The 57,671-nt window shown below is 70.1% G+C and carries 49 protein-coding genes and 1 tRNA gene (1 of these 50 cut by a window edge); 33 read left to right on the top strand and 17 right to left on the bottom strand.

Annotated features, from left to right (window positions below):
* Positions 1 to 1,150: the 5' portion of an ABC transporter ATP-binding protein gene (locus FHS07_RS11350; RefSeq protein WP_183419997.1), read on the bottom strand. The gene continues 1,145 nt to the left of window position 1, outside the view; only the first 1,150 of its 2,295 coding nucleotides appear in the window; its start codon is at positions 1,148 to 1,150; the stop codon falls past the left edge of the window.
* Between the two features lie 257 nt (positions 1,151 to 1,407).
* Between FHS07_RS11350 and FHS07_RS11355 the strand changes: the two genes are divergently transcribed.
* Positions 1,408 to 2,337 (top strand): hypothetical protein, encoded by a 930-nt coding sequence (locus tag FHS07_RS11355; RefSeq protein ID WP_183419998.1) that lies wholly within the window; start codon positions 1,408 to 1,410, stop codon positions 2,335 to 2,337.
* Between the two features lie 71 nt (positions 2,338 to 2,408).
* Positions 2,409 to 3,749 (top strand): maltokinase N-terminal cap-like domain-containing protein, encoded by a 1,341-nt coding sequence (locus FHS07_RS11360; protein WP_183419999.1) that lies wholly within the window; start codon positions 2,409 to 2,411, stop codon positions 3,747 to 3,749.
* 163 nt (positions 3,750 to 3,912) lie between these two features.
* Here FHS07_RS11360 and FHS07_RS11365 read toward each other — a convergent pair whose 3' ends face one another.
* Positions 3,913 to 5,457, bottom strand: coding sequence for a S1C family serine protease (locus tag FHS07_RS11365; RefSeq protein ID WP_183420000.1), 1,545 nt, complete (start codon positions 5,455 to 5,457; stop codon positions 3,913 to 3,915).
* A gap of 148 nt (positions 5,458 to 5,605) precedes the next feature.
* Here FHS07_RS11365 and FHS07_RS11370 point away from each other — a divergent pair, with 148 nt between their 5' ends.
* Both FHS07_RS11370 and FHS07_RS11375 read left to right on the top strand, forming a co-directional pair.
* On the top strand, positions 5,606 to 6,811 hold the full coding sequence (locus FHS07_RS11370; protein ID WP_183420001.1) for an aminotransferase class I/II-fold pyridoxal phosphate-dependent enzyme: 1,206 nt from the start codon (positions 5,606 to 5,608) through the stop codon (positions 6,809 to 6,811).
* Positions 6,812 to 6,979: 168 nt separating this feature from the next.
* Positions 6,980 to 7,354 carry a Pepco domain-containing protein gene (locus FHS07_RS11375; RefSeq protein ID WP_183420002.1) on the top strand — a complete coding sequence of 125 codons (375 nt, stop codon included), beginning with the start codon at positions 6,980 to 6,982 and terminating at the stop codon, positions 7,352 to 7,354.
* A 96-nt stretch (positions 7,355 to 7,450) separates the two neighbouring features.
* Here the strand turns inward: FHS07_RS11375 and FHS07_RS11380 are convergent, their stop codons facing one another.
* Entirely contained in the window at positions 7,451 to 8,257 is an 807-nt protein-coding gene (locus FHS07_RS11380) for a carbon-nitrogen hydrolase family protein (protein ID WP_183420003.1), read from the bottom strand.
* Between the two features lie 315 nt (positions 8,258 to 8,572).
* Here FHS07_RS11380 and FHS07_RS11385 point away from each other — a divergent pair.
* Positions 8,573 to 8,646 (top strand) — tRNA-Met (locus FHS07_RS11385).
* Between the two features lie 105 nt (positions 8,647 to 8,751).
* Here FHS07_RS11385 and FHS07_RS11390 read toward each other — a convergent pair.
* The 5 genes from FHS07_RS11390 to FHS07_RS11410 form a co-directional block, all read right to left on the bottom strand.
* The gene (locus FHS07_RS11390) at positions 8,752 to 8,964 is read right to left on the bottom strand and encodes a hypothetical protein (RefSeq protein ID WP_183420004.1); all 213 of its coding nucleotides are present in this window, start codon (positions 8,962 to 8,964) and stop codon (positions 8,752 to 8,754) included.
* A gap of 463 nt (positions 8,965 to 9,427) precedes the next feature.
* Positions 9,428 to 9,706 (bottom strand): Dabb family protein, encoded by a 279-nt coding sequence (locus FHS07_RS11395; protein WP_343054691.1) that lies wholly within the window; start codon positions 9,704 to 9,706, stop codon positions 9,428 to 9,430.
* A gap of 11 nt (positions 9,707 to 9,717) precedes the next feature.
* Positions 9,718 to 10,701, bottom strand: a complete 984-nt coding sequence (locus FHS07_RS11400; RefSeq protein ID WP_343054692.1) for a GDP-L-fucose synthase family protein — start codon at positions 10,699 to 10,701, stop codon at positions 9,718 to 9,720.
* On the bottom strand, positions 10,698 to 11,747 hold the full coding sequence (gmd, locus tag FHS07_RS11405) for a GDP-mannose 4,6-dehydratase (RefSeq protein ID WP_183420006.1): 1,050 nt from the start codon (positions 11,745 to 11,747) through the stop codon (positions 10,698 to 10,700). The genes FHS07_RS11400 and gmd overlap by 4 nt, the downstream gene beginning before the upstream one ends.
* A 33-nt stretch (positions 11,748 to 11,780) precedes the next feature.
* Positions 11,781 to 13,037, bottom strand: a complete 1,257-nt coding sequence (locus FHS07_RS11410) for a glycosyltransferase (protein ID WP_343054693.1) — start codon at positions 13,035 to 13,037, stop codon at positions 11,781 to 11,783.
* 25 nt (positions 13,038 to 13,062) lie between these two features.
* Here FHS07_RS11410 and FHS07_RS11415 point away from each other — a divergent pair, with 25 nt between their 5' ends.
* The 8 genes from FHS07_RS11415 (at position 13,063) to FHS07_RS11450 (ending at position 21,873) form a co-directional block, all read left to right on the top strand.
* Positions 13,063 to 13,668: an LbetaH domain-containing protein gene (locus FHS07_RS11415; RefSeq protein WP_246383446.1), complete on the top strand. Its 606-nt coding sequence runs from the start codon at positions 13,063 to 13,065 to the stop codon at positions 13,666 to 13,668.
* The gene (locus tag FHS07_RS11420; RefSeq protein WP_183420008.1) at positions 13,665 to 14,786 is read left to right on the top strand and encodes a glycosyltransferase; all 1,122 of its coding nucleotides are present in this window, start codon (positions 13,665 to 13,667) and stop codon (positions 14,784 to 14,786) included. The genes FHS07_RS11415 and FHS07_RS11420 overlap by 4 nt, the downstream gene beginning before the upstream one ends.
* 139 nt (positions 14,787 to 14,925) lie before the next feature.
* On the top strand, positions 14,926 to 15,975 hold the full coding sequence (locus FHS07_RS11425) for a glycosyltransferase family 4 protein (protein WP_183420009.1): 1,050 nt from the start codon (positions 14,926 to 14,928) through the stop codon (positions 15,973 to 15,975).
* Positions 15,972 to 16,976, top strand: coding sequence for a hypothetical protein (locus FHS07_RS11430; RefSeq protein ID WP_183420010.1), 1,005 nt, complete (start codon positions 15,972 to 15,974; stop codon positions 16,974 to 16,976). The genes FHS07_RS11425 and FHS07_RS11430 overlap by 4 nt, the downstream gene beginning before the upstream one ends.
* Position 16,977: 1 nt before the next feature.
* Positions 16,978 to 18,315 carry an oligosaccharide flippase family protein gene (locus tag FHS07_RS11435; RefSeq protein ID WP_183420011.1) on the top strand — a complete coding sequence of 446 codons (1,338 nt, stop codon included), beginning with the start codon at positions 16,978 to 16,980 and terminating at the stop codon, positions 18,313 to 18,315.
* On the top strand, positions 18,312 to 19,559 hold the full coding sequence (locus FHS07_RS11440; RefSeq protein WP_183420012.1) for an O-antigen ligase family protein: 1,248 nt from the start codon (positions 18,312 to 18,314) through the stop codon (positions 19,557 to 19,559). The genes FHS07_RS11435 and FHS07_RS11440 overlap by 4 nt, the downstream gene beginning before the upstream one ends.
* Positions 19,556 to 20,764, top strand: coding sequence for a polysaccharide pyruvyl transferase family protein (locus tag FHS07_RS11445; protein ID WP_183420013.1), 1,209 nt, complete (start codon positions 19,556 to 19,558; stop codon positions 20,762 to 20,764). The genes FHS07_RS11440 and FHS07_RS11445 overlap by 4 nt, the downstream gene beginning before the upstream one ends.
* Positions 20,761 to 21,873, top strand: a complete 1,113-nt coding sequence (locus FHS07_RS11450; RefSeq protein WP_183420014.1) for a glycosyltransferase — start codon at positions 20,761 to 20,763, stop codon at positions 21,871 to 21,873. Before FHS07_RS11445 ends, FHS07_RS11450 begins: the two co-directional genes overlap by 4 nt.
* Here FHS07_RS11450 and FHS07_RS11455 read toward each other — a convergent pair.
* Positions 21,861 to 22,559, bottom strand: coding sequence for a CPBP family intramembrane glutamic endopeptidase (locus tag FHS07_RS11455; protein WP_183420015.1), 699 nt, complete (start codon positions 22,557 to 22,559; stop codon positions 21,861 to 21,863). The two genes, FHS07_RS11450 and FHS07_RS11455, sit on opposite strands and share 13 nt — an antisense overlap.
* A 158-nt stretch (positions 22,560 to 22,717) precedes the next feature.
* Between FHS07_RS11455 and FHS07_RS11460 the strand changes: the two genes are divergently transcribed.
* From FHS07_RS11460 to FHS07_RS11495, 8 genes are all read left to right on the top strand, one after another.
* Positions 22,718 to 23,443 carry an arsenate reductase/protein-tyrosine-phosphatase family protein gene (locus FHS07_RS11460; RefSeq protein WP_183420016.1) on the top strand — a complete coding sequence of 242 codons (726 nt, stop codon included), beginning with the start codon at positions 22,718 to 22,720 and terminating at the stop codon, positions 23,441 to 23,443.
* A 101-nt stretch (positions 23,444 to 23,544) separates the two neighbouring features.
* Positions 23,545 to 25,059 (top strand): tyrosine-protein kinase domain-containing protein, encoded by a 1,515-nt coding sequence (locus FHS07_RS11465; protein ID WP_183420017.1) that lies wholly within the window; start codon positions 23,545 to 23,547, stop codon positions 25,057 to 25,059.
* A gap of 35 nt (positions 25,060 to 25,094) precedes the next feature.
* Positions 25,095 to 26,942: a DUF4012 domain-containing protein gene (locus tag FHS07_RS11470; protein ID WP_343054694.1), complete on the top strand. Its 1,848-nt coding sequence runs from the start codon at positions 25,095 to 25,097 to the stop codon at positions 26,940 to 26,942.
* 218 nt (positions 26,943 to 27,160) lie between these two features.
* Positions 27,161 to 27,739 carry a hypothetical protein gene (locus tag FHS07_RS11475; protein WP_183420018.1) on the top strand — a complete coding sequence of 193 codons (579 nt, stop codon included), beginning with the start codon at positions 27,161 to 27,163 and terminating at the stop codon, positions 27,737 to 27,739.
* 118 nt (positions 27,740 to 27,857) lie between these two features.
* On the top strand, positions 27,858 to 28,346 hold the full coding sequence (locus FHS07_RS11480) for a cupin domain-containing protein (RefSeq protein WP_183420019.1): 489 nt from the start codon (positions 27,858 to 27,860) through the stop codon (positions 28,344 to 28,346).
* 49 nt (positions 28,347 to 28,395) lie between these two features.
* The gene (locus FHS07_RS11485) at positions 28,396 to 29,313 is read left to right on the top strand and encodes an SMP-30/gluconolactonase/LRE family protein (protein ID WP_183420020.1); all 918 of its coding nucleotides are present in this window, start codon (positions 28,396 to 28,398) and stop codon (positions 29,311 to 29,313) included.
* 223 nt (positions 29,314 to 29,536) lie between these two features.
* Positions 29,537 to 29,788 (top strand): hypothetical protein, encoded by a 252-nt coding sequence (locus FHS07_RS11490; protein ID WP_183420021.1) that lies wholly within the window; start codon positions 29,537 to 29,539, stop codon positions 29,786 to 29,788.
* A 145-nt stretch (positions 29,789 to 29,933) separates the two neighbouring features.
* Entirely contained in the window at positions 29,934 to 30,575 is a 642-nt protein-coding gene (locus FHS07_RS11495; RefSeq protein WP_425488151.1) for a formylglycine-generating enzyme family protein, read from the top strand.
* A 131-nt stretch (positions 30,576 to 30,706) separates the two neighbouring features.
* Here FHS07_RS11495 and FHS07_RS11500 read toward each other — a convergent pair whose 3' ends face one another.
* A complete protein-coding gene (locus FHS07_RS11500) occupies positions 30,707 to 31,186 on the bottom strand; it encodes a MarR family winged helix-turn-helix transcriptional regulator (protein WP_343054695.1) in 480 nt (159 codons plus the stop codon).
* A 63-nt stretch (positions 31,187 to 31,249) separates the two neighbouring features.
* Between FHS07_RS11500 and idi the strand changes: the two genes are divergently transcribed.
* Genes idi through FHS07_RS11535 form a run of 7 tightly spaced genes read left to right on the top strand, consistent with a single transcriptional unit; the run spans position 31,250 to position 36,831 of the window.
* Positions 31,250 to 31,801, top strand: a complete 552-nt coding sequence (gene idi / locus FHS07_RS11505; protein ID WP_183420023.1) for an isopentenyl-diphosphate Delta-isomerase — start codon at positions 31,250 to 31,252, stop codon at positions 31,799 to 31,801.
* A complete protein-coding gene (locus FHS07_RS11510; protein ID WP_183420024.1) occupies positions 31,798 to 32,868 on the top strand; it encodes a polyprenyl synthetase family protein in 1,071 nt (356 codons plus the stop codon). The genes idi and FHS07_RS11510 overlap by 4 nt, the downstream gene beginning before the upstream one ends.
* Positions 32,865 to 33,734, top strand: coding sequence for a squalene/phytoene synthase family protein (locus FHS07_RS11515; RefSeq protein WP_183420025.1), 870 nt, complete (start codon positions 32,865 to 32,867; stop codon positions 33,732 to 33,734). Before FHS07_RS11510 ends, FHS07_RS11515 begins: the two co-directional genes overlap by 4 nt.
* Positions 33,731 to 35,287 (top strand): phytoene desaturase family protein, encoded by a 1,557-nt coding sequence (gene crtI, locus FHS07_RS11520; RefSeq protein WP_183420026.1) that lies wholly within the window; start codon positions 33,731 to 33,733, stop codon positions 35,285 to 35,287. The genes FHS07_RS11515 and crtI overlap by 4 nt, the downstream gene beginning before the upstream one ends.
* Before the next feature lies 1 nt (position 35,288).
* Positions 35,289 to 35,630: a lycopene cyclase domain-containing protein gene (locus FHS07_RS11525; RefSeq protein ID WP_183420027.1), complete on the top strand. Its 342-nt coding sequence runs from the start codon at positions 35,289 to 35,291 to the stop codon at positions 35,628 to 35,630.
* Positions 35,627 to 35,944, top strand: a complete 318-nt coding sequence (locus tag FHS07_RS11530) for a lycopene cyclase domain-containing protein (RefSeq protein ID WP_183420028.1) — start codon at positions 35,627 to 35,629, stop codon at positions 35,942 to 35,944. Before FHS07_RS11525 ends, FHS07_RS11530 begins: the two co-directional genes overlap by 4 nt.
* Positions 35,941 to 36,831: a prenyltransferase gene (locus FHS07_RS11535; RefSeq protein ID WP_183420029.1), complete on the top strand. Its 891-nt coding sequence runs from the start codon at positions 35,941 to 35,943 to the stop codon at positions 36,829 to 36,831. The genes FHS07_RS11530 and FHS07_RS11535 overlap by 4 nt, the downstream gene beginning before the upstream one ends.
* A gap of 227 nt (positions 36,832 to 37,058) precedes the next feature.
* On the opposite strand, the gene FHS07_RS11540 is transcribed toward FHS07_RS11535, so the two are convergent.
* Both FHS07_RS11540 and FHS07_RS11545 read right to left on the bottom strand, forming a co-directional pair.
* Entirely contained in the window at positions 37,059 to 40,007 is a 2,949-nt protein-coding gene (locus FHS07_RS11540; protein ID WP_183420030.1) for a UPF0182 family protein, read from the bottom strand.
* A gap of 43 nt (positions 40,008 to 40,050) precedes the next feature.
* Positions 40,051 to 41,178: a S16 family serine protease gene (locus FHS07_RS11545; protein WP_183420031.1), complete on the bottom strand. Its 1,128-nt coding sequence runs from the start codon at positions 41,176 to 41,178 to the stop codon at positions 40,051 to 40,053.
* 127 nt (positions 41,179 to 41,305) lie between these two features.
* Between FHS07_RS11545 and FHS07_RS11550 the strand changes: the two genes are divergently transcribed.
* Positions 41,306 to 42,760, top strand: coding sequence for a zinc-dependent metalloprotease (locus tag FHS07_RS11550; protein WP_183420032.1), 1,455 nt, complete (start codon positions 41,306 to 41,308; stop codon positions 42,758 to 42,760).
* An 892-nt stretch (positions 42,761 to 43,652) separates the two neighbouring features.
* On the opposite strand, the gene FHS07_RS11555 is transcribed toward FHS07_RS11550, so the two are convergent.
* The gene (locus FHS07_RS11555) at positions 43,653 to 45,404 is read right to left on the bottom strand and encodes a UvrD-helicase domain-containing protein (protein ID WP_183420033.1); all 1,752 of its coding nucleotides are present in this window, start codon (positions 45,402 to 45,404) and stop codon (positions 43,653 to 43,655) included.
* Positions 45,401 to 46,348, bottom strand: a complete 948-nt coding sequence (gene nudC / locus FHS07_RS11560; RefSeq protein WP_183420034.1) for an NAD(+) diphosphatase — start codon at positions 46,346 to 46,348, stop codon at positions 45,401 to 45,403. Before nudC ends, FHS07_RS11555 begins: the two co-directional genes overlap by 4 nt.
* 106 nt (positions 46,349 to 46,454) lie before the next feature.
* On the opposite strand from nudC, the gene FHS07_RS11565 reads away from it, so the two are divergent.
* The gene (locus tag FHS07_RS11565; RefSeq protein WP_183420035.1) at positions 46,455 to 47,885 is read left to right on the top strand and encodes a phosphotransferase; all 1,431 of its coding nucleotides are present in this window, start codon (positions 46,455 to 46,457) and stop codon (positions 47,883 to 47,885) included.
* Between the two features lie 24 nt (positions 47,886 to 47,909).
* Here FHS07_RS11565 and FHS07_RS11570 read toward each other — a convergent pair whose 3' ends face one another.
* Positions 47,910 to 51,233, bottom strand: coding sequence for an ATP-dependent helicase (locus FHS07_RS11570; protein ID WP_343054696.1), 3,324 nt, complete (start codon positions 51,231 to 51,233; stop codon positions 47,910 to 47,912).
* On the bottom strand, positions 51,194 to 54,340 hold the full coding sequence (locus tag FHS07_RS11575) for an ATP-dependent helicase (RefSeq protein ID WP_183420036.1): 3,147 nt from the start codon (positions 54,338 to 54,340) through the stop codon (positions 51,194 to 51,196). The genes FHS07_RS11570 and FHS07_RS11575 overlap by 40 nt, the downstream gene beginning before the upstream one ends.
* Positions 54,341 to 54,551: 211 nt before the next feature.
* Between FHS07_RS11575 and FHS07_RS11580 the strand changes: the two genes are divergently transcribed.
* Positions 54,552 to 54,776 (top strand): DUF3107 domain-containing protein, encoded by a 225-nt coding sequence (locus FHS07_RS11580; protein WP_055953718.1) that lies wholly within the window; start codon positions 54,552 to 54,554, stop codon positions 54,774 to 54,776.
* A 10-nt stretch (positions 54,777 to 54,786) separates the two neighbouring features.
* Positions 54,787 to 55,074 (top strand): hypothetical protein, encoded by a 288-nt coding sequence (locus FHS07_RS11585; protein ID WP_183420037.1) that lies wholly within the window; start codon positions 54,787 to 54,789, stop codon positions 55,072 to 55,074.
* A gap of 100 nt (positions 55,075 to 55,174) precedes the next feature.
* Here FHS07_RS11585 and FHS07_RS11590 read toward each other — a convergent pair whose 3' ends face one another.
* Positions 55,175 to 55,891, bottom strand: a complete 717-nt coding sequence (locus tag FHS07_RS11590; RefSeq protein ID WP_183420038.1) for a ferritin-like fold-containing protein — start codon at positions 55,889 to 55,891, stop codon at positions 55,175 to 55,177.
* Positions 55,892 to 56,038: 147 nt separating this feature from the next.
* Here FHS07_RS11590 and FHS07_RS11595 point away from each other — a divergent pair, with 147 nt between their 5' ends.
* A complete protein-coding gene (locus FHS07_RS11595) occupies positions 56,039 to 57,490 on the top strand; it encodes a DEAD/DEAH box helicase (RefSeq protein ID WP_183420039.1) in 1,452 nt (483 codons plus the stop codon).
* Positions 57,491 to 57,671 lie beyond the last annotated feature (181 nt).

Here is a 57,671-nt window from a genome sequence, read left to right on the forward strand (position 1 = left end):
CGGCGTCCGGGGCCTCGTCGGCCGATGCCTCCTCGTCGACGCGGACGTCGGGCGGGGTGGGATCCTGCGAATCGCCGACACGAACGTCGTCGGATGCGGCCGCGTCGGGAACATCGCGCGGTGCGGTAGCTCCGGCGACGGCGCTCCCCCCGGCCTCCGGGGTGTCAGGTGTCGCCCGTGGACCATCGGCGTCGTGTGTGTCGAGCGGGGTCGCGACGACCACCTCGACATCGGTTACGGCGGGCAGCGGGTCGTCCTCTGCGACGGGATCGTCGGTCGCGATCAGCGGGCGAGCCGCGGACGGCTCCGCGACGGGCAGGTCGGAGACCGTCGGTTCCTCTGCGGCCACATCCGCCGGCGTCGGGTCTGCGGCCACGTCGACCGCGGTCGAGGACGGCGCCTCCGCCGCGGGGGCGCCCGGTAGCGGCGGTCGCGGAGGAATGACGATGTCATCGAAGGCGATGGGGGACGCGGCCTCGGGCGCGACGAGGTCGGGATCGGACGGTTCCGGGTTCGTCGGATCGGCCTCTTCCGACGCATTCGTGTCGCCCGCCGCGGCGGGCGCATCGGGAGCGACAGACGTCTCGGCCGTCTCTTCGGCCGTCTCGGGCGTGGCAACGGCACCCGGCGACGCGGAGTGCTCGACCGTGACCGGCGCGCCAGCGGCACCCGGCGACGCGGACTGCTCGACCACGACCGGCGCATCAGCGGGGACGACGGCCGCGTCGACCGCGGCCTCGTCGGCGGCGGGGGCGGACGCGGCGCTCGCAGACGCGGAGATCGCCGACGCCGACGCGGTCGACGCGGTGGAGGTGCGCGGCGATGCCGGCTTCTTCGCGGCGGTCCGCGCGGTCGCCGGTTTCTTGGCCGCCGGAGTACGGGCAGCCGTTCCCGACGCGCGTGCCGCCGCCGTTCGCGGGGCGCGGGGTGCGCGCGGCTTCGGGGCCGGTTTCGCCGCCGCAGCGCCGGTCGACGCGTCGGCGTCGGACGCCCCGTCGCCCTGTGCACGGGCCGGCGGACGCTTCGCGGGCGTGGTCCGCGGTGCGCGCGCCGTCGAGGGGATCTGGCGGGCCGCGGGTTCGACGCTCGCCGCGACGCCCTCGGTGTCAGAGGAGGACGAGTCTCGGGGTTCCGGCAGCGACGCTGTCATCGCACCAAACTACCAACCCCCTCCGACACCGCCCTTGCTCTTGCCGACGCAGGTTCCGCATGCGTCGGCGCCCCGCGGCTTCCGGCGCGGCCGGACCGAGCGAGGTTCCGCACACGTCGGCGCCCCGCGCCTCAGCCCGCGCGGCCTCCGGCGCGGCAGGAGCGTCCGCGGCGGCGGGCGGATGCGTTCGCACGACGGATCCGCGCATCGCCGTCAAGTCGCGGCGCACGTCGGGCCGGCCGGGAGAGGATGAGGTCATGGCTGAGAAGGTGCACCGCATCCACTCCCTCCCGCAGGACGCCCCCTGGACGGGCGGGCTCCCACCCGCGGGATCGGAGGAGCATCCCCGCACGATCCGCATGCTCGACCGCGTGTTGTCGGTGCAGCGGCCCGTCGTGCTCGCGCACCTGCGCAGCATCCGCCTCCGGCATCCGGATGCCACCGTCGAGCAGATCCTGACGATCCTCGAGCGCCGCTACCTCGCCGCGGTGACCACGGGTGGCGCCGCCGTGGGCGCCACGGCCGTCGTGCCGGGCATCGGCACCGGCGTCACCCTCGCCCTCAGCGGCGTCGAGACCGTCGGGTTCCTCGAGGCGACCGCGCTCTACGCGCAGTCGGTCGCGGAGGTCCACGGCGTCGCCGTCGAGGACCCCGACCGCGGGCGTGCCCTCGTGCTCGCGCTGATGCTCGGCAAAGAGGGCGTCGACCTCGTCTCGCAGCTCGCCGCACAGGCGGCCGGCCGCGGCACCACCCGTTCCGGATACTGGGGCGAACTCGTCACGAAGACCCTCCCGCGCGCGGCCGTCGGCCCCCTCGTCGACCGGCTGAAGACCTCGTTCGTGCGGCAATTCGCCACCCGTGGCGGGGCGTCGTGGCTCGGAAAGGCCCTGCCCTTCGGCGTCGGCGCCGTGGTCGGAGGAGCCGGCAACCACATCCTCGGCCGGCGGGTGCTGGTCAACGCGCGTCGCGCCTTCGGCAGCCCCCCGCCGGCGCTGCCCGCGGATCTCGAGCCGCGCGAAGGCAACGAGCGTTTCGAGCGCAGCGCCGTGGGCGGTGTCCGCCGCGCGGGCTCCGCCATCGCCGACGCCGTCGGATCGGCGGGGCGACGCACCGGCTCGGTGGCGCGTAAGGCGCTCCCCCACCGGCGGCAGCGCGACACCGACGCCGAAACGGTCGAGACCGATTGACCCCTTCTCATCGAGACCGCCCCGCGCGCAAGTCCTGCGCGGTCGACCCGGCGGCGCGTTAGCCTCACGGCATGGGCGACCTTCTCGATCTCCTCGCTGTCTGGATGCCGCGTCAGCGCTGGTACGGCACGAAAGGCCGCGACCCGCGGCTCACCGTCGTCGCCGACTGGTCTCTCGACGACGACGTCCGCCTTCTGCTCGTGCGCGACGAGGCGGTCCAACCGGCCATCGTCTACCAGGTCCCCGTCGCGATCCGCGCGGAGGGATCGGTTCCGCCCGGCAGCCTCATCGGCGCGTTCGGAGAGGGACGGGTGTGGACGGACGCCACGACCGAGGCCGGGTTCACCGACCAGCTCTACTCCTGGGTGACCGCCGGCGGTGAAGTCGGCGCACCCGGCGACGGTTTCATCGGATTCGCCCTCGCCATGCCGGATGGGAAGACTCCGGCAGCGCGCGCGACAGCCAAGGTGCTGAGTGGCGAGCAGTCGAACACGTCACTGATCTTCCGCCCCGACGAGGGCGCCGCCGGCGTACCCGTCATCTGCAAGCTCTTCCGCCAGGTGAACCCCGGGATCAACCCCGATGTGGAGCTGCAGTCGGCTCTGGCAGCCGGCGGTGCCGCGTTCGTCCCAGCAGCCATCGGCGAGGTCCGCGGATCGTGGATGACGCCCGAGGGTGTGCCGGTGAGCGGCTCGCTCGCCTTCGCGCAGGAGTTCTTCGAGGGCGTCGAGGACGCCTGGCGGGTCGCGCTGGATGCCGCGGCCGCCGGTGAGGACTTCGCCCAGCGCGCCCATGCCCTCGGCGCCAGCGTCGCGGGCATGCACGTCGCCCTCGCCGCGCAGTTCCCCACCCGTGAGCCCGACGATGCCGACCGCGCGGCCGTGATCGGCGCGTGGGACCGACGACTCGCCATCGCCCTCGCCGAGGTGCCCGCGCTGGCCCCTTACGCCGATCGCATCCGTGCGGTGTACGCCGCCGCCGCGCGTGCGCCGTGGCCGTCCCTCCAGCGCGTCCACGGGGACCTGCATCTCGGACAGGTGCTGCACACCCCCTCGAACGGGTGGGTTCTGCTGGACTTCGAGGGCGAGCCCCTCCGGCCGATCGAGGAGCGGCTGCTGCCCGATGTGGCCGTGCGCGATGTCGCCGGCATGCTGCGCTCGTTCGACTACGTCTCGGGCGCCGTGGCCGACGACGACGGTGACGCGGTGCGCGCGTGGGTCATCGACGCGCAGCAGGCGTTCCTCGCCGGTTATGCCGACACCGCCGGCGCCGTGCGCACCGACGACGACCCGCTGCTCGCCGCGTTCGAACTCGACAAGGCCGTGTACGAGGCGATCTACGAGACCCGCAATCGCCCCGACTGGGTCGGCATCCCGCTCGCCGCGATCGGCCGGCTCGCGCCGCTCGACTGACCCACCGCGTTCACAACGTCCGCGATCCGCTCACAGTCCGTCCGCACGGCCCCACCGCAGCGGAGGTTGCGCAGATCGCCGAGGTTGCGCACACCGCCCCGCAGAATCGACGCCACCCCGCGATACGCATCGCGGGGTGGCGTCGTGCCGGTGGGGGCGAGGGTCAGCTGGTCGGCATCGAGCCCAGGGTCACCTCGGCGGTCCGCTCCTGGCCACCGCGGAGGTAGGTCACCTCGGCCTCGGCACCCGCGGCGAGCGCGCGCACCTGGGCGGTGAGGTCGATGGAGTTGGTCACGGGGATGCCGTTGAACGCGGTGATGACGTCGCCCTCGGTCAGACCTGCGGCTTGCGCTGCGCCGCCGCTGACCGCCTCGGCCACGAGAGCGCCGGTGGTGGTCGCACCCTGCTGGGAAGCGGCATCCTGGACCGACGCGCCCAGCAGACCGTGCGTGGCGGAGCCGTTCTCGATGATCTCCGACGAGATGCGCTTGGCGATGTCGGCCGGGATGGAGAAGCCGACGCCGATGTTGCCCGACTGCCCGCCCGACGACGAACCGCCGGCACTGGCGATGGCGACGTTGATACCGATCAGCTTGCCCTCGTCGTCGACGAGCGCGCCGCCGGAGTTGCCCGGGTTGATGGCCGCATCGGTCTGGATGACGGCGATCTTGATGGTCTGGCTCGCGGACTGCGACTGCTGGCCCTGACCGAAGTCGAAGCGGAACGGGCTCTCCTGTCCGGGCTCGGTCTGCTGCTCGTCGGAACCGTCACTGGGGGCGGCAGAGGAGGCGACCTGGATCGACCGGTTCAGCGCGCTGACGATACCGGTGGTCACGGTGTTGGGCAGGTCGAGGGGAGCCCCGACAGCGACGGTGGCGTCGCCGACGTTGAGCTTCGACGAGTCGCCGAACTCGATGGGCGTGAGGTCCGACACGTTCTGCAGCTTGATGACGGCGAGGTCGTAGGTGGGGTCGGTACCGACGACGGTCGCGGCGTACACCTTGCCGTCCGACGTCGTGACCGAGATCCGGGCGTCGCCCGTCTGGCCGTCGAGGGTGACCACGTGGGTGTTGGTGAGCACGTATCCCTCGGCGCTGAGGACGACGCCCGATCCGGTGCCGCCGGCCTGGGAGCCGGTGGCGCTGATGGTGACGACGCTCGGGACGACCTTCGTGGCGACCGCGGCGGTGGCGTTGACGTCCTGGGGGTCGTTGACGGTGATGGCGGTGGGACCGGAGACGCTCGAGGCGTTCTCGCCACCCCAGAGGCTGAGTCCGGCGTAGGTGCCGCCGAGGCCCGCTCCCCCACCGACCAGGGCCGCAGCCACCAGCAGCGCGGCGATGCGCGGCGCCGAGCTCTTCTTGCGGGCGGGGGTGGATGCCGACTCGGGCAGCGGCAGAGTGGGGTGCGCATTCGTGGCGGCGGGGCCGAATCCGTGCCCGGTGGGGCTCGTCGCACCGGAGGGGGCCGAGGCGTAGGCGCCGTGGGCGGGTGCACCGGGCTGGGGGGTCGCGGTTCCGGCGACGGGCGGGGGCCACGCGGCGGCAGCGGCGGCCGGCGAGCGTGTGGGCACCGGCGGCACGTCGGGACGCGACGTCGCGGCCGGCGGGGTGTGCGCTGCGGGAGCGGGCGTCTCGTGCTGAGGCGAAGGCTCGATGGGGTTGCTGTGGTCGTTACCCTCGGGACGGTTGTCCGTGGTGTCACTCATGGGATGCTCCTTCTTCCAGGCGCTTCTACGATGACCACGGATGCTGTGGGCCACCTATGACAGAAGTGAGCCGCCTCTATGGGTCTAGCAGCAACGCACCGCGAAGCATTCCCCCTTGCCCTCGGCGCGCGTGCGGCATGCTGGATCCATGCACCAGCTTCCCGGCGCCTGGCAGCGCACGGCCCGCGGCGCGGGCCTGCTCGCCCCCGACGGCTCCTCGGTCCCCACAATCTTCGCGGAGATGAGCGCGCTCGCCGCGGCCACCGGCGCCCTCAACCTCGGTCAGGGCTTCCCCGACGAGGACGGCCCCGCGCCGGTTCTGGAGGCGGCACGGGATGCCATCGCCCGCGGCGTCAACCAGTACGCCCCCGGACGTGGCTTCCCCGACCTGCTGTCGGCCATCGCCGAGCACCAGCGCCGCTTCTACGGTCTCGAACTCGACCCCCAGCGCGAGGTGCTGGTCACGGTCGGGGCGACCGAGGCGCTCGCGGCGACTCTGCTGGCCCTGATCGACTCCCCTGACGACGAGGTCGTCGTCTTCGAGCCGTACTACGACTCGTACGCGGCATGCGTGGCGCTGTCGGGCGCGAAGCTGGTGCCGGTGCCGCTGCGGTGGCCCGACTTCCAGCCCGACCTCGAGCAGTTGGCATCCGCCATCACCGATCGCACGCGGGTGATCCTCGTGAACGACCCGCACAATCCCACCGGCACGGTGTTCTCGCGCGAGGTGCTCGACGAGGTCGTGCGGCTCGCGCATCGGCACGACGCGATCATCGTCACCGACGAGGTGTACGAGCATCTCGTGTTCGAGGGGCCGCACGTGCCGATCGCCACCCTCCCGGGAGCCGCTGAGCGCACGCTCACGATCTCGTCGGCGGGTAAGACCTTCTCGCTCACCGGATGGAAGACCGGCTGGGTCACCGGCCCCGCAGAGCTGGTGACCGCCGTGCTCGCCGTCAAGCAGTTCCTCACCTACGTGGGCGGCTCGCCCTTCCAGCCCGCGATCGCCGTGGGCTTGCGCCTGCCCGATGCGTTCTTCGCATCGGTCGCCTCCGAGATGGCCGAGAAGGCCCAGCTGCTCGGCACCGGTCTGCGTGCCGCCGGGTTCGAGGTGTCGACCCCCGGCGGGTCGTACTTCACGGTGGTGGATGCCGCCCCGCTCGGCGCCACCGACGCCGATGCGTTCTGCCGCGAGCTGCCCGCGCGCGCCGGAGTGGTCGGCATCCCGCTCACCGCTTTCGTCTCGCCCGCCCATCGCGACCGTTACGCCACGCTGGTGCGGTTCGCGGCGTGCAAGCGGGTCGACGTGCTCGCCGATGCAGCCGAGCGTCTGGCCGGGATGACGGTGACCTGAGGTGCCCGTCGTCGCCGTGTCGACGGCAGCCGAGCCCGTCAGACGGTGACCGAGCCCGTCGGAGCCCCGTGCCGCACCCGCGGTGAGAAAGCCCCACGACGCCATCCTCCGCCCACGACCCCTCCCCACCCCTCCCCGCCCCGCCCCGCCCCGCCGAAGGAGCCCCGCATGACCGACGACTGGACCGTCCAGATCTACGTGCCCTCCCCCGCACCGGGGATGTCGGGCCCCTTCGCCGAGCGGGGAGCGTACCCGCCCTCCGCCGGCGCTCCGACGATGCGCGCCGATCGCGGCGGCCGAGTGGTCGACGCGAGCGTGGAGGCACTGCGCGAGAACTGGCGCGAGACCGTGCACAAGCTCGTCGAGATCGGTGACGGGATCGATGACGCCGAGTCGGGGTGGGGCGTCGCCGAGATCGAGGTGGGCCTGACCCTGAGCGCGAAGGGTCAGCTGCTGTTCATCGCCGAAGCGGGGGCGGAGGCGTCGGTCAAGATCACGCTGACGCGACGAGGCCCCCACGTGCAGCTTCCCGCTCAGGACTGAGAGCCCCGCGCGCCGCGACACGCGGCTGAGTCCGCCTCGACACGGCTTGGCCGCGCCCGACGCGCTTCCGCGCCCTCAGGCACGACGTGGCGGGTCTCAGCGAGGGGTCACGCGGAAACGCCGGAGCTGGAGCGCCGGGTTGACCCGGCGAACCCGCGCGATGGCATCCGGATCGAGGTGCGCGACGGCCAGATCCGTCGCTGTGCCCACCTGCGCGACGGTCACCCCCTGAGGGTCGACGATCATCGAGTGCCCCACCCCGAGGGGCGGTGGATGGTCGGCCGCGGCGACGAAGAAGGTGTTCTCGATCGCGCGCGCCTGCACCAACGCGCGCCAGTGATGCTCCTTGAGGGGCCCCCGCACCCACTCTGCCGGCACGAGCGCCACATCGACCCCCGCGTCGGCGAGTGTGCGCGCGACCTCGGGGAAGCGCAGGTCGTAGCAGGTCATCAGCCCGAAGCGCAGGCCCGCGACGTCGAACGTCTCGGGAGGGGCGATCTCGCCCGGTTCCACCCAGTCGGACTCCCGCTGACCGAAGGCGTCGTACAGGTGCAACTTGCGGTAGACCGCTCGGACGCCGTCTGCGCCCACGGCGACGACCGCGTTGCGCACGCGTCGACCGTCGTCGGCTTTTTCGAGCAGACCCGCGACGATCACCGTGTCGAGCTCGCCGGCCAGCGCGGTGAGGGCGACGACGAACGGCCCGTCGAGGTCCTCGGCGTTCGCGGCGAGGGTGTCGTCGAAAGGGTCGACGAAATAGCTGGAGTATTCGGGGAACACCACCACTCGCGCTCCACGCGCGGCTCCCGTGCGGGCGGCAGCGGTGATGTGGTCGAGATTGGCGGTGCGCGAGGCCCCGGGCGCGAACTGCGCCACGGCGACGCCGACGGTGTCCTGATTCATCTCGCGTCCTCTCTCGCCGGCGTCGGATGACCACCGGCGCCACCATCCACAGTAGGAGGATCACCACCCCGAACACGACTCCACGAACGCGGCGTGGAACGCGAACCCGTGAGACTCTGCGTACCCGTCTGCCGCACCCGCGGGCCACGTCGATGTCGTCCTCGTTGCGGTCGGCATGTTGCACGGCGCTCTCGGGCGGTCGTCGTCGAGATTTTTCGAAACCGACCCTCACCGGGCCATTCTTTTGCGACACTCCCGGGCGGTGTGCCCGGATTTGCCATGCCGTTCATCTCGGCGTAATGTTTTCTCTTGTGCCGCGGGGTGGAGCAGCTCGGTAGCTCGCTGGGCTCATAACCCAGAGGTCGCAGGTTCAAATCCTGTCCCCGCAACAAGAAGAAGGCCCCGGATCGAAAGATCCGGGGCCTTCTGCCTTTTCGCCTTCTGTCGTCCGGTTCCGCGCGGGGATGCGTGCGCGGAACCGGACGAAGCCGTCGTCAGTGGTAACTGCGATAGCGGCTTGCCGCGGCTGCGGGGGCAGCCACGATGAGAGCGGCGACCAGGAGGAGAACCCCTGTGTCGCCGTGCAGGGGGATCATGGCCAGACCCGCCACCGCGAATGCGATGACCGCGGTCCACAAGACGACCGTGGCGAGCGGAGTCGCCCACGCCGGTCGGTGCGCAGCATGATGCGCGTAAGGGTGCTGCATTGCTCCTCGCCTTCGAGTTGCTCTGAGAAACCTGTCCAGGGGGTGCGACAGGGCCGCGCCGGACTACGACGTCGACTGCGTAGATCGTATGACTACTTCGCATTGGAAACGCAACCCTTGACGGGTGTCGCGTGAAATATGACGCGATTCTCTCCGCACCTCGCGTCAATCCCCTTCGGCCGGAAATACGCGAACTTGTCCCCCATTCGGGGGACACGTATGATCAGCGAGGCCGATTCGCTTTGTGCTTTCGCAGTACGAGTCGGTGAAGGGGGCGGGGGAAAGAGTTGAGCAATGTTTGCACCACTCACGCAGGCGAGGATTTCGATGAGTAAGTTCATGTTCGGCGCGACGGAGGTCTCGTGCGAGACGTGCGGTGACGCCGTTCGCCCGCAGAACGCCGTGTGGCGCAGCCACCGACCGTATTGCTCGGCGGCTCACGAACACGCGGACCAGCCGTGATTCAGGTCGCCGGCTGCTCCCAGTCGGCGACCCACCAGTCCGAGATCCGCGCCATCTGATCGGCCGCCTCGCGATGGGCGTCCGATGAACGCCACTCACGGAACGCCTCGGCGTCGGCGAAGGTACCGTCCTGCGCGATGATCACGCCCTTGCGCTCGTCGAGAGACCGCTCCACGGCCCACGAGACCACGCCGACGTGCCTGCCGAGATCGTGCAGTGTCGTCACCGCTGCGGCGATGCTCGCCGCCCCCACATCGTCGCGGACGCGGAACAGCACCACGTGCCGGAACATCAGACGCGAAGGGCGCTGACGTTGTCGCGATACCAGGCGACCGTCCGCTCCATTCCTTCTTCCAACGAGATACCGGCCGTCCAGCCTGCATTACGGAGGGTGGAGACGTCGAGCAGCTTCTGGGGCGTGCCGTCGGGCTTGGACGTGTCCCAGCGGGTCTCCCCCGTGAAGCCCGTCACCCGAGCGATGGTCGCGGCGATCTCGCTGATCGTGACGTCCGAGCCCGTGCCGACGTTGACCTGGCCGGGCCCGTCGTAGTTCTCCAACAGGTGCAGACACGCATCGGCCATGTCATCCGCGTGCAGGAACTCGCGGCGGGGGGTACCCGTCCCCCAGTTCGTCACGGTGTCCGCTCCCGACACCGCGGCCTCGTCGTATCGACGGATCAAGGCCGGGAGCACGTGGGAACCCTGCGGTGAGAAGTTGTCGTTCGGGCCGTAAAGATTCGTCGGCATCGCGCTGATCCACGGCAATCCGTATTGCCGTCGCACCGCCTGAGTGTGCAGGATGCCGGCGATCTTCGCGATCGCATAGGCGTCGTTCGTCGGCTCGAGGTGGCCGGTCAGCAGGGATTCTTCGCGGATGGGTTGATCAGCGAATTTGGGATAGATGCACGATGAGCCGAGGAAGAGGACCCGCTCGACGTCGTTCGCCAGAGCGGCATCGAGAACGTTGACCTGAATGCGGACGTTGTCACTGAGGAAATCGACGGGGAACGTCGAGTTCGCCAGAATCCCCCCCACCTTCGCCGCCGCGAGGACGACGTAGCGGGGCTTGGTCTCGGCCATGTAGGCGAAGACCGCGTCGCGATCCTTCAGGTCGAGTTCGGCCGACGTCTTGCCCACAACGTTCGCGAATCCCCCGGCGCGGAGTCGGCGCACGATCGCCGACCCCACAAGACCGCGGTGACCGGCGACGTAGAACGTCGCATCCCGATCGAGCTCGCCCGGCGTGTACGTCACCCCGTCGACGGCTGTCGTCACGCGCGAGCTCCCACCAGTTCACGGTTGCTCCAGCTGGGCAGCGAGACCGTATCGATCCATTTCGCCCCCTGCTCGAGCGCGATGGTGTCGGCATCGACCATGAGCCGGGCCAGTTCGTCACCGTGGACCGCCGGCACCCAGCCGAGCTTGTCGGCCGCTTTACTCGGGTCGCCGATGAGGGCGTCGACCTCGGTCGGACGCAGATAGCGCTCGTCGAAACGCACGTATTCCGCCCAGTCGAGCCCGACATGGCCGAATGCCACCTCGAGGAAGTCCTTGATGGTGAAGCCGACGCCCGTGGCGAGAACGAAGTCCTCGGGGGTATCCGCCTGCAGCATCCGCCACATGCCCTCGACGTACTCGGCGGCGTAGCCCCAATCGCGGATCGAGTCGAGGTTGCCGAGGTAGAGGTGATTCTCCTCCCCCGCCTTGATGCGGGCGACCGCTCGCGTGATCTTGCGTGTCACGAACGTCTCCCCGCGACGGGGCGACTCGTGGTTGAACAGGATGCCGTTGACGGCGAACATGTCGTACGCCTCGCGGTAGTTCTTCGTGATCCAGTAGCTGTACAGCTTCGCTGCGGCGTACGGGGAACGCGGGTAGAACGGGGTCTCCTCGTTCTGCGGGGGCGGCGTCGCCCCATAGAGCTCCGAGGTGGATGCCTGGTAGAACTTCGTCTGGATGCCGGCGAGTCGCACCGCCTCCAACAGGCGGATGGTTCCCGTGCCCGTCGTGTCTGCCGTGTGCTCCGGTTCGTCGAACGAGACGCGCACGTGCGATTGGGCGGCGAGGTTGTACACCTCGTCGGGGTCGATCTGGCTCAGCAGCGTGACCATGCGCGCACCGTCGGACAGGTCACCGTAGTGCAGGAACAGCTTGGCGTGCGGATCGTGCGGGTCGACGTACAGGTGGTCGATGCGGTGGGTGTTGAAGGTCGACGCGCGGCGGATGAGCCCGTGCACCTCGTAGCCCTTCGACAGCAGGAGTTCCGCGAGGTAGGAACCGTCCTGGCCAGTGATGCCGGTGATGAATGCACGCTTCGTCAAAGTACTTGTACCGATCTCGTTGGGGGGGTCAGATCAATGAACGCGCTCAGCGCCTACGGGGGAGGTCAGATTGTCGAGAAGACTACAGAATCGATCGATCGCGTTTGTTTCCTCTAAAACCGTCTCTTTGTAACGTTTTCCGCTCGCACCGAACCGACGGCATTCGTCACGGTCGGCTGCGAGGAGGATCGCGCCGTCGAGAATCGCTTCCGCGCTACCGGCCGCGACGACCACACCCGCCCCTGCGGCGGTCACTTCCTGAGCGGTGATGCCCGTTGCATCGGTGGCGGCGAGCACCGGCCGACCGGACGCGAAATACGACGTAAGTTTGCTGGGAACGGCCATTTCTGCCACCCCCGGGAGCTCATTGACGAGCAGGATGTCGGCCGATTGCAGCGTCTCGGCGAACGCCTTGTCGTCCAACGGCGGCAGGATCTGCGTCGTCGTCGGATGCTCATCGATGCGCTGCTGCAGTTCATCTCGCTGGGCACCATTGCCGACCAGAACGAAACGTACCCGCTCGCCGCGTTCGTGGGCCAATCGACCGGCATCGACGACGTGCTGGAGTCCCTGCTTGACCCCCATGTTGCCGGTGTGGACGACGACGACGTCGTCGTCGGACCACCCGTGCGCGCGACGGACGGCAGCCACGTCGACGGGCGGCATCGGCGGGAGATGGGTCCAGTTGCGGACGACCACGATGCGCTCACGCGGGATCGCGAAATCATGATGGACACGGTCGGCGAAGCGGTCGTGGATAACCACGACGGTCGACGCCGAGCGCAGCAGCCAGGCCTCCAGGGCGCGAAGGGCGCGTGCGGCGATTCCTCCGCCCTGTCCCGTCTCGACGACGCCCAGGCCGTACAGGTCCTGGACCCACACCACGAACGGCGTCTCACGGTGGGTCGCAAGTGCGCGGAGGCGGACGATGGCCGACGACAGAAGGGCCGGAGACGCCGCGACGATGGCCGACGGCTGACCCCAGCGGACGAACGCCTGGCGCAGTCCGAAGGTCACCTCGGCGAGCGCGCGGGGCACCAGGGTGGGGCGCCGAGGAACGAAATGAAGGAGACGGTCGACGACGACGCCGTCCATTCTTTCGCGCCTCGACCACTGCCCGTAACCCGGCGCGATCTTCCACTCCGGATAATGAGGGTGCGCGACGACGGCACGAACCTGGCGCCCGCGCCGTGCGAGCCCGGCAGCCATTGCACCGGTGTACGGGGAGATTCCCGTAGTCTCCGGGGGGTAGTTCAATCCGAAGACGAGAGTTTGCGAAGATTGGCCCACAATGGCCCATCATACGGCTAGGCAAATGGAACGCACCGACCAAGAAAGGGGCGGCATGAACAGCAGCCCGGTGATCGATCTTTCGAAAGCCCCCGGGGAACGTGCTGCCTGGGACCAGCCGACCTGGAAGGTGTATCTTTGGGCCATCTGCGAGCTGCTTTTCGTCACTAATTCCTGGCAGATCAGCTCGGCCCTCCGCATTTCTGTCTTGCGCGCTTTCGGCGCGCGCATTGGCGAAGGCGTCATTTTTCGCCCTCGCACCCGAGTGAAGTTCCCGTGGAAGCTGCACGTCGGCGATCGCTCCTGGATCGGCGAAGGGGTCTGGTTCCACAACCAGGACGACGTCCACGTCGGGCACGACGTCGTGATCTCGCAGGAGACGTTCGTCACCGCCGGCAGTCACGCCCACCGTCGCGACATGGCCCTCATCACCCGGCCGGTGCACATCGAGGACGGCGCGTGGGTGACCTCGCGGTGCGTGGTCCTCGGCGGGGCGCGGATCGGCCGCAACTGCGTGATCACCCCCCTCAGCGTCGTCGACGGCCGCGCCGTGCCGGCCGATGAGATCTGGGGCGGAAATCCCCTGGCCTACGTAGCGGATCGCGTCCTCGAGGGCGGTCGCCGCCCGTGAAGATCGCCCACGTCGTCACATTCACCTCCGCCGACGGCGCATTCGGCGGCCCGACCCGCGTCGCCCTCGGACAGGCGAAGGCCCTCGTCGGGCTCGGCCACGACGTGACCGTGTTCGCCGGCACACCAGCCGGGGAAGAGACGGACATCCAACAAGACGGTTATCGCCTGCGGACCTTCCCCGTCCGAAGGCTCGCCCCGTTCGGCGGCTTCGCCACGCTCTGGCCCCGCGGTCTGCGGGCGGCGCTGAGGTCGCAGGCTCACGAGTTCGACGTCGCGCACATTCACCTGGCCCGGGATCTGGCGACGCTCCCCGCAGCCCTGCTCTTCGGACGCCTGGGCGTCCCGTACGTCACCCAGTCACACGGCATGATCGACAGATCCGACAAGATGCTCGCCGCGGTCCTCGACCGGCTCGCCACGCGCCGTGCTCTTGCGGGCTCGCGCAGCTGGCTCCTGCTCACGGCCGCCGAAGAGAAGGACCTCGCCGGGATATCCGAGCCGCAGCGACTGACCTCCATCCGCAACGGCATCGAATCGCGCGACGTGACGTCGCTGGACGAACGCACCGACACCGTGCTCTTCCTCGCTCGACTCCACAAGCGCAAGCGTCCCGTCGCCTTCGTTCAGATGGCGCAGCTCCTCGCCGCGCGTCTCCCCCACACCTCCTTCGTTCTCGTCGGACCCGACGAGGGCGAGGCCGAGACGGTGACCCGAGCCATCGCGGAGGCAGGACTGGGAGATCGCATCCGCTGGATCGGTGCGCTCCCGCCCACGCAGACCTTCGCCGCCATGTCGGACGCCCGTGTGTACGTCCTTCCGGCCGTGGACGAGGTCTTCCCGATGTCGATCCTCGAATCGTTCTCGGCGGGGACGCCCGTCGTCACGACGTCGTCACTCGGGATCGCGGCGGACTGCGAACGCCACGGCGCCGCCTTGATCACCGACGGAAGCCCCGACGAGCTCGCCGAGGCGACCTATCGTGCGCACCAGAACCGCGAGACGGCCGAGGCGTTGCGAGGCGGCGGGCTGGCGTACATCCGGTCCGAGCTCGATGTGCAGGATGTCGCTCGTGAACTCGTCTCGGAGTATCGCGCCGCGACGGGGCTCGTCGCGTGACCCCCGCGGAGATCGAGGGGCGTTCGTCCCGGTCGTCGCCACTCGAAGGCGAGACCATCGCGTGACCGGGGGGACATCTCGCATTCTGCTGCTCTCACCGTGGGGGGCGTCCGGGGGTTATAGCGGTCCCCTGACCCTCATGAACCGGATGTGGTCGGAGGTCGTGATGCAGCGCCCCGGCACGCGGGTCGTCCTCGTCTACCGCGACCGGGGCGTCGACACCGCGCCCACGTGGGCGGACGAGGTCATTCCTGCTCTGCGATCGCGGGGGTTCGGTCGCATCGATCAGCTCCGATGGATGCTGAACGCCGCGTTCTGCGTCGTGCGGCGTCGTCGATCGGTGGACGTCGTGCATCTGCAGGGCGCGTACCTCACGAACCTCCTGCCCGCGCTCTTCGCGCGTCGCGGGAGCGTCGTGATACTCCCCGTCCTGGAGGACGGCGATCTCGGAGGAATGCAGCACTCCGTTCTCAAACGATGGATCGTCCGTCGCATCGGTGCGCACGCGCGCGCGGGGTTCGCGTTGTCCGACGGCATCGCGGATGAACTCGCGCACGCGGGGCTGGACGCGCACCGCATCTCACGCCTGTCGAACCCCGTCGACCCGCGCATGATCACCGACGACCCCGACGTGCGTCCCCCGCACCATCCGGTGCGATTGGGATTCATCGGCAAACTCGGCCCGCTGAAGAACCCCCATCTCCTCCTCGAGGCGGCGGCGGCTCTTCGCGGGAAGGGCACGCCCTGCGTGGTGCATTTCTTCGGCCCGTTCGCGTCGCCGTCGATGGAGACCCGACTCCGGGGTCTGTCGGCCGACCTGGCTCTGGAAAGAGACGTTCACTTTCACGGCTTCCAGAGCGACATCCTTCCCACATTCGACCTCTTCGACATCTTCGTCCTCCCCTCGACCCAGGAGGGACTGCCCGGTTCGCTGATGGAAGCCTTCGCCATGGGCAAGCCCGTCATCGTCACCGATGTCGGGTCCATGGCCGAGTACGTCCGACGCGCGGGTGCCGGCCGCATCGTCCGGCCGGACGGGGAGGAGATCGCGGAGGCCGTTCTCGGCATCCTGGACGCGGACTCCTGGAACACCGCGGCCCGCAACGCACACTCCTTCGCCTCGGAACAACTCGACCCCCGGGTTGTCGCCGACCACTACGTCCGCCAGATCGAGAGAACAGCCCGATGACCACGACACCGCCCACCCAGGACCGCACGTCCTTTCCCACGTTGGACGCACTGACATCCCGCTTGAAGGAGTGGGAGGGCGCTCGCGCCGTCGTGATCTCCACCGCCGACGCAACCGGTCGAGCCCTCGGCAACAACGGCGACGACCTCATGCACGCCGTGTTCTACCGCATCCTCGAGCAACTCGGCATCCAGGTCGTCGACACCGACCCCGAGGTGGTGATCGTTCCGCCCTCGGGCGCCCTCCTCGAGGTATACGCCTTCCCGAGGTATCTCGCCGAGCGGTTGAAGGGGTACGAGAAGGTCCCACTCGTCATCTTCCCGTCCTCGGTCTTCTTCCCCGATCGCGACCCCGCGTTCATCTTCGCGGGGCGAGAGGCGGCGACGCTGCTGTTCCTGCGGGAGGACGACTCCCGTGCTCACCTCGAACAGCAGTGGAGCGCGTCGCTGCAGAACGCGGGCGTCGAGGTGGTCCTCGACCACGACGTCGTGGCCTCGGGCCACGCCTTCGTCCCCGCCATCCTCGGCACGACCACGCGTCGGCCCCTGAAGCGCCTCGTCGCCGCACGGATCGATCGGGAGGCGTCCTCGATGCGGGCGTCCTCGTCCGGCGAGCGGGCGGCATCCGCGTCTTCGATCCTCCATACCCTGGCGGCGCGAGTCCCGTACGGCCCGCTGTACACGGGGGTCTCTCGGTTCGCTCGACGTGCGCGCAATCGTGGCGCCGCCGAACGTCTGGTGTCGCGGGCCGGATCCACGCTCGACGGTGCTGTCTGCATCGACATCAGCGCGCGGCAATTCGCGACCTTCGAGGAGTACCGCACGACGATCCTCCGCGCAGAGTCGGTCATCACCGACCGCCTGCACGTGGCTCTCCCCGCGGCCATCATGGGAGCCGACGTCACGATGGTCGAGGCGGGGTACTTCAAGCTCGGCGGCGTCTACCGGCGATCGCTCAGCGGGGTCGCACACGTGCGTCTCGTGAGCGCGGCGGGGAGCTGACTTGCTGAGAGGTGTCCTGCGGCTGTCCATCGGCACGGCGGTGGCCCGCGCGATGGCCGCCGTCGGGCAGCTCCTGCTGGCGGTATGGCTCACCCCCACCGACTTCGGGTACTGGGCCGCCGCGACCTCGGTCATCTCCGTGCTGACCGGCTTGGCGAACTTCGGCGAGGTGAACGGCTACCTCAGCGGTCAAGGCGGGACGTTCTCCCAGGCGCGGCGGGCGATCCTCCGCGTCAACACGGTGCTCGCGGGCAGCGGCGCGCTCATCGCGGTGCTGTACTGGCTCGACGGAAACGTGATGGTCGCCGCGCTCGCCGCGATATCGGCCGTCAGCATCCCCCTCATCGGGGACGCCGAGCTGATGTACTCCACCGGGGTGAAGTACAAGGCGTACGCACGCGTGGTGACCGCTCAGATCTTCGCGGCGGTGGCGAAGATCATCGTCGGCGTCGTCATCGCCGCCGCCTTCGCCTCACCCCTCGCCTTCGCCGTGTCGACGGTCGTGTTCTACCTCCTGATGGACATCGTGATCCTGCGGCGGGTGCCGTCCTTGACGCACGCGGAGGTCGAGAGCGTTCGGACCGTCTCGCCGCGCACCCGATTCACATGGGGCGTGAACTCCCTCTTCGTCACCCTTCCGATCCAGGTGGGCTTCATCGTCGCCCAGTTCGGCGCGAGCGCCGAAGTGCTCGGCCTCTACTTCCTCGCTTACCAGGTGAGCCTCGGACTCAGCGGCCTGGTGTCCGTTCCCCTCGCGCGCGTCGCGCTGAGTTCTCTCTCGAACGAGACCTTCGATCGTCGCGTCCCGCTCAGCATGGAACTGTGCCGGCTGTTCGTCTTCGCCGTCTCCGGACTCGCCGCCCTCGTCTCTCTCTTCGCCCCCCTGATCGGCTCGGTCCTCGGAGCGGAGTGGACCGCCGCCGCGCCCGCTGTCGTCATCCTGTTGGCGAGCCTGGCCGTCAGGATGATGAGCCCGATCCTCGACGGTCTGCAACAGGCGAACAACAGGTGGTGGCAGGGCACAGCGTTCAACGCGGTCGACACAGCGGGCACGGCGGCTGCCGCGCTGGTCTCTTTCACGGGTGACCTGATGCTCCTCGTCAGCGCGGTGGCGATGTGGAAAGTGCTCTTCGGCCTCGTAAGGGCCGCGTGGCTGCTGAGCTCGGCTCGTCCACTCCCGGTGATGGCGACGCTGCTACCCGCGCTCGTGATGAGCCTTCTCATCGGAGGGTCCGCCTTTTTCGCTCAGCCCGCTTCGATCGTCGTCCTGGTGTGCGCACTGATCATCTCGGTCGGGGGCACGCTCCTCACGGCCCGTGCACGAAGGAGTCGTCCATGACGGGCAACGGCCCCCTCGTCCGTGGCGTGGTGTTCGCGGCCGGATACGTCGTCGTGGTGCAGAACGCCGGTATTCCCGTCGCCGTGAAGCTGTCGTTCCTGGCCCTCACCATCGTCCTCTCCGCCGTCAGCGGCGTGCGCCTGATCCGCCGCGGCGGGCGCCTCCCGTGGGGCATGGGTCTCGGTGTCGCGCTGTGTGTGACGGTGCTCGCCGTCAGCTTCGTCTCCCTCGTCTGGACGCCGTCGACCGATCCCCAGGACTGGTTGCGCGATGCGCTGACGTACATCTTCTTCCCCGCGGCCGTGCTGATCGGTCTCGAGTTCGGTCTCACGGCATCCCGTCGGCAGGTGTTCGCCCTCCTGTGGTCGGTCGGAGCTTTCGGCGCGCTGGCCTTCACCGTGACGTGGCTGCAGCGGCGGGGTGCCGAGGGCGTGGACATCGAATCGTTCGGACTCGCCTCCAGCTTCGTGCCCATCCCGGCCATCGCGCTCGGGCTCGGCATCTTCTGCGCCTCGACGCGAATCCGCATGCTCGCTCTGCTCGGCAGCATCGCATTGTCGGGCGTGCTGATCCTCTCCGGGGGACGGACGATCTGGGTCTACCTCGCCGTCGGGTTCTTCGTGGCCGCCTGTGCGGCGCTCCTGTCCCCCGGACGGGCGCTGCGAGTCGGCATCCTCCTCGCCACCGCCGTCGCGTCGGCATCGGCGGTCCTCGCCCTTTCGGCTGGTCTCGCCGGCGGGATCGCCGCCGACCGGGTGCAGTGGTTCTCACGCGTCGCCGAGAACGGCTGGGCCGCATTCTCGAACGACGGTTCCGCCGTGGAACGCGTGCGGGCGCAGGAATGGGCCCACCAGCTCTGGCTCGCGGACCCGGTGTGGGGTCGCGGGTGGGGCCAGCCGTTCCAGTCGGTCACCACCGGGGTCGTGACCGGTTCGATCTTCACCCTGGACTCCCCCCTGATCGTGATGGTGAAGGTCGGGCTCGTGGGGACCCTCCTCTTGGCCATCGCGCTCATCAGCGTCTTCGGATCGGCGTTGCGCCTCACGCGCACGGATCGCGAGATCCGCGCTTCGCTCGTCATCGCCCTGGCGATGACCGCCGTCCTGACCCTCAACGGGTTCCCCCTCGAGAACCGCGGCTTCTCGATCTTCGCTTTCTGTCTCATCGCGCAGGCGGCCGTGGCATCACGGACGCCCACGCCACGTCCCGCCGAACCACACCTCTTGGGAGTCTCGCGAGCATGACCACGACCCGGGGGCATTGCCTCATCATCAACTCGTACTCGTTCCGCAACGCCGGTGACGCGGCGATCATGCTCGCGACCAAGCAGTTGCTGGAGAGCCAGGGCGCGGCATCCGTCACCCTGTCATCGAGGTACGACGACAGCTCGGAGTACTCTCGGTTCGGCCTGCGGGTGGTTCCCGAGATCGTCCCGTTCCCGGCGGAAGGGGCGCGGCTCGGTCGCGCGATGCGGGTGCTGTACGGCCTCGCCGCCAGCCTCGTGGTCATAGCCGGTTCGTCGCTCTCACGGGGCGTCGCACGAACGATCGCCCGTGCGCTGCTTCCGCGGACCTCTCGCATTCTGGAGGGCACGGACACCGTGGTCGTCGCCGGCGGCGGCTACATGTATTCGTCCAAGCGCAGGCTCAATCTGAGCCTCTATCAGAGTCTGGTCTCCATCCGTCTCGGGCACGCGCTCACGGGATCGACGCTGATGATGCCGCAGAGCATCGGTCCGGTCACCCGTCGACTCGACCGGGGGCTCATCCGGTGGAGCCTCCGTCACACGACGGCGGTCGTGCGCGAGAGACTGTCGCTCGCAGCGAGCACCGTTCCGGTTCAGATCACCGCGCGCGAGATCGACGACGTCGCGTTCTTCTACTCCGCGCCGGCGACGACGGATGCCGTGGGCGACGTGTGCCGCATCGTCGCGATGGACTGGCGCTGGTCGACGTCGGTCAACCAGGTGGCGTTCGAGGAGTACGTGCGCCGCGTCGCGGAGATCGCGACGCGGGTGCACGGCCTCGGCCTGCGGGTGGTCCTCGGAGGGCACTCATCCCTTCCCGAACACGAACAGGACGACCTCGTCGTGGCGAAGATGATCAGCGAGCGCCTGTCGTTCCCCCACGATGTCGACCAGGTGACCGACGTCGCGCACCTTTATCGGGAGTACGCGCGGTCGCGGGTGGTCGTCGGTACGCGCCTGCACGCATGCATCATGGCGATCAGCGTCGGGACACCGGCGATCAGCCTCCAGTACCAGGAGAAGTCGCGCGGGGTCCTCCGCAGGTTGGGTCTCGACCGGTACGTGCACCGGGTCGATGAGCTCGACGTGGACCAGGTCGCGGCACAGGTCGGCGAGATCGCCGCGGCCGAGGCGCGGTGGACGCAGATCGCCGACCGGACGCGCTCATCGATCGCGAACGCGTACGAGGGGATCGGGGCGTGAACGACGTCGTGTTCTTCCTTCCGGCCATCAACCCGTACTGGCGTGACCGGTTCAACGCCCTCGCCGAATCGGGAACGGTGCGCTTCCACTGCGTGTTCAGCTCGTACCTCGACCCGTCGCGCAGTTGGACCGTCACCCGGGAGAGCATGAACTTCCCCCACACCTTCCTCGCGACGGGTCCGCGGTCGCCGCGACGTCTCGCCGAACTGGTCTCGCTCTGGCGGGCCCTCCGACCGACTCGGGTGTTCACCTTCCACCACATGCCCGCGCTCTGGCCGGCGTGGCTTCACCGCCTCGCGGGCGGCCATCTCGCTCTGTACGCGCTGATGACCTGGGATTCGTGGGTGGAGCGCAACTGGCGGAAGGAACTGCTGAAGAAGCTCTTCTTCGGTTCCGCCTCCTCGACGCTGACCCCCGGGCCGGACTCCGACTCGTACGTCAAGCGCTACGGCGCCCACAGGTCGCACCGGCTGCACCACGCCGTGGAGTGGCGGGCGTTCGGCCTCGCGGCGCGGAACCGCGTCACCGGCGATGACCTCCGACTGCTGTACATCGGACGGCTGGTCCCCGAGAAAGGCATTCCCTTCCTGCTCGAGGTCCTCGAGCAGGTCCTCCGCGCTCGGCGCGACGTGCGGATCGAGATCGTCGGCGACGGACGCCTGTACGACGAGGTGGAGAGCTGGGCGCAGGGTCACCCCGGTCGTGTCTCGGTCTCTCCGTTCGTGCAGGCCTCGGACATCGCCGAGGTGTACGCGCGCAGCGACGTCATGCTCTTCCCGACGCTCGGCGATCCCTACGGCCTCGTGGTCGATGAGGCGCTGGCGAGCGGCGTCCCCGTCATCAGCACGGATCGCGCCGGAGACATCCGCTGGCGTCTGGGAGAGTCGCGGGGTCGTGTGCTGCCGCCGGACGATCTCGATCGGTGGGTCGCGGCGATCGTCGCCTATGCCGACGACCGGGAGCTCCTCGCCCGCGAGTCCGCCGCGTCTCTCAGCTTCAGCAGGGGGCACGGGACCGAACGATGGGTGCGCGAGCTCCAACAGTGGGTGCAGCGTACGACCCCGACACGTTCACGGGGGCGCTCCCGCCGGCGAGATCAGCCCGCGTAGGTACCGATCATGGACAGGCCGATGAACGTCGCGTTGTACACCACGTGGACGAGCACGGCGCCCCAGATCCGCCCGGTCAGGAGCACGAGCGCCGCGCACACCGCCCCCAGGAGGAACAGTTGAATCGCCGCCACGACGGAAAGGAGCGCGAACGCCTCATGGAGCAGGACGAAGGCACCCGCCGAGCACAGGAGCGCGGCCGCCCCCGCGGCTACCGCGCCGACGTTTCGCCGCAGCAACCGGTAGATCGTCACGAGGATGACCGCCCGGAAGAAGAACTCCTCCGCCACCGGCGCGACGACGCCCGAAGCGACAACCTGCTCGAGCCACCATCGGCTCGAGAACGGCCCGCCGACGTTCTGCACGGTCGGGAAGGGCTGCAGGTCGGCGCCCTCCAGCACGCCCTGCACGAGTCGCAGAGCCAGACCGAGCCCGAGGCCCCAGACGAGGTCCGTCACGCGCCACCGCAGCAGACCCTTCGGTCGGGCGCGCGCGAGGAACAGCGCCGCGGGCGCTGCGAGTCCGAGCCACAGGGGCAGGAGGGATGCCACCGGCGCCCAGGGCGAACCGGTGGAGGGCAGAACCTTGGTCACGAGGACTCCGGTGACGGCCGCGACGAGCGCGAGACCGAGGAGTTGACCGTCGCCCGCTCTGGCGCCTCGAGGCCGCGACCTCCAGTCGGTCATGCCGCGCGCCGAACCCCGCGCACCGGTCGGCCCCTCCGAGGGCGGGAGAGCGCCCGTCTCGGCACTCCACGAGGGACGAGGAATGGACCGACTCGAACGACGACGCTGATCTGTCACCCCCTCACGGTATCGACCGTTCACCGATCCGAGGGGGAAGCGTGCTGAACGTCCTCACCGTCTGCACCGGCAATATCTGCCGGTCGCCACTGGCCGCTCTGACCCTCAGCGCTCGAACAGACGACGTGGAGGTGCACTTCGCGAGCTCCGGCACGCGCGCCCGCGATGGTGCCCCCATGACGGAGGAGGCCATCGACCTGGCCGTGGAGCGCGGTGTCCCCTCAGCGGTCGCGCACGGGCACCGGGCCCGGCTTCTCACGCCGACGCATCTGCAGAACGTCGACCTGGTCGTCGCGATGACGCGGGAGCACCGTCGTGCCGTCGTCGAGATGGACCCGTCTCGGCTACGGATGACGTTCACCGCGCGAGAGCTCGTCCGGACGATCGGCGGCGTCGACGATCACGCCCTCGCGGCGATCGCTGCCGTCGGTGACGAGGAGACGGACCCGCAGCGGGCGAGATTCGCCGCCATGGTGGCGGGGCTCCGGGCTCGACGGGGTCTCGCCGCCTCCCCGGCCGCCCCGGCAGACGACGACGTCGTCGACCCCTACGGTCGGTCGGTGGCGACGTATCGCGAGTCGGCCGTTCAGCTCGATCCCGGACTCGAGGTCGTGGAGCGACTCGTGCGCCTCGCCGTCGGGGCGCCCCCGGGCGCCACCGACCGGAGCCGCGTCGACGCTCGTCCGGGCCCGGCGGTCGACGGTGGTGCGGTCAGTCCCCACGCCGCCGCGATTCCCCCGACGAGGCGGGGTCTCCGCAGGAGATGAAGCGACGCAGAATGCGTCAATCCGTAACATTCGATATGTCACACTGGTGTCTATTGCGCAGGTGATTTCCTGGGCCCGAAAACGCGTCGTCGAAAGGCATGATGGAGCTCAGCGATTACATCCGGATCCTTCGCAAGAATTGGATCATCATCGTCGCGCTGACGCTCATCGGGCTGAGCGCGACAACGGTGTTCACCCTCACGCGAACTCCGATCTACGAGTCATCCAGCACGATCTTCGTCTCCACTCAAGCCGGCGGCACGGCCGCCGAACTGCAACAGGGGTCGAGCTTCACGCAGGCTCGCATCAACACCTACGTGGGCCTCGTCCGCACGCCCATCGTGCTCGACCCCGTGATCGAGCAACTGGACGTCTCGACGACGCCGGCGGCCCTCGCGGGACGCGTCAGCGCCACCGCGGCGCTCAACTCGACCCTCATCACCATCACGGTGTCCGACCCCGACGCCACGCGCGCGGCGTCACTGGCCAACGCGATCGCGTCGAGCCTCTCGTCTGTCGTCCCCCAGCTCGAGCCCGAGTCGAACGACGGCTCCAGCCCGGTCCGACTGAGCCGGGTGAGCGAGGCGCAGCCTGCCCTCTCACCGTCGAGTCCGAACACGCCTCTCAACCTGGCGATCGGCCTGATCGCGGGACTCGTCCTCGGCCTGGGTGTGGCGGCGCTTCGCACCAGTCTCGACAACAAGGTACGAACCCTTCGTGAAGCGGAGACCATCACCAAGGCACCCGCGATCGGAGCCATCGCCTACGACGTCAAGGCCCGGGAGCGCCCGCTCATCGTTCACGCCGATCCGCTGAGCCCCCGGGCCGAATCGTTCCGAGCGCTGCGCACGAACCTGCAGTTCCTCGACATGGGCGGTCGCTCGAGCTTCGTCGTCACGAGCTCGATCGCGAGCGAGGGCAAGTCGACGACCACGATCAACCTCGCCATCGCCCTCGCAGATGCCGGCAAGCGGGTCGCGCTCATCGATGCCGACCTGCGCAAACCGACCGTGGCGGACTACCTGGGGATCGAGGGCGGCGTCGGCCTGACCGATGTGCTCATCGGCCGCGCAGCCGTCGACGACGTGATGCTCCCCTGGGGAGGCCGCAGCCTGTTCGTGCTCCCCTCCGGCAAGATCCCGCCCAACCCGAGCGAGTTGCTCGGGTCGCACAAGATGGGGTCGTTCCTCTCGGCGCTCGAGGAGGACTTCGACGTCGTCCTCTGCGACGCTCCCCCTCTGCTCCCGGTGACCGATGCGGCCATTCTGGCGCGATTGACCAGCGGCGCCATCATGGTCGTCTCTGCCGGTCGGGCCACGAAGCACCAACTCGCCGGCTCCACCGAGGCCCTCAACACGGTCGGCGCGAAATTGGCCGGCTTCGTCATGTCGATGGTTCCCACCCGCGGGCCCGACTCGTACTACTCCGCCTACGGGTACGGCTACGGCGGGTACGGAAACGGCTACCGGAAGGACACCCCGGCCCGGAAGAAGTGGCCCCGTCGAACGGCCGCGACCTCCGGGATCGCGGGACGCCCTGACGAGCCGGAGCGCGCGCTGGAGGATGCCGGCGGATTCTCCCGCCGAGCGACACGCGAAGCGCAGCGGAGCGAGTGACGTCACCGGCGTCGGCGCGTCGACCGGGCGCACGCGTGAGGAGAACGAACGCAACCAGCTCGGGCGACGTGAGGGAGCAAGCGCCGAGATCACCTCTGCAGCGCGCGGGCCGCGTCGCGGTCTGGGTGGTCGGGGGACTGCTCATCCTCACCGTCGCGATCGCGGCCTGGGTGGGCGTGCGCGGCGCCCTGGCGTATCAGCACCTCTCAGCGATGCGCTCCCTCGCGCCGACGGCCGCGGCATCCGTCACCTCCGATCCCGACCAGGCGACCCCCGTGCTCGAACAGCTGGCCGCGGAGGCGAACGCGGCCCATGACCTGACGTCGGATCCGGTCTGGGCGCTTGCGGAGGGCACCCCGTGGATCGGTCCGCAGTTGGCGGCTTTCGCGACCATCGCCTCCGCGTCCGACCGGGTGTTCGCCGACAGCCTCCTGCCGCTCGCGACAGCCGCGCGGGACATCTCTCTCGATGACCTCCGTCCGCGCGACGGCCGTCTCGACACGACGGCATTGACCACCCTGGCCGTTCCCGCGCAGTCGGCCGCGGCCGCGGCGACGGGTGCCGCGGCGGACATCGACGCGATCGACCCGACGCCCCTCGTCGGTGCGGTCGCGACCGCCCTCGACCAGGCCCGCGGCACCTTCGACACGGCGGCCAGTGCCGTCGACGCCCTTCGGCGGGCGACCGAGCTGCTTCCCTCGATGTTGGGCGAGGACGGTCCCCGCACCTACCTGCTGCTCGTGCAGAACAACGCCGAGTGGCGCTCCCTCGGCGGCGTCTCCGGCACCGCCATCGAGCTCAGCGCGGATCACGGCGCCCTGTCGCTGGTCGACACGCATTCCGCGACGGCGCTGTCACGGGGCATCTCCGGGCCGGTGGTCGAGCTTCCCTCCGACGTCCAGAAGATCTACGAGACGCGACCCGCCCGGTACTTCCACAACCTGACGCAGATTCCGAGCTTCCCGACCGACGGTCCGCTGGCGCGGGAGATGTACCGGCAGCAGACCGGGCGGGAGGTCGACGGGGTGATGGCCGTGGACCCGGTGGTGCTGTCGTATCTGCTCGAAGCCACCGGGCCGGTTGCGCTGCCCGACGGCGAGTCGCTCACGCGGGAGAACGCCGTTCGGCTCCTGCTGGACGACACGTATCGTCGTTACGCCGATCCGGCCGCCCAGGACGCGTTCTTCGCCGGCGCCACAGGGGCGGTCTTCGAGGCCCTGCGGGAAGGGCGAGGCTCCACACCGGGATTGATCGCCGCCCTCGCACGAGGAGTCGAGGAGCGTCGCGTGCTGGTGTGGGCGGCGGACCCGACGGAGCAGGCCACGATCGAGGGGACGACGCTCGCCGGGCAGCTGCCGGCGACCGATGGACGAACGGCCCGGTTCGGTGTCTATCTCAACGACGGCACCGGCTCGAAGATGAGCTACTACATCGCGCCGAAGGCGGAGCTCGGCTGGGGATCCTGCCGAACCTCGTCCGCCGCCTCTGCGCGCGACGTGACGCTGACCCTCACTCTCTCGAACACCGCTCCGGCGGACGCGGCGATCTCGCTGCCCGCCTATGTGACGGGCAACGGCGTGTACGGAACCGCGCCCGGTGCCGCCACCGTGGTCACCGACGTCTACCTCCCCGAGGGATGGGCACCCGTCGCGACGTCCACGTCGTCCGGCACCGAGTTCACGCGATCGACGCTGGAGGGGCGCGAGGTTCTCACCGTCGGTGCGACCGTGGCACCTCAGGCCACGGCTCAGATCGAGATCACCGCGACGGCCGTCTCGACGGCGACCGACGCCGAAGCCCTGCTCACTCCCACGGCGGATTCGACCCTGAGCCCCACCGTTCGCGCCGCCTGTGCGGGCGCGACAGGCGCCGTCCTGCAGTGACGCCCGTGGGCGCTCAGGGCCGTCCACGGAAGCGATCCCGAAAATTAATGTCGCGGAAATGCTTTCAGCTTGCGTCAATGAAGCGCCTAAGCAATACTCAGGATGGTCTTTCAGTCAGTACATTCCCGCATCATTGTTGTCCTCCCCTTGCGTCGTCACGGGATAGCACGAACGCGGACCACCTATCCCTGGTTGCCCGAATTCGAAAGCAGACATTCATGAAACTCACCCTCGCAAAAGCCAGCGCATCACTCGCCCTCGCCGGCGCACTGCTCGTTGCGGCCCCCGTGGTCGCCCAGGCGTACGTGCCCACCGCCCCCGGTTCGCAGACCATCACGGTCACCGAAGACGGCTCGTACGGCTTCGCCGGATACGAAGCCGGGGCGCAGGTCACCTTCACCCTCGTGGGCGTGGGTGTGACCGGCGCCAACATCGCCACTGCGGGCCAGCAGGTGACCGCCGCCTCGGTCACGAAGGTCGCCGACGCGTCCGGATCCGCCGCGGCCGCCGTCACCCTTCCCGACCCGCAGGTCGGCTCCTACAGCCTCACCGCCTCCGGCCCTCTCGCGTCCGGCGGCGGCGCGTCCGGCGGCGGCGCATCGGTCGGTGGCGGCACGAGCGGCGGCGGAACGTCGAACGCCGGCGGCAGCACCGGCGGAAGCGACTCGCTCGCGGTGACGGGTATGGACGCGAACTCGCTCCTCGGCTTCTGGGTCGGCGGTGGCGCCCTCGTTCTCGCCGGCGCGACCGTCGCCGTGGCCGCGACGGCTCGCCGCAATCGCCGCAGCAAGGCCTGACGCCTTCCACGTCCTCGAGGGCGTCGTCGACGAAAGTCGGCGGCGCCCTTCGTCGTGTTTCGGGCAGCCCGTCCGTCAACCCTCCGTCCGTGAGCCGCTTCGCAGATTGACTCGTCGCATGCACACGACCACCACCGCACCTCTCGACGACGACGGCCGCGACCCCGACACCCCTCCGACGCTGCCCTTCGTGCACATGTGGACCGGGCTCGACGGGAAGAGCCGCCTCGACGAGTCGATCCTGCGCGGCTTCGGCATGCAGAGCGTCGGAGGCGGCGCTGACCCGCAGTGGATGCGGCCCTTCCCGGGCGACGTGGCAGCGGTGCTCTTCGCGGTGCTCCCCGTCGGCTGGGTCGGGGACTGGCATCCGTCTCCCCATCCGCAGTGGGTCGTTCCGCTGCGCGGGCGCTGGTTCCTCGAAACGCAGGATGGATCACGGGTCGAGATGGGTCCCGGAGACATCCATTTCGGACAGGACGTCGACACCGACGAGATCGACGGCGATCGCGGGCACCTCTCGGGCACCGTGGGCGATGAGCCCTGCTGGCAGCTGCTCGTGCAGTTCGCCTCCTCCCCCGGCGCCCCGACACCGCACCCCTTCGGCTGAGCACGTCAACCCGATCTCCGCTCCGACGCGAACCGGATTGACTGGGTTTATGCCCCTCCCCCTCGACGGTCAGATCCTCCAGCACCCGCGATCCCCCGAGCCGGTCGAGATCGCCCCACCCCGCGTCTGGGACGAACGTCTCGCGGCTGTCCTGCCGCCGGCGTCGCGCCTGTTGTCGCTCTACGCCGACGCCACGTGGGCCGAGGGCCCCGTGTGGTGGGCGGAGGAGCGTTCTCTCGTCTTCAGCGACGTGATCGGTCGTCGCACTCTCGCCTGGCGCGAAGACGGCAGCATCGTCACGGTCCGCGACCGGTCGGACTTCGCCAACGGGAACACGATGGATGCCGAGGGCCGCCTCGTCCAGGCCGAGCACGGCCGACGCGGAATCAGCCGAACCGACGCGAACGGCACGGAGCTGCTCGTCGACGCCTTCGAGGGCGCGCCCCTCAACTCGCCGAACGACCTGGTCGTGGCATCCGATGGGGCGATCTGGTTCACCGACCCCACGTACGGCATCTCCGATCCGCGCGAGGGGTATCCCGCCGACCCCACCCTCCCCCACCAGAGCGTCTACCGCTGGCAGGAGGGCCTGGGGCTGCAGCGCATGATCGACCTCGACCAGCCCAACGGTCTGGCCTTCAGTCGCGACGAGCGCACGCTCTACGTCGCCGAGTCCAACACCGCGGGTCTTCCTCGCGTCGTCGCCTGCAGCTGGGACGGCACGACCCTCGGCGCCCCGCGCACCTTCGCGACGGTGGATGCCGGCATCCCCGACGGTTTCGTCGTCGACAGCCGCGACTGGCTCTGGATCTCGAGCGAGGCGGGCGTCGTCATCGTCGACGAAACAGGGCGGCGCCTGGGCGTCATCCCCACCCCGCACGTCGTGAGCAACTGCACTTTCGACGCCGACGAGACACGCCTGTTCGTGACCGGCGACAGCGACCTGTGGATGGTGGAGCTGGCATAGCGCAGAGAGGATCCGACCTCGACCGTCGCAGGATCCCGTCCGCCGTGAGGACCGCGACAGCGACGTCGGCGCAGGGATCTCTGAAGGAAAGCGACCGAATCGCAAGATCGCCCGAGGAAATCCCCAAGCCGCTCCTCCCCGATGTGAGGGACCCGTAACGTCGGTGCAGACCCGCTCCACCACGGAGGTTTCGGGGCGTCGGGCTGGGTATGAGGAGAACCACATGAACAACGTGCTGAAGCGCGTGCGAGACGGCGTGAACACGTTCGTGTACGGCCGTCCCCTCGTCTGCTGCGAGACCTGTGGAGCGACTCTCCGGCCCAGCCGCGCCGTGTGGCGTGGTCAGAGGTCGTACTGCTCTGCGGCCCACGAGCACGCCGACCTCGACACCGGCGCTGTCTTCTCGTCCGTCTTCGCGTCGGCGGCGACGGACCTCGCGGGCGTGCGTGCGACGGCGGATCTCGTCCGCTCCTGACCTCTCCACCAGCAACCGCTGGTGTGGCCCCCGGCTCACCCCCGGAGATGTGCGTCATGCTTGGTCGTCGAGTCTTCGCGCGGCCCACGCCGCTGTCGAAGTCCCCCTGGCCGATGAGTGGTGAGCAACGTTGACAGACGTAGAAATGGCGAGGATCCCCGCCGGACGCGTGCTGCGGGGAGACCTGCGCGCTCCTGAGCGTCGGGAGATCGTCGTCGAGGCGTTCGAGATCGGCGTCTACCCCGTCACGGAGGAGCAGCTCGCCGAGCTGCTCGGCATCCCGTCCCGCCACCCGACACGCCCTGCCGTCAACGTGAGTTGGTTGCGTGCCATCCGGCTCTGCAACGCGCTGAGCGAATGGGAGGGGCTCGACCCGGTGTACTCCTTCGACGGCGAGGTCGTCGACGCGGATGCCGAGGCCGACGGCTTCCGACTACCCACCGACGACGAGTGGGAGTATGCGTGCCGCGCGGGGTCGGTCTCCGCTGCCTACGGGCCGGTACGCGACGTGGCGTGGACGGCTGCGGACGGCGTGGGTCACCCGTCGGAGGTCGGCGCGCGCCTGCCCAACCTGCACGGTCTGTTCGACACGCTCGGCAACGTCTGGGAATGGTGCATGGACCCCTACGATCCCGAGGGCGATGGCGACGCCCGCACGTTCCGCGGCGGGGGCTGGTCGGACGCTCCGGGGCTCGTGCGGGCGACGGCTCGTCGGGGCGGGCGGCCGCGAGAGGAGTTCGACGACGTCGGCGTGCGCGTGGCGCGGGGGCCGGCGCCGCGGCGATGACGCGGACGAGGGTCGCGGGTGAGCGGACTCTCCGACGGGCTCAGGGTCTCACGGAGTCGGCGCGCCGTCATCGGGCCGGACACCACGGCGGAATCAGGGTTCTCCGCTCGACGGGATCACGGCCCCCGCGGTCAGTCGTCGGTCGTGATGGCCTCGGTGAGTTCGTCGATGAAACGCGAGACCACGGCGAGCTGTGAGTCGTCGAAGCGGTCGGCGATCTCGCGCATGGCGACGAGGTGAACGCCGAAGTGCTCGAAGAACTCCCGTCGCGACTTATCGGTGAGGACGACGACGCGCGCACGACCGTCGGAGGGATGCGGGCGACGCTCGAGATGGCCTGACGCCACCAGACGGTCGATGAGCTTGGTGGTGGAGGCTGTCGAGATGCGCAGATGAGCGGCTACGTCGTGCGGACTGACCATCTGCCCGCGATGCTCGCGGATGGTGAGCATGCGCAGCGTCGCGAGGTCGCTGGCATTCATATCCATGGCGCCCTTCATGCCGCTGTGCATGCGGTCGAGCGCGTCGCTCAGTGTTTGGATGGCGCGCAGCGACTGGGTCACGCGGGGTCGGATATCAAAGCTCGACACGGGGCTGGTCACGGTGGACACCCCCTTTCCGCCTGGGTATAGTCAGGCTCACATCGCTAGCTAAACTAGCAAACAGGAGGCACGATGAGCGAGACCGAGTATGTCGTCCTTCTGGACGACTTCGGAGGCGAGATCGGCACGGCACCCAAGGCGAGTGTGCACGATAACGAGACACCGTTGCACCTCGCATTCTCGTGTCACGTGGTCAACGGCGACGGCCAGGTGCTGGTCACCCGGCGCGCGCTGCACAAGAAGACCTGGCCGGGCGTGTGGACCAACTCGTTCTGCGGGCACCCCGCCCCCGGCGAACCCATGATCGCGGCCGTCCATCGCCGTGCCGGCTTCGAGGTCGGGCTCCACGTGCGCGATCTCGAACTCACCCTTCCGCATTTCCGCTACCGCGCCGTCGACGCGAGCGGGATCGTCGAGCACGAGATCTGCCCCGTCTACGTGGCCCGCACCGACGAGGAGCCGCAGCCCCACCCCGACGAGGTCGCCGAGTACCGCTGGGTGGACCCCCTCGACCTCGCCGCCTCGATCGCCGCGACCCCGTGGGCGTTCAGCCCCTGGCTCGTCATGCAGGCGCAGCAGATCGACCTGTTCCAGGCCCGACCCGCCGTGAGGAGAGCATCATGATCGTTGCCGTCCCCTCCGCCCCTACCGCTCGGCAAGAGATCGAAGACGCGATCGAGACGGCCCTCGAACGCCTGGAGTACCGCGTCGTGCCGCTGGGCGACGGCGCGCGTGCCCTGGCATCCGCCATCCGCCGCGCCGCCACCGGGGGCAAGCGCTTCCGTCCGCTGCTCGTCGCCGCCGCCTACGACACCCTCGACGGTGACGCTGTGGCGCTCTCGGCGCTCTGGCAGGTCGCCGCAGCCTTCGAGCTTCTGCACACGGCGTTCGTCGTGCACGACGACGTCATCGACCACGACCTCGAGCGCCGTGGCATCCCGAACATCGGGGGCGAGTTCCGCCAACGGGGCCTGGAGAAAGGCGCCGACGAAGCCGGTGCCGCCCTGCTCGGAAACGCCGCGGGGATCCTCGCCGGTGACATGCTCCTGCACGAGGCGGGACGCCTCGTCGCCCTCGCCGATGTGCCGGCGGGCATGCGCGCCGAACTGATGCGTCTCGTCGAGGATGCGGTCATCGTCTCGGCCGCAGGCGAGCTCGCCGACGTCGAGAACGCCGTCTCCGCCGGCGACATCGATGCGATGACCGTGCTCAAGGCCACGCGCGACAAGACCGCCGTCTACTCGTTCTCGGCGCCCCTGCAGGCGGGCGCCGTGATGGCCGGTGCGAGCGAGGCCGCGCTGCACGCGCTCGAGCGCTTCGGCGAACGCCTGGGACTCGCCTACCAGCTCATCGACGACCTCATCGGTGCCTTCGGCGCCCCCGCCGTCTCCGGCAAGGACGAGGGCTGCGACCTCCGCGAGGCGAAGAAGACGCACCTCATCTCCCTCGCCCGCGAGACCGAGAACTGGCCCGAGGTGAGCCTTGCTCTCTCGCAAGCCCACACCGGTCCCGTCGCCATCCGGGCCGCGCAAGCCGCACTCTCGGCATCCGGGGCTCGAAAGGCCCTCGAGCGCATGGTCTACGAGACGCTCGAAGAAGCCACGATGATCGTCGAGGGCGCCACGTTGCCCTCGGCGTGCAAGGCGATGCTGCTCGACCTCGTCGACACCGTGGCGGAGCGCGTTCCGTGAGAACCGCCCGCACGGGACTCGAGCTCTATTCGCAGACGGCCGACGACGCCGCGGCCGCGGTGATCAACCGCTATTCGACCTCGTTCGGCATCGCCACGCGCCTGCTGGGCGCGCGACCCCGCCCGCACGTGCGCAACGTCTACGCCCTGGTGCGTGTCGCCGACGAGATCGTCGACGGCCCCGCCCACGACGCCGGTCTCACCCCCGAGGGCGAGCGCGCCGTCCTCGACGGCCTCGAGAACGAGGTGATGGATGCCATCGCCTGCGGATTCAGCGCCAACCTGGTCGTGCACGCGTTCGCGCGCACGGCCCGCGAGTGCGGCATCGGCGCCGACCTGATCGCCCCGTTCTTCGCGTCGATGCGCACCGACATCGACACCGCCGCCCACGACGACCTGTCGCACGACGCGTACGTCTACGGATCGGCGGAAGTCGTCGGACTGATGTGCCTGCAGGTGTTCCTCAACGCCGGGATGTCGGCGCCCGCCCGCCCGGCGGCCGACCTCGTCGACGGCGCCCGGCGCCTGGGCGCAGCTTTCCAGGACGTCAACTTCCTGCGCGACCTCGCCGACGACGCCGACCGCCTCGGCCGTGACTACCTCGACGGCGCGGCCGACGACGAGCGGCGCACCGCCGTGCTCGACCGGATCGACGCCGACCTCGCCGCCGCGGCATCCGTCATCCCGCACCTCCCGCCCGACTGTCGAGCCGCCGTCACCACGGCGCACGATCTCTTCGCGGAGCTGTCGCGTCGCTTGCGATCCTCACCCGCCGGCGCTCCCCGCGTCCGCGTCCCCGACGGTGTCAAAGCCACCCTCGCCGCCCGCGCCCTCCTGGGGCGTCCTCCGAAAGGTTCCCGCTCATGAGCGCCCAGCGCATCGTCGTCGTCGGAGGCGGAATCGCCGGACTCGGCACGGCAGCCCTCCTCGCGGACCGCGGGCACGACGTACAGCTCTTCGAGGCCCGCGACGACCTGGGTGGTCGCGCCGGATCATGGGCGAGCGACGGGTTCCGCTTCGACACGGGCCCCAGCTGGTACCTCATGCCCGAGGTGTTCGACCACTTCTTCCAGCTGCTCGGCACGAGCGCCGCGGAACAGCTCGACCTGGTGCGCCTCGACCCGGCGTACCGCGTCTACGGCCCTCCCGGAAAGGGCGAGCCGATCGACATCGTGTCGGGACGTGAGGCCGTGCGCGCCCTGTTCGAGGAGCACGAGCCCGGCTCCGGCGACAACATCGACGCCTACCTCGACTCCGCGAAAGACGCGTACGAGCTCTCGACGTCGAAGTTCCTCTACGACCCGTACTCGTCGACCAAAGGCCTGCGCGATCCGGCGCTCGTGAAGCGCCTGCCCACGCTGATCCCGTTGCTCACGCGCACGCTGTGGAGCCGCGTCACCACCGACTTCAAGAACAAGCGCCTGCAGCAGATCCTCGCCTACCCGGCGGTGTTCCTCGGCGGCTCCCCCTTCGAGGTGCCGAGCCTGTACCACCTCATGAGCCACCTCGACCTGGGTGACGGCGTGCTCTACCCCAAGGGCGGGATGACGGAGATCATCGCGGCGATCGAGAAGCTCGCGCGCGAGCGCGGTGTGCGCATCGAGACCTCGACCCCGGTGGATGCCATCATCACCGAGTCGGGCATCGCCCGCGGCGTGCGTCTGGCCGACGGACGCGTCATCTCGGCGGATGCCGTGGTCTCGGGCGCCGACCTCCACCACACCGAGAACGACCTGCTCGAGAAGAAGGACCGCCAGTACCCCGAGAAGTGGTGGAAGGACAAGGTCCCCAGCCCCGGCGCGCTGCTGCTCCTGCTCGGTGTCGAGGGAGAACTGCCGCAGCTCACCCACCACACGCTGCTGTTCACCGACGACTGGCACACCAACTTCGACGCGATCTTCGGGGAGAACAAGAAGATCCCCGACCCCGCGTCGATCTACATCTGCCGCCCGAGTGCGACCGATGACTCCGTGGCCCCCGCGGGACACGAGAACCTCTTCGTGCTGGTCCCCGTGCCGGCCGACCCCGAGAGCGGACGCGGCGGCGTCTCCGGCGCGGGGGACGAGCGCATCGAGAAGGCCGCGGACCGAGTGATCGCCCAGATCGCCGAGTGGACCGGCATCCCGGATCTCGCCGACCGCGTCGTCGTGCGCCGCACCATCGCCCCCGAGGACTTCGCGAACGACCTGCACGCTTGGCACGGCAATTCGCTCGGGCTCGCGCACACCCTGGCCCAGAGCGCGATCTTCCGGCCCAAGAACCGCTCGCGCAGGGTGAAGAACCTGTACTACGCGGGGACGTCGGTGCTCCCGGGCATCGGCCTGCCGATGTGCCTCATCTCGGCCGAGCTCGTCGTCAAGCGCATGACGGGCGACACCTCCCCCGGCCCCCTCGCAGAGCCTGCACGCGCGGCGGTCTGAGGTGCCCGGGATCTACCTGGGCGCGATCCTGTTCTCCCTGGCGGGCATGATCGCGATCGATGTGAAGTACTCGCTGGCGCTGCGCGTGGCCCCGCTGCGCACGACCCTGACGGTGCTCATCGCGACGGCGTTCTTCCTCGTGTGGGATGCCGTGGGCATCCTGACGGGGGTGTTCGTGAAGGGCGAGAGTCCGCTGTTCGTGGGGGTCGAGCTCGCTCCGCACCTGCCGCTCGAAGAGGTCTTCTTCCTGCTGTTCCTGAGTTACCTGTCGCTCGTGTTGTTCGCGGTCTTCGAACGACGGGCACGCGCGCGGGTTCGCGCCGGCATCCGGGGGCGCGCGTGACGTACCCGCTGATCGTCCTGCCGTTCGTGGTCGTGACGGTGCTGGTGACCCTCGCGACGCGTAAGCGCCCCCGGTTCCGCGAGCGCATGGCATCCTCGGGTCTTCTCGCCCTCGTGTTGGTCGGACTCACCCTGGTGTTCGACAACCTCATGATCGCGGTCGACCTCTTCACCTACCCCGCCGAGCACCTCAGCGGGCTGCGCCTCGGACTCGCCCCGATCGAGGACTTCGCCTACCCGCTGTGTGCCGCGTTCCTCGTGCCGGCGGTGTTCACGCTGCTCTCCCCCCACACGTCCCCGAAGGATGCCGCATGACTCTGCCCGCGCTGACACCGGCTCGCATCGTCCGCGAGCTGTTCGTGTCGTCTCGTCCGGTGAGCTGGATCAACACGGCCTTCCCGTTCGCCGCCGCCTACTTGCTCACGACCCGCCAGATCGACGCGCCGCTGATCGTCGGCATCATCTTCTTCCTCGTGCCGTACAACCTCGCCATGTACGGCGTGAACGATGTGTTCGACTACGAGTCCGACCTGCGCAACCCTCGCAAGGGCGGCACGCACGGCGCGGTGCTCGCGAAGCGGATGCACCCGATCACGCTCTGGGCCTCGGCCCTGTCGTGCCTGCCGTTCGTGGTGTACCTCGTCGTCATCGGTTCGCCGCTGTCGTGGCTCGTGCTGGCGCTCAGTCTCTTCTTCGTCGTGTTCTACTCCGCTCCCCCGCTGCGTCTGAAGGAACGGCCGTTCCTCGACTCGATGACCAGCAGCATCCACTTCTTCTCGCCCGCCGTGTACGGCTTCGTGCTCGCGGGGGCCGTCTGGACGCCGCAGTTGGTGTTCGTGTTCGTCGCGTTCGCGCTGTGGGGCGTCGCGTCGCACGCCTTCGGTGCCGTGCAGGACGTCGAGGCCGACCGTGCCGCCGACATCTCGTCGATCGCGACCGCCCGCGGAGCACGGTGGACCGTGCGCTTCGCCCTGGCCGCCTACGCGTCGGCCGGGGTGGCCATGCTCTTCACCGCCTGGCCGGGGCCGTTGGCGGCCGTGCTCGTGATCCCGTACCTCGTCGTCTGCTGGCCGTATCGCAACGTGACGGATGCCGAGAGCGACCGCGCCACCGCCGGGTGGAACCGCTTCCTCTGGCTCAACCAGATCGCCGGCTTCGGCACGACGATGCTGCTGATCTGGTGGTGGTTCCTCAGCGCATAGCGCTCCTGCGTCCGGCGCAAGCGGTCGCTGCGGCCGCACCACACGTCGCCGGACCCCCCGCGTCGGGCGCCCCCGCTGTCTTGAGTGTCCAAGACTCGCCGTCGAGGAACGCGGCGACCGGCGTGTCCTGGACACTCGACGGGTCCTCGGCCGGGAGGAGGGCGCGCCGGGGGTACGACGACGCCGGCGCCCCGCGGATGCGGAGCGCCGGCGTCGTGGTGAGGTGATCAGCCCGCGGGCGTGGCCTCGGGGGTCGGGGTCGGGGTGGACCCGCCACCCTGGCCCTCCGCCTCGAGGGCGAGCAGGCGCTGCACCGCCGCCGTGAGGCGAGCGTCCTGCGTGGCGAACGCCGCCAGGTCTCCGCTGGTCAGAGCTGCCTGTCGAGCGGTGAGCGCGTCGCCCGCTTCCTGCAGCGCTGCGGCGTAGTCGCCGGCCGGGACGGTGGCACCGCCGCCGGTACCACCGGTGTCGCCGCCCTGGCCCTGATCGACCGGGGTGACGGCCTCGTCGCCTGTGTTGGCACCGGAATCGCCGCCGAACAGGGTGTCGAGGGCCTCGCTCAGCGTGTTCTCGAACGCGATCTCGTTGCCGAACGCCACCAGCACGCGCCGCAACTGCGGCAACTGCGTGTCACCGGACGACTGCACGAACACCGGCTGCACGTAGAGCAGACCACCGCCGACGGGGAGGGTCAGAAGGTTGCCGTTCAGCACCTCCGACTGTCCCTGCTGCAGGATGTTGATCTGCGACGAGACCGCGGTATCGGAGTCGAAGGTGTTCTGCACCTGACCGGGTCCGGGCACCGTGGTGGCCGCGTCGATCACCAGCATCCTGAGGCGGCCGTAGTCGTCGCGTTTGGAGCCCGCCTCGTCTCCGGCGTTGGAATCCACCGCGAGATAGCCCGTCAGCACGTTTCGCGCCTGTCCACCCTGGGATGCCGGGATGAAGCTCGTGAACATCGAGTACGACGGGTCGTCCTGGCTCGGCATCTTCATCGTCAGGTAGTACGGCGGCTGGAAGGTCGCCGGGTCCTGCGGGTCGTTCGGGGTCGTCCAGCGGTTGTCCTGACGGTAGAACGACACCGCGTCGTCGACGTGGTACACGCCGAGCATGGAACGCTGCACCTTCATGAGATCGGTCGGGTACCGGACGTGGCTCATGAGATCGGCCGACATGGCGCTCCAGGGCTGGAGCGAGCTCGGGTAGATGTTCTGCCACGCCTTCAGCAGCGGATCCTCGTCGTCCCACGCGTACAGGTCGACCGAGCCGTCGTACGCGTCGACGGTGGCCTTGACCGAGTTGCGGATGTAGTTGATGTCATCCAGAGCGTAGGTCGGGGCGGGGTTGTTCGAGTCGGCGATCGCGCGGGAGAGCGAGACACCGGTCGAGTACGGGTAGTTCGCACTCGTGGTGTACCCGTCGATGACCCACTTGATGCGACCGTCGACGACCGTCGGGTAGGGGTCGCTGTCGAGCGTGAGGTACGGCGCCGCCTTCTGCACGCGCGACTTGGGGTCGCGGTCGTACAGGATCTGGGATGCCTCGTTGACGCTGTCCGAGAAGAGGATCTGCTCGGACTGGAACTTCAGCGCGTAGATGAGGCGGTTGAAGACGTTGCCCACGCTCGGTCCGCCGTCGCCGTCGAACGTGGTGCGGGTCTCGGTGCCGCCGTCCGCGCCCAGCGGGTAGTCGAGCTCGATCGGATCCGTGCCTTCGGGCGCGCCGACGATCGAGTACGTCGGCGACTGCTCGCCGAAGTAGACGCGCGGCTGGTACTGCAGGTCGGTGAGGAAGCCCGTACCGGGGATGGCCTGCTCGAGGAACACCGGGTCGCCGTCGGCGGTGCGCTCGTTACCGGCGGCCGCCACCATGCCGTAGCCGTGGGTGTACACGAGGGTGGTGTTCTGCCACGAGGCGGCGTCGCCGAGCTGGCCGATGTTCAGCTCGCGCAGCGACACCACGGTGTCCTGGGTCTGCCCGTTGATCGTGTAGCGGTCGACGTCGAGAGGGTTCGTGAACTGGTAGTACGCGCGGTACTGCTCGAGCTGACGCACGGTCGGCCCGATGATCGCGGGGTCCATGATGCGCAGCTGCGCGGTGGACTCGGCGTCGTTGCGCAGCTGTCCGGCCTCGGCTTCGGTCGTGGCCTGGAAGTTCTCCTTCTCGACGTTGTCGATGCCGTAGGCGGCCTTCGTGCCGTCGAGGTTGCGCTGGTAGTACTGGCTCTCGAGGGTGAGCTCGTTCGGGCGCACCTGGAAAGTGGTGACCGCCCACGGAATGGCCGCGCCCACGACGACGGCCGAGACGACGAGCAGCGCCGTACCGATGAGGGGGTAGCGCCACCGGCCGAGGAACGCCGTGACGAAGAACGCCAGGGCGACGATGACGGCGGCGATCGCCAGGATCGTCTGACCGGGGATGACGGCGTTCGCCCCCACGTAGCCGGGGCCCGTGATGCGCTCCGACGGCTCCACGAGAGTGCGGAAGCGGTCGAGCCACAGGCTCGCACCCTGCAGCAGCAGGTAGAGACCGGCGAGGATGGCGAGCTGGATGCGCGCGGCCTTGGAGATGCGCAGCTCGCGCTGGCCGACACGCACGGAGCCGTACAGGTACGACACGACGCCCGTCAGCAGCAGGCACACCAGCACCACGGCCGAGGCGAACCCGAGGGCGGCGGCGTAGAACGGCATCGCGAACAGGTAGAAGCCGGTGTCGAGGCCGAACTGCGGGTCGGTGACGGAGGTCGCCACGCCGTTGATCCACAGCCAGGTGGTCTCCCACTGCGCGGATGCGGCGAAGCCGGCGAAGAAGCCGAAGAAGATCGGGATGCCCCACATGGCGAGGCGGCGGAGCGGCTCCACGACCTCCTGGTAGCGATCGAGCTGCGAGTTCAGGCGCGCGTACACCGGGCGCAGGCGGTAAGCGAGTTGGATGACGCCCCACACCGGCACCGCCATGGCCAGGAAGCCGACGACGAACATCACGCTGCGACCGATCCACTGCGTGGTGAGCACGCCCGTGAAGCCCAGCTGTGCGAACCACAGCCAGTCGGAATACAGGTTGGCGAAGACGAAGAACGCCACGACGAGCGCTGCGATCACCGCCAGGGTGATGGAGACGATCCGTCGGGAGCGGTTGGGGGGCGTGGCCTGGTTCGGCGCTGAGGTCGTGGTCACCCCCTCATCCTAGGCGTGGCCTTCTCGGGGTAAGCCGTGAATGCTACGATCCCGAACCACACGTCGGGAGGGCGTCGAGGTCGCCCCCGTCGCGCACGGTTTCGAGCACCGTCAGGGACTGCTCCAGCGTCGAGGTCGAGAACACGCGCAGACCGTCGGGTACGTGGCCCACGACTTCGTTGCAGTTCGCCTCGGGGGCCAGGAACATCGTCGCGCCGGCATCCACTGCCCCGTAGAGCTTCTGACGGATGCCACCGATCGGTCCCACGTTGCCGTCGGCGTCGATCGTCCCGGTGCCGGCGTAATGCACGCCACCGGTGAGGTCGCCCGGCGACATCTTGTCAATGATGCCGAGCGCGAACATCATTCCCGCGCTCGGGCCGCCCACGTCGTTCAGCTGGATGGTGACGTCGACGGGCAGATCGAACGAGATCCCGAGGCCGACGCCCAGGAGGTACTGCGTCTGACCGTCCGCCGTCGTCTCGCGGGGGGTGACCTGCGCGGATCCCGGGATGCCATCGCGCTCGAAGCCGACGGCGACCGGGCCGCCAGCGGCATCCTGGACCTTCGAACGGATCCCTTCGACGCTCGTGACGGCCGTGCCGTCGACCGAAGTGATCACGTCGTTCTGTTGCAGCCGACCGGCGGATGCTCCGTCGTCGTCGATGGTCATCACGGTGATCTCCGCCGGAACGTCGTATCCGAGCTCGCGGAGGGCGGCCGCGCTGGCCTCGTTCTGCGAGTCCGTCATCAGGGCGGCGTTCTCGGTGTTGCGCTGCTCGGTGCTCTGGCCCGCGGGGAAGATGCGGTCGATGGGCACGACGGCGCGGGAACGGTCGAACCACGCGCCGGCGAGCTCGAGCCACGACGGGGTGCGCTCGCGATTGCCGCTCACCTGCACCGTCAGCAGGTCGAGGCGACCGGTGGTGGGGGTGTCGTCCTCGTCCGGGACGGAGATGAGAGGGACGTCCTGCCCGTCGGCGGTCTTCGAGGTGCCCAAGGTGTCGAAGACCGGGCCGGGCTGCTGGATGACGTAAGCCGACGGAAGGAAAGTGAGGGTGAGCAGAACGAGCGAGGCGACGGTGAGCGCCCACACACCGACGACGGAGCGACGACGCCACCTCTCGCGGGGCGCCGGCACGACGGCGACGTTCTCATCGAACAGGGTCACGGTGGGGAATCCTTTGCCGGGTCGTTCGCGTGCGGCGTAAGCGGCGCGAGGCCGGGCCGGCAGATGCGGGGAAGCGTGCGACTAGCGTAGGACTCGTTCCCCCAGACCTGGCTGAAAGGCGGCCGAAATGGCAGACGAGAACCGCGGGCCCGACGACCGGAGCCCCGAGGAGGAGTTCCAGGAGCTGATGCGCCGCCTGATGTCGGGCGACACCAGCGGGATCGACCCCGAGCAGCTCTCCCGCCTGTCGGGCATGCAGATCGACCCCGCCATGCTGCAGCAGGTCATGAACCAGCTGCAGGGCGCGTTCGCGGGCACGCAGGAGGGCGTCGACTGGAGCCTGGCCGAGCGCCAGGCCCTGCACATCGCCAACCAGGACGGCTTGGGCGTGACCACGGGTCAGCGCACCGACCTCGACCAGGCGTTCACCCTCGCGGGCCTCTGGCTGGGCGAGGCGACGACCATCGCCGACCTCCCGCGACCGCCCCGCGCCGTCACCCGCGGCGCCTGGGTCACCGCGACCCTGCCGGTGTGGCAGGAGCTCGCCGAGCCCGTGGCCACGAGCATCGCCGACGCGCTGACCGCAGCCCTCGGCCAGCAGGCACCCGAGGACATGCAGGAGATGATCGCCGGCGCGGGGCGCCTCATGCGCACAGTGGGCGGGTCGCTCTTCGCCACGCAGCTCGGTCACGTCGTCGGGCGGCTCTCGACCGAGGTCGTCGGAGGCGGCGATGTCGGCATCCCGGTCATGCCCGACGGTGACGCGGCCATCCTGCCTCAGAACTTCGCCGACTTCGGCCGTGATCTCGAGATCCCCGACGACCAGTTGGCGCTGTATCTCGCGACGCGCGAGCTGGCGCACGCCCGCTTGTTCCGTCACGCCCGCTGGCTGCGGCTGCACGTCATCTCACAGGTGCGTGATTTCGCGCACGGCATCCGCGTCGACACCGACGCCCTCGAAGAACTCGCCTCGCGCTTCGACCCGTCGCAGCCGGAAGAGCTGCGTGGTGCGCTCGAGAGCGGAGCACTGCTGCCGGAACGCTCCGAGGAGCAGACCGCGGCCCTCACGCGTCTCGAGAACCTGCTCGCCACGATCGAGGGGTGGGTCGACGTCGTCACCGAAGACGCGACCTCGCGGCTTCCGTCCGCCGCGCGCATCGCCGAGGCCGTCCGCCGGCGTCGCGCGGTCGGCGGCCCCGCCGAGCAGGCGCTCGGCTCGCTCGTCGGCCTCGAACTGCGTCCGCGCCGCATGCGCGAAGCAGCGGTGATGTGGCGTCAGGTCACCGACGCGGTCGGCTTCGAGGGGCGCGACGCGCTGTGGGACTACCCCGACCTCATGCCCACCGCCGACGACATCGACGACCCGGCCGCCCTCATCGCGCGCCTCACTGCCGCCTCCCGCGGCGAGGCGGCACCTTCGGATGCCATGGACGACGCGCTCGCGCAGTTGCTGGCGGAAGAAGCCGACGGCGGACGAGCGGATGCCTCCGCCGGTGAGGCCGGAGGCACGGGGGCCACGCCCACCTCGAACGACGACCGGCCCGACGACGAGGCCTCGCCGGGCGACAGCCGGCCGGTGTAACTCTCGCGCTCTCACGCGCCCGGGGCCCAGACGTGTGGTCTTGCCCCGGGCGCGTTCGTTCCGGCGGTGATCTGGGGGGTCTTCCCCCGCGCCGGTGCCGGCCGCGGGCAGGGATGGCGGCGTCGGCGGTCAGAACCTTGGGCGACGGCTTCACGGCTCCTCCCCACGCGGCGGTGTGCGGCCTCGGGTGGGGACAACGGCATCCGGGGTAGGTGAGGCGATCAGGATCAGGCCATGATCCGACTCGATCCCTCCGCTCTGCCCCTCTGGCGTGACGACGGCCGCGTGCAGTTCGGCGCGCCCGCACTCGCTCGCACCCCCTTCGCCGCTCCGTGGGTCGACGTCGTGGTCGCCGCTCTCGTGGCCGGCACGACCCGGGCAGAGGTGCGGGGTCTCGCGCGCGTGCACGGCGCAGCCGACGGCGACGGCGACGCGCTGCTCGACGCGGTGGCGCCCGCGATCGCGTCGAGCCGGCGGCAGGCGCCGACCATCGTCCAGGTCGCCGACGATCTCCCGACGCGTGTCGTACGGGCCGTCCTCGCCGCCCTGCCGGCGCGGACGAGCGTGTTCCCCTGGGCGGGATCGGCCGGACACCGAATGCCCACCGGTGCGCAGGTGATGCTTCTGGCCGCCCACCGCGTCGACCCGCGGCGCGCGGCCGCGCTGCTCAGCGACGACGTGACGCACATCCCGCTCACACTCGACGCGGGCAGCGCCACCATCGGTCCCGTCGTGGTCCCCGGTCGCACCGCGTGCCTCTCCTGCCTCGACGCCGCGCGGTACCGGGAAGACGAGCAGTGGCCCACGATCGCCGCGCAGCTCCTGGGCCGCACACGCCCCGACGTCGACGTCGCCCTCGCCGCCGAGGCGGGACGCGCCGCCCGGTTCCTGCTCAGCGCACCGATCGAGACGACGACGAGGTCGCTGCACCTGCGCGCGGACTCGTTCCGGCGGGCCTGGCAGATGCATCGCCCGGACGAAGACTGTCAGTGCCGATCTCCCGGAGGAAACGGGATGGAGACCGCTCCATTCGCCCTCGACCTCGCGCCCAGCTCACCGACAGCGTCCGCGCTGCGCGCGTGACACCGACGTAGGCGAGGCGCCGCTCCTCGTCGACGGCCTCGAACGTCTTCGCGTACGAGATGGGCAGCAGCCCCTCACTCACCCCCACGAGGTAGACGTGATCCCACTCCAGACCCTTCGCTGCGTGGAGCGTGGCGAGCGTCACCGTGCGCGTGGTCGGCTCGTGCTGATCGCGCGCGCGTGCCTGCAGGTCGTCGGTGAACGCGCGCAGGTCGGTGCCCGCCGGCGCGTCTTCGGCGAGACGCAGCAGTGCCGCCCGCGCCTCCCACGCCTCGCGCAGCGCACCGCCGGCAGCCGGCGGATCGTCGGTGAGTCCGACGCTGCGCAGCACATCGCGCACCGTGGCGAGGAAGCCGGTCTCCATCGGAGCGACCGAGGCCGCCCGAAGCGCCATCAGCGCCTGGCGCACCTCCGGCAGGTCGAAGAACTTCCGCCCACCCAGCACCGAGGCCGCGACGCCGACCCCCGACAAGGCCGTGAGCAGCGCCGCCGACTGCGCGTGCGCGCGGTAGAGGACCGCGATGTCGTGAGGGTCGACCCCGCGGGTCAAGGAGTCGGCGATCGACCGCGCCACGGCGGTGGCTTCCGCTTCGTCGTCGTCGAATCCGCGCACGGTGGGCGCGGGCGTGTCCAGGGCGTTCGCCGCGACCAGTTCGAGGGCGCCCGCTCGTCCCCGCATGAGATCGTTGGCCACGGCGAGCACCGGGGCCGTGGAGCGGTAGTTGCGCTCGAGCCGCACGACGCGCGCGTCCTCGTGGGTGCGCTCGAAGTCCAGCAGGTACCGCGCGTCGGCCCCCGTGAACGAGTACACCGTCTGACTCGCGTCACCCACGACGCACAGGTCGCGGCGATCACCCAGCCACAACTCGAGGACGCGGTTCTGCAGGGGCGAGACGTCCTGGTACTCGTCCACGGTGAAGTGGCGATACTGCTCGCGCACCGCGGCGGCGACGTGCGGCTCGGCCTCGATCATGCCGGCGCACGTCAACAGAACGTCTTCGAAGTCCATCTGGCGTCGCTCGTCCTTGAGCTTCTCGTACGCGCGCTGCAGGGCGACGACCTGGTCGACACCCAAACGACCGACGCCGTCCGGACGATCCGCGGCGTACTGCTCGATGGAGCGCAGGGTGACCTTGCGCCACTCGATCGCGGCCGCGACGTCGCGCAGCGTCGCGGTATCGGGCGAGAGACCCACACCGTCGGCCGCGTGCGCGAGCATGCGCACCTTGTTGTCGATGATCGAGGGAGCCTGGTCGCCGGCGAGCGTGGGCCAGAAGAAGTTCACCTGCGCGAGCGCGGCGGCGTGGAAGGTGCGGGCCGACACCCCCGACACCCCGAGCGCGCGCAGACGCCCCCGCATCTCACCCGCTGCCTTGGCGGTGAAGGTCACGGCCATCACCCGCTGCGGCGAATACGCGCCCGTGTCGACGCCGTGCGCGATCCGTCGCGTGATGACGCGCGTCTTCCCGGTCCCGGCGCCGGCGAGCACGCAGACCGGCCCCCGAAGGGCGCGGGCGGCTTCGAGCTGATGCTCGTCGAGATCGTCGAGCGGGCCGGTCACGCGATCCCCCGGTACCAGTCGTCGATGAGGCGTCTGGCGATGGATGCCGCGCCCGGCAGGCCCACGTCGGACTCGCCGCGCAGCGCCGCGCCGACCTCATCGCGGGTGAACCACCGCACCTCGACGATCTCCTCGCCGTCGGGGCGAGCGGCGGCGTCGTCGACGACCCGTGCACGGAATCCGAGCATGAGCGATCGCGGGTACGGCCACGCCTGCGAATCCCGGTACGCGATGTCGCGCAGCCGGACCCCGGCTTCTTCTTCCACCTCTCGGGCGACGGCGTCTTCGAGCGACTCCCCCGCCTCGGCGAACCCGGCGAAGCACGAGTATCTCTGGCCACCCCACGCGGCGTTGGCTCCGAGCAGGATCCGGTCGTCGGATTCCGCCGACGTGAGAAGGACGATCACGGCCGGATCGGTGCGCGGAAAATGCTCGCGCCCGCACTCCGGGCAGTGCCGTGACCAGCCGCCCTGGCGCACCTGCGTACGGGTGCCGCACGCGGGGCAGAAGGGCGCGTCACGCAACCAGCCCGCCAGCGCGACGGCGGTGGTGAGCACCTCGGCCTCACCGGCCGGGAGATCGCCCCCGGCGGCACGCAACGGCGCCCAGGCGGCATCCGCGACGAGGTCGTCGCGGGCGTCGTCGGTGAGGACGGCGAGCACGATCGCTCCCCCGTCACCGTCCCTGCCCAGGAACGCCCACTCGCGAACGCCCGGAACGCCGGTCCCGGACTCCTCGAGGGAGGACCCCCGAAGCCGGCCGACCTCGGTGAGGGCGAGACGGCCCCCGATGAGCGGCGCGGCATCGCGGCGCACGGCGAGCACGCGGGTCGTGGGGTCCTTCAGGAGGCGGGGCAACAGGTCGGGGGCGTCCCGCTCCGCAGCCGAACGGTCGACACGGACCTCCGGACCCGCGGCGGACGGCGTGAACGCGGAACGCGACATGGAGCACCTCTCTCACGAGTGGACGGGCGGGCGGTTCCGGCGCGAGCTCCCCGCTCAAGGGCGTGGCGTGGACGGCGGGGCGAGAGGCCCACCTACCCTGGGAGGCATGGCACGCTCGCCCCTCATTTTAGCTGCGTCGGCGACGACGGCTCTGCCCGGCACCGTGTTCACCAGCGCCCGGGTCCTCACCGAGAACGCGGGCGGACGGTTCGACTCGGCTGTCGCGCGCACCGACGACGACCGCGAGGTCGTCGTGCGCATGCCCGCGGGAGACGAGGGTGCGCATGACCTCGCCGCGGAGTCGCGGGCTCTGCACGCTTTGACCGCCGGCGTGCGCGCCCTGCTGCCGTTCGCCGTGCCCGAGGTCCTCGGCGAGAGCGGGTCCGGTGCGCAGCGCGTGCTCGTGGTGGACCGCATCGACGGCTACCGCATCGATCCCGGACAACTGCCGAAGGGGCCGGGCTACGCACCCGCGATCGGCGGGGCACTCGCGGCGGTCCATGCCCTCCCGGCGTCCATCGTGCGCACCGACGGTCTGCCGGTCCGCACGGCCGAGCAGGTCCGCGACGACGTCCGACGTCTGCTCGACCGCGCCGACGCCACGGGACGCGTCAGCGACGACCTCATGCTGCGCTGGCGGCGGGCGCTCGACGTCGACGACCTCTGGCGGTTCGAGTCCGCGGTCATCCTCGGCGGCGCGACCAGCTCGTCGATCGTGCTCGCCGACGACGCCGACGGCATCCCTCACGTGGTGGGGGTCCTCGACTGGGCCGGCCTCAGCGTCGGCGACCCGGCGGTAGACCTGCGGTGGCTCGCATCCGCCCCCGCCGCCGCCGACGATGTGCACGAGGGGTATGCGGCAGCCGGTGACCGGTCGCCCGATCCCCTGCTGCGCGAACGTGCCCGCCTGTACGCCGAACTCGAGTTCGCCCGGTGGCTCGTCCACGGTCACGACGCCGGGCAGGTCGATGTGGTCGACGACGCGGTGGCCCTGCTGGATGCCCTGGCCGACGGCGTCCGCGGCGATCACATCGTGCCCGACACGCGCAGCGACATCGACGACGCCATGGCGCTCGTCGAGAGCGTGCCGCCCGTCTCGACGCCCGGGCGCGTCGACACGTCGATGCAGACCGACGCCTATGACCCCGAGGCCCTCTCGCTGTACCTCGCGGTCGAGCGCGATCGCGCGGCCGCCGCCGAGGCGCTCGCCGTCGCGATGGATGACCGCGCGAATCCGGATGCCGCCACCGGCGCCATCCACGTCGACCAGCTGCCCGAACCCGACGGTGTGGACCGTGACGCCACCGCTCCGGTCGACCTGGACGGCTGGGGTGACGACGCACCGCGCGCCGCCGCCGCCGACGCCGCGGGAACGCCGGACCAGCGCGACGCGACGACCGGCACCGCGGACACTTCGGAGGGGGCGTCGTCGCACGCCGACCCCGCGCGCGACACGGTCGTCGACGACGAGGAAGACGCTCTGCGTGCGAGCCGGGCCGCTCTCCGCCGCTGGGGGGTCTCGGGCGACCCCGCCTGAGCCGAACGCCCCGGGCGGATTCGCTCAGCCCCGCAGCACGAGTTCGTCGCCGACGTAGAACAACGTCACGTCGATCAGGTCGATGTCGATGCCGTGCTTGGCGTGGTACGCCTCCCGGTAGAGCTCGAGCTGCAGCATGCGCGCGCGTCGATCCGCCTCGGTGGTGGGGGGCCGACCCGTCTTCCAGTCGACGATCTCGTAGCGGTCGCCGCGGCGGTATACGGCGTCCAGTTTGCAGATCACGACGTGTTCGCGTCCGTCGAGTCGCGTGGTGACGAAGTCGATCTCCGTCTCGACCTCCAGTGGGCGGAGGTTCGCCCACTCCGACCGCTCGAAGCATTCGCGCAGCCGTTGCAGGTCCGCCGCGTCGGCGGCGGAGGCCCCGATCTCGTCGTCATCCCACAGACCGTCGTCGTCCAGCCCGATCCCCGCGCCGACGTGCCCCGAACGCTGCTCGACCCAGGCGTGGAAGAGCGTGCCCAGGCGCGTCTGACGGTACGGACGTTCGGGCATCGGTCGCCGCAGGTCATCGACGGCGCGGCCGTAGTCCGCGACGAAGTCTTTGAACTTCGACGCCGGAATGCGCGTGGGGGCGGGGGCGTGCGTCGGCCGCAGGCGGTCGGCGCGCTCCGCCAGCAGCAGTTCGAGGTCGGCGTCGGCGCGGGCGGGAGGATCCGCTCGCGCGGCGCTCGCGGCCGCCACGGCCGCCGTCACGGCGGTGCGGCGTGCGCCGAGAGGATCGAGCGGCCAGTGCAGGAGCCGGCGCTCCCCGTCGTACGGGTCGTCGCCGAGCTCGCCGACCGCGAGGTCGACGCGCAGGGCCTCCGCTGCCTCCTCGAGGAAGACGCTCGGTCGCCGTGGGCGCTTCGTGCCCGACCAGCTCGACCCCGACAGCAACAGGTGATCGCGGGCGCGTGTGAAGGCCACGTACGCCAGCCGCCGGTCCTCGTCGAGTTGTCGTGCGCGATTGTCGGACACGAACGCCTCGATCGCGGCCTTCAGGTCTTGCTGCGTCTCGGCGCCGCGCCAGCCGAAGACGGGCAGCCAGGCAGAGTCGCCGCGGAACTCGGAGGGCAGGATGCCGAAGCCCAACCAGCCTTTGGTATCGCGTGCCAGCGACGGCAACTCGTCGGTCACCAGCCGCACCACCGCCACGGCATCCCACTCGAGTCCCTTCGACCCGTGAATCGTCAGCAGTTGGACGACGTCGGCCTCGGGCGGCTCGGTGCGCGGGGCGAACTCGTCGGCCTGCTCGGCGTGGTCGAGCCACGCCAGCAGACTGGCGACGGACCCCGACTCGTCGGCCGCGAGGAAGCCGCGGATCTCGTCGACGAAGGCACGCAGCTGGGCCGACGCGATGCGCGCGGGTCCGCGAGACTCGTTCGCGGCGAGCTCGATGTCGAGTCGCAGCTCGGCCTCGATCAGCCTGATCAGCTCGGGGATCGGGGCCCCGGCACTGCGGCGGAGCCCGGCGAACACGGCCCCGGCCTCGCGCAGACGCGCCCGCCCCTCGGGCGTGATGTCGGTCAACCAACCGTGACCGTCGCTCTGACGCGTGACGAAGTCGAGCGCGTCGACGAGCGAAGCACGGTCGGCACCCGGCGTCGAACGCAGGCGGTCGACGACGTCGGCCGCCAGCGGTTGGAGCGCGACGTCGTGCGTGGCGAGGCGGCGCGCCACCTGAGCGAGGGCGCGGAGGTCGGCGAGGCCGACCGCCCATCGCGGACCCGACAGCAGACGGATGAGGGCGGACCCCGCCTCGGGGTCGCTGATGACGCGGAGCACCGACACCACGTCGACCACCTCGGGTGTCGTGAGCAGTCCTCCCAACCCGAGGATGCGATGAGGGATGCCGCGACGGCCCAGCGCGTCGCCGAAGCGGACCATGTGCTTCTTGCTGCGGAACAGCAGCGCCCCGGTCGTGACGCGTCCCTCCGCTGCGCGCGCGGCGCGCACGCCCACGAACCATGACGCGACCCGGTCGGCCTCGGCATCCAGGTCGTTCTCGAATACGGTGTCGACGACACCCGCCGGCGCGCCCGGCCGTGGCCGCAGCTCTTCGACCGCGACCGGCGCTCTGGAGGCGAGCGGTGCCAGGACGGCGTTGGCGGCGTCGAGCACCCGCGCGCTGTTGCGCCAGCTGGTCAGCAGCGAGAAGTGCTGGCATCCGCCCACGGGTGCGAAGGCGACGGGGAAGCCGCCCAGATTGCCCGCGCTGGCACCGCGCCAGGCGTAGATGGCCTGGTGCGGATCGCCCACGGCCATGACCCCCGTTCCCCCGAAAAGGGTCGCCAGAAGGTCGGTCTGAACGACCGAGGTGTCTTGGTACTCATCGAGCAGGACGACGCGGTATCGCGCCCGAAGCTCGTCGACGACGGCGGGATGCTCCTGGGCGATGCGGAGCGCACCGGCGACCTGGTCGGCGAAGTCCATGACACCGAGGCGCGCCTTCTCACGGTCGTACGCCGCGGCGAGGTCGGCGAGCAGTGAGAGCGCCGACACCCTCGTCGCCGCGTCCGCGACCTCTTTGTAGACATCGACGCGGGTGGAGGTCGATGGGCGTTCGACGACGCGGCCGAACTCGTCGGGGAAGGCAGCGAGCCGACCGAGATCGACCAAGTTGTCGACGCCGTCGCGGGCGATCCGCAACGCCGCGTCGATCAGGGTGCGCGGTGACTCCTGGCGTTCCTCCAGGCGGGGGTCGTCGGAGGCGAACACGACACGACGCATGAGCAGCCAGGCCGCGGATTCGGACAACACCGCCGACTCGGCATCCCGCCCGATCCTCAGCCCGTGCTCGCGCACGATCGAGTCGGCGAAGCTGTTGTAGGTCGACACCGTCGGGCGGTGCAGGAGCTGGTCGGCGTCGGACGCCGACGCCGCCGACACCCCGGCCTCGGCGGCGAGGGCGTCGAGGACCTCCCGTCGCGCGGCGTCGCCGCGGGCGCCGTCCGTCTGCGCGAGTTCGCCGAAGACCGCGAGCCTGCCCGCAGCGTGCAGCGCCGGAAGGGCGGGAAGCAGGCCGCGCGACTCGAACTCCGATAGACGCTGCAGCCGCTTCTGGATGCGCTCGGCCAGTTCACCCGCGGCCTTGCGCGTGAAGGTGAGACCGAGCACTTCGTCTCGACGGACGTGCGCATTGGCGACGAGCCAGACGACGCGCCCGGCCATCGTCTCGGTCTTTCCGCTGCCGGCGCCCGCCACCACCAGCGCCGGGGCGAGCGGCGCCTCAATGACGGCCGTCTGCTCGGCGGTGGGCGGGAACTGCCCCAGCGCGGCCGCGATGGTCGCGGCCGACAGACCACCGGTCACGAGGCGCTCACCGCCGAGACCGTGTGGATGCGGCACAGGCCGTACGAGAACTCGTCGCGGCAGTGCACCTCGTAGGGGGCGGCGAAGCTCGTGCCCCGCATGACTCCGACGGCACGCTGAACGCGTGTGACGAATTCTTCGCGCTGCGCGTCGTCGAACGGCTGCTGCGTCGGCTCGGCATAGTCCTTCTTCGTCGCACTCGGCCGGAGCACGAGGAGCTTCGCCCCACCCGACGGCAACCCCGCCACCTGCTCGATGGCGCCCGATGAGAAGGCGAGCTGATAGGCGGCGAGCTGCGGGTTGTCGGCGACCTTCTGGTCGGTCTGCGGTTCGTTCTTGCCGGTCTTGAGATCCACGATCACGACCTCGCCCGCCGGCGTGATCTCGACGCGGTCGATGTCGCCGCTGAGCACGGCCCCGTGCTCGCCGGCGTCGGCGACCGGGATCGGCACTTCGAAATGCCGCTCCGCGCCCACCAGTCGCCCGCCGGCGTCGTCGAAACGCCGCAAGTAGGTGGCGAGCCGCCGCACGAGATCGCGCGCGCGGGTTCGCTCGGCCCGTTGTCTCCAGACGGCATCGAAGGCGAGTTCTCCCCAGCGCTCCTCCACCACCGCCCACAGGTCGTCTTCGGACGACGAAGCCGCCGTTTCGAGCGCCGCGTGGATGATCGTGCCGATGCCTGCCGTCGTCCCCCCACGATCGCCGCCGAGGTCGGCGATCACCCAGTCCAGTTCGCACTCCTCGAGGGCGTGCAGACGCGAGGGCGAGACGCGCACGTCTTCGCGATCGAGGTCGCGCAGCGGTGCGGTGGAGGTCGGTGGTGCCACGCCGTACCACTCGTCGCTCGCCGCGCCGGCGACGTCTGCCGCGGCAAGCAATGCGAGTTGCCCGGCCGCGTGGGTGCGATCAGCCGCGGGGACGCGCGGTGCGGTGAGCGAGCGTCGGTGCCGCGCGACGAGACCGCGCAACGACAACGGATGTTCGGGGATGGATGCCGCGGGCTCGGGCGCCGGGAGCATCTCGAACAACACGCTCGGGCCGGTGTCGTCGTCGTCGACCGCTGTGACGACGAGCAGGTGCTCGGCGCGGCTGAGGGCGCGCACGAACAGACGCAGCTCGTCGTGCATGGCCGCTCGCCGTCGATCGAGCATGCCCGCGGCCGGGAGGTCGGGGTTCTGCACGGCGTCGGCGAGGCGCCAGGTCTCGAGCAGTCCCCCACGCAGGCGCGTATTGGGCCAGACGCCCTCTTGCACGCCGGCGATGATCACCGTGTCGAACGCCGTGCCCGCGGCGGCGGCCGGGGTCAGGATGCGCACCGTGTCGACGACGGCGGGCTGCTCGATGCGGTCTTCCGCCACGTCGCTGTCGAGCACCGCGCGGAGGAAGGTCGAGGCTTCGCCGTCGGGTTCGCGCTCGGTGTAGCGCTTCGCCGCCTGGAAGAGTGCGACGACCGCGTCGAGGTCGCGATCAGCCTGCTCGGCGATGGGCCCGTGCCCCCGTGACGCCTCTCGCCAGGTGCGTGCCAGCGAGCTGCGTTCCCACGCCGTCCACAGCATCTCGTGCGCGGTCGCACGCGATCGCGCCTGAGCGCCGAGGGCTGAGAGGGTCTCGCCGAGGCGGACCGCCCGCCTCGCCTCGCGGGTGTCGACGCCGGCGAGTTCGAGCGGATACCGGACGCCGGAGACGAGCAGGTCGGTCGCCGAGCGCACGCCGCCGTCACGCACCTCGGCGTGCCGCAGTGCCGTACGAAGCCGGCGCAGTTCGATCGGATCGAGGCCGCCGAACGTGCCGAGCAGCGCATCGACGACGACCTCGGGCGACCACTCGTCGGGGTCGGTCATGCCCAGCTCGACGAGGCGCACGAGGTCGCGAACGGGGCGTTGCACTCCGAGCGCCAGGCCGGGTCCGCTCGCCCGGGCCGGGACCTCTCGCGCGGCGAGCTCGGACTCGAGCGTGGCCACCTGACGCGAGTCGTGCGCGATCACTGCGCACGACCCCCACGGCACACCGCCGAGGACATGCCGTTCCCTCAGCAGTCGGGAGATCGCGTCGGCTTCCTCGGCGGGCGAGCGCAGGAGGTAGGTGCGGACCGACCCCTCCGCCGGGGCGCCCTGCGGCGCCCGGCGATGGGCGACGACACCGGCGGCGCCGATGCGCGACGACACCTGCCGTACGAGGTCTATCTGCTCGGGGGTCCCGCGATGCGGCGTCCCCAGGGCGACCGTCGTGCCGAGCTCGCGAGCCAGCCGGGCGAAGTTCTCCGGGGTAGCGCCGCGGAAGGCGCCGGAGGCCACGTCGGGGTCGCCGAAAGCGACCACACCGATGCCGAGGGCGCGGCACGCTCCGAGCACGTCGATTCCGCCGGAGGTGAGTTCTTGCGCGTCGTCGACGAGGATGCACCGCAGAGCCGCGAATCGCCCGAGGAGCTCGCGATCCGCCCGGGCGTCATCGAGCACGGCGACGGCTTCGCGGGCGAGGTCGGCGGCGTCGCGATGAGCCCCGCGCATCGACGCGCGGACGGCGCGGTACTCGTCGGAGAACGACGCCAGCGAGGCCCATACCGGCAGGTCGAGATGGGCGGCCAGGTCGACGAGGTCGGCCGACGACACCCCCAGATCGGTGCACTCGGCGAGGAACGCGCGGACGTCTCCGCGGAACCCCCGGGTCGCCCTGATCGCGGGGCCGAGCCAGTCGGGCCACCTCGAGACGCCGTCGATCTCGTCGAGCGCGTCGCCCTCGAGCAGGTCGCGGATGATCTGGTCTTCATCGCCGCCCGTGAGCAGCTGCGGCGGTTCGGCGCCACGGCGTACCTCGGCGCCGCGCACCAGTTGGAACGCGAACGACGCGACCGAACGCGCGAGCGCGCCGGATGTCGCGCGCCCAACCGCGAGCGCGAGCGGATCGCGCAACGCCGTCGCAGCCGGCCGCGTGGGCGTGAGAACGAGCAGATGATCGGGATCGACCCCGGATTCCACGAGCTCGCGCACCCGGGCGAGCAGCGTCGTCGTCTTGCCCGAGCCGGGGGCGCCGACCACGACGCCGCTGGTCTGCGCCGCCCAGGACGCCACCGCCCCCTGATCCGCATCCAGACCTCCGCCGAGCAGGGCGGATGCATCGGCGGCCACGGCATCCGGAATCTGCATGCGTCCACGCTAAACCGCACCTCCGACATCGCCCCGGTGAAGCCCCGGGGCGCCGCGCCGTCGCGGGAGGAGCGACACCGCCGGCGCCGCGCGGAAACGCGCGTTCGCCGTCCGCGAAGCGCCGCCTCCACCGGACCGTCGACTCGTACCCCTGCCCTAGAGTCGAAGGACGCGCAGGGCCGACCGCGGCCCCGCGAGGAAAGGACGCATCGTGGAGATCCGCATCGGCATCACCAACACCGGCCGCGAACTCAACTTCGAGACCAACGAGAGCTCCGACGCCGTCAAGACCGCCGTCGCCACGGCCCTGGACTCCTCGGCCAGCCACGTCGCCTTCACGGACGTGAAGGGCAACTCCTACCTCGTCCCCACCGCCAACCTCGCCTTCGTCGAGCTCGGCACCGAAGAGTCGCGCCGCGTCGGCTTCGTCGCCTGAGTCCACGACCGTGCAGATCCTGCTCGGCCTCATCCTCGGCGTCGTCATCGGGCTCGCCGCGCACTTCGCGTTGCCGCACCGAGAGCTGCGAGGGGCGCTCCTCGCGCCGCTCGCCGGTGCTGCGGCAGCCGCGGTCGTGTGGACGGCTGCGACGTGGATGGGGCTCGCAGTCGACTCGCCGATCCTGTGGCTCGTCGCCGCCCTCGCCCCGGCCGTGACCGTCTTCGCCCTCGTCCCTCTCGTCTCCCGGGCGCGTTTCGCACGCGATCACGCGGACCGCGAGCGTCTCGGCGTCTGATCGGCGCCAGACCGCAGAACCACCGGCGTCGCTAAGTCGAGCGCCAGGCCGCAAGGCCCGTGGCATCCGTCCGCCGCACGCGTCTCAGCGCCGGCTCGCGTCAGGCCGCCAACCCCATGGCATCCATGCGTCGCGCGTGCGCACCCATCAGGTCGCTGAAGACGGGCTCGACCTTCTCTTCTTCGGCACGATCGAGGTGCCCGTGCCGGAGAGCGGCGCGAGCGACGAGGAGCGTGTCGCCGACCAGGCGTCGCCCCCAGAGGGCCAGGAGCCAGCGCCACTCCTCATCGCTGTCGATGGCCGCGGCGAGGATGTCGACGATCGCCTGACGGTCGTCGTCGGCCTGCAGGATGCGGGCGACGCGTCGCCCCGTGTCTCCGTAGCTCGAGGACAACGCGAGGTAGAAGTCGTCGAGGAGTCCCGCGGTGATGTGCACGGTCAGCATGGTCTCCTGCGGGCGCACGCCGTGGGTGTTGCGGCGGAAGGCGTCGAGCGACTCGCGGAACGGCAGCATGAGGTGCGTGGGGTCGGCTCCCCGTTCGCGGATGAGCGCGACGAGTTCCTGATGCTTGATCAAGGCGGCACCGGCCGCGCGCGAGAGCGACTCCTTCTCGGCGAGCTCGGGGGTCAGGGCGATCAGCTCGCTGAGCGTCTCGAAGAACCCCAGCTGCAGGTACGCGGCCTGGCCGAGGAAGGTCTCGACGTCGGGGGCGAGTTCGGCGAAGTCGACGCGCATCGCCTCGCCGAGGTCACCGCGCGAGCGCAGTTGGAGCGTGCGGCCCACGGGGCGCTGACGACGACGTAACCACGCGAACACGTAGACAGCCTAGGCGTCGGGGGCTCCGGAGACACGCCGGGTAGAGTAGATGGGTCCCGGCAATGGATCGGGACCCCGCGCCTGTGGACGAGTGAGGGCGTGGATTCGACTCCCAGGCGGTCTCTCGCCGCCGGAACAGGCACGCTCATGACGACATTCGCCGAGCTCGGCGTCGACCAGGACATCGTCGATGCCCTCGCGACCAAGGGCATCATCGATGCTTTCCCCATCCAGGAGCAGACGATCCCCCTCGGCCTCCCCGGCCAGGACATCATCGGCCAGGCCAAGACGGGCACCGGAAAGACCTTCGGCTTCGGCATCCCCGTCGTGCAGCGCCTCGGCCCGACACCCGAGCCGGGCGTGAAGGCCCTGATCGTGGTCCCCACGCGCGAGCTCGCCGTCCAGGTCTACGAGGACATGGACATGCTGACGAGCAACCGCCCCACCAGCGTCGTCGCGATCTACGGCGGCAAGGCCTACGAGGGCCAGATCGACCAGCTCAAGGCCGGCGCGCAGATCGTCGTCGGCACCCCCGGCCGCCTCATCGACCTCGCCAACCAGCGCCTGCTCGACCTGTCGAACGCGACCGAGGTCGTGCTCGACGAGGCTGACAAGATGCTCGACCTCGGCTTCCTCGCCGACATCGAGAAGATCTTCTCGAAGGTCCCGCCCGTGCGGCACACGCAGCTGTTCTCGGCGACCATGCCCGGCCCGATCGTGGCCCTCGCGCGCCGGTTCATGTCGAACCCGATCCACATGCGCGCCAACGACCCCGACGAGGGCCTGACCCAGGCCAACATCAAGCACCTCGTCTACCGCGCGCACTCGCTCGACAAAGACGAGGTCATCGCCCGCATCCTGCAGTCCGACGGCCGTGAGAAGGCCGTCATCTTCACCCGCACCAAGCGTGCCGCGCAGAAGCTCATGGACGAGCTGGGCGACCGCGGGTTCAACTCCGCCGCCGTTCACGGCGACATGAGCCAGGAAGCGCGCGAGCGTTCGATGGCCGCGTTCAAGGCCGGCAAGAAAGACGTCCTCATCGCCACCGACGTCGCCGCCCGCGGTATCGACGTCAACGACGTCACGCACGTCATCAACCACACCATCCCCGACGACGAGAAGACCTACCTGCACCGGGCCGGCCGCACCGGTCGCGCCGGCAAGACCGGTATCGCGGTGACGTTCGTCGACTGGGACGACCTGCACAAGTGGGCGCTCATCAACCGCGCCCTCGAGTTCGGCCAGCCCGAACCCACGGAGACGTACTCGTCGAGCCCGCACCTCTACACCGATCTCGACATCCCCGCGGGCACCAAGGGCCGCCTCGTGACCGCGCCGAAGGCGGTCGCGCCGAAGCCCGAGAAGAAGGCCGACGCACCCGTGGATGCCGAGGGCGAGGGCGGTCCGCGTCGTCGCCGTCGGCGCGGCGCAGCGGGTACCACCGCCTCCGGCGAGTCGACCTCCCGCGACGAGGACGGCGCCGGCACGCACGATGGCGCCGGCAAGGAGCACCACGACGGCAACGCGGCGCCGCGCCGTCGCCGTCGCCGCCGCAGCGGTGGTGGCAGCTCTGGCACCCCGACTGCCCCCGTCGCCTGACGCACCGAACGTCGACACGGCGCTGATCCCTTCGGGGGTCGGCGCCGTGTCCTTTACCCCCGGCGGCGCCGCACGCGCCCCGTGGCGCACACGCCCCCCGCGAGAAACGGCATCCGCCCGCAAAAACGCCCCGTCCACCCGTTTCCCCCGCGAACCGCGTTTCTCAGCGGATGCCAGACGG

The sequence above is a fragment of the Microbacterium proteolyticum genome (genome assembly GCF_014192415.1).
GTDB lineage: Bacteria > Actinomycetota > Actinomycetes > Actinomycetales > Microbacteriaceae > Microbacterium > Microbacterium proteolyticum.

Bases quoted from the DNA above. Each gene is read 5' to 3' on its own strand.
- FHS07_RS11355 (WP_183419998.1), top strand. From the start codon at position 1,408: ATGGCTGAGAAGGTGCACCGCATCCACTCCCTCCCGCAGGACGCCCCC.
- FHS07_RS11360 (WP_183419999.1), top strand. From the start codon at position 2,409: ATGGGCGACCTTCTCGATCTCCTCGCTGTCTGGATGCCGCGTCAGCGC.
- FHS07_RS11365 (WP_183420000.1), bottom strand. From the start codon at position 5,457: ATGAGTGACACCACGGACAACCGTCCCGAGGGTAACGACCACAGCAAC.
- FHS07_RS11370 (WP_183420001.1), top strand. From the start codon at position 5,606: ATGCACCAGCTTCCCGGCGCCTGGCAGCGCACGGCCCGCGGCGCGGGC.
- FHS07_RS11375 (WP_183420002.1), top strand. From the start codon at position 6,980: ATGACCGACGACTGGACCGTCCAGATCTACGTGCCCTCCCCCGCACCG.
- FHS07_RS11380 (WP_183420003.1), bottom strand. From the start codon at position 8,257: ATGAATCAGGACACCGTCGGCGTCGCCGTGGCGCAGTTCGCGCCCGGG.
- FHS07_RS11390 (WP_183420004.1), bottom strand. From the start codon at position 8,964: ATGCAGCACCCTTACGCGCATCATGCTGCGCACCGACCGGCGTGGGCG.
- FHS07_RS11415 (WP_246383446.1), top strand. From the start codon at position 13,063: ATGGAACGCACCGACCAAGAAAGGGGCGGCATGAACAGCAGCCCGGTG.
- FHS07_RS11425 (WP_183420009.1), top strand. From the start codon at position 14,926: ATGAACCGGATGTGGTCGGAGGTCGTGATGCAGCGCCCCGGCACGCGG.
- FHS07_RS11430 (WP_183420010.1), top strand. From the start codon at position 15,972: ATGACCACGACACCGCCCACCCAGGACCGCACGTCCTTTCCCACGTTG.
- FHS07_RS11440 (WP_183420012.1), top strand. From the start codon at position 18,312: ATGACGGGCAACGGCCCCCTCGTCCGTGGCGTGGTGTTCGCGGCCGGA.
- FHS07_RS11445 (WP_183420013.1), top strand. From the start codon at position 19,556: ATGACCACGACCCGGGGGCATTGCCTCATCATCAACTCGTACTCGTTC.
- FHS07_RS11455 (WP_183420015.1), bottom strand. From the start codon at position 22,559: ATGACCGACTGGAGGTCGCGGCCTCGAGGCGCCAGAGCGGGCGACGGT.
- FHS07_RS11465 (WP_183420017.1), top strand. From the start codon at position 23,545: ATGGAGCTCAGCGATTACATCCGGATCCTTCGCAAGAATTGGATCATC.
- FHS07_RS11475 (WP_183420018.1), top strand. From the start codon at position 27,161: ATGAAACTCACCCTCGCAAAAGCCAGCGCATCACTCGCCCTCGCCGGC.
- FHS07_RS11480 (WP_183420019.1), top strand. From the start codon at position 27,858: ATGCACACGACCACCACCGCACCTCTCGACGACGACGGCCGCGACCCC.
- FHS07_RS11485 (WP_183420020.1), top strand. From the start codon at position 28,396: ATGCCCCTCCCCCTCGACGGTCAGATCCTCCAGCACCCGCGATCCCCC.
- FHS07_RS11490 (WP_183420021.1), top strand. From the start codon at position 29,537: ATGAACAACGTGCTGAAGCGCGTGCGAGACGGCGTGAACACGTTCGTG.
- FHS07_RS11495 (WP_425488151.1), top strand. From the start codon at position 29,934: ATGGCGAGGATCCCCGCCGGACGCGTGCTGCGGGGAGACCTGCGCGCT.
- idi (WP_183420023.1), top strand. From the start codon at position 31,250: ATGAGCGAGACCGAGTATGTCGTCCTTCTGGACGACTTCGGAGGCGAG.
- FHS07_RS11510 (WP_183420024.1), top strand. From the start codon at position 31,798: ATGATCGTTGCCGTCCCCTCCGCCCCTACCGCTCGGCAAGAGATCGAA.
- crtI (WP_183420026.1), top strand. From the start codon at position 33,731: ATGAGCGCCCAGCGCATCGTCGTCGTCGGAGGCGGAATCGCCGGACTC.
- FHS07_RS11535 (WP_183420029.1), top strand. From the start codon at position 35,941: ATGACTCTGCCCGCGCTGACACCGGCTCGCATCGTCCGCGAGCTGTTC.
- FHS07_RS11550 (WP_183420032.1), top strand. From the start codon at position 41,306: ATGGCAGACGAGAACCGCGGGCCCGACGACCGGAGCCCCGAGGAGGAG.
- nudC (WP_183420034.1), bottom strand. From the start codon at position 46,348: ATGTCGCGTTCCGCGTTCACGCCGTCCGCCGCGGGTCCGGAGGTCCGT.
- FHS07_RS11565 (WP_183420035.1), top strand. From the start codon at position 46,455: ATGGCACGCTCGCCCCTCATTTTAGCTGCGTCGGCGACGACGGCTCTG.
- FHS07_RS11575 (WP_183420036.1), bottom strand. From the start codon at position 54,340: ATGCAGATTCCGGATGCCGTGGCCGCCGATGCATCCGCCCTGCTCGGC.
- FHS07_RS11595 (WP_183420039.1), top strand. From the start codon at position 56,039: ATGACGACATTCGCCGAGCTCGGCGTCGACCAGGACATCGTCGATGCC.